At 65.8% G+C, this 57,671-nt stretch carries 48 protein-coding genes (1 of these 48 only partly in view); 10 read left to right on the top strand and 38 right to left on the bottom strand.

What is annotated here, in order from left to right; all coding sequences use genetic code 11:
* Positions 1-713 carry the 3' portion of an FAD-containing oxidoreductase gene (locus QFZ41_RS04095; RefSeq protein ID WP_429197580.1) on the top strand. It extends 664 nt beyond the left edge of the window, so the window shows 713 of its 1,377 coding nt (coding positions 665-1,377); its start codon lies off the left edge, out of view; it ends in the stop codon at positions 711-713.
* A gap of 8 nt (positions 714-721) precedes the next feature.
* Here QFZ41_RS04095 and QFZ41_RS04090 read toward each other — a convergent pair whose 3' ends face one another.
* From QFZ41_RS04090 to QFZ41_RS04030, 13 genes are all read right to left on the bottom strand, one after another.
* Positions 722-1,885, bottom strand: a complete 1,164-nt coding sequence (locus tag QFZ41_RS04090) for an RHS repeat-associated core domain-containing protein (protein WP_429197579.1) — start codon at positions 1,883-1,885, stop codon at positions 722-724.
* A gap of 4 nt (positions 1,886-1,889) precedes the next feature.
* Positions 1,890-3,017, bottom strand: coding sequence for an RHS repeat-associated core domain-containing protein (locus QFZ41_RS04085; protein WP_429197578.1), 1,128 nt, complete (start codon positions 3,015-3,017; stop codon positions 1,890-1,892).
* Positions 3,014-4,192, bottom strand: a complete 1,179-nt coding sequence (locus QFZ41_RS04080; RefSeq protein ID WP_429197577.1) for an RHS repeat-associated core domain-containing protein — start codon at positions 4,190-4,192, stop codon at positions 3,014-3,016. Before QFZ41_RS04080 ends, QFZ41_RS04085 begins: the two co-directional genes overlap by 4 nt.
* Positions 4,189-8,259 carry an RHS repeat domain-containing protein gene (locus tag QFZ41_RS04075; RefSeq protein WP_429197576.1) on the bottom strand — a complete coding sequence of 1,357 codons (4,071 nt, stop codon included), beginning with the start codon at positions 8,257-8,259 and terminating at the stop codon, positions 4,189-4,191. The genes QFZ41_RS04080 and QFZ41_RS04075 overlap by 4 nt, the downstream gene beginning before the upstream one ends.
* Positions 8,260-8,287: 28 nt before the next feature.
* Positions 8,288-9,283, bottom strand: coding sequence for a hypothetical protein (locus QFZ41_RS04070; RefSeq protein ID WP_429197575.1), 996 nt, complete (start codon positions 9,281-9,283; stop codon positions 8,288-8,290).
* 27 nt (positions 9,284-9,310) lie between these two features.
* The gene (locus tag QFZ41_RS04065; RefSeq protein ID WP_429197574.1) at positions 9,311-10,525 is read right to left on the bottom strand and encodes a hypothetical protein; all 1,215 of its coding nucleotides are present in this window, start codon (positions 10,523-10,525) and stop codon (positions 9,311-9,313) included.
* A gap of 216 nt (positions 10,526-10,741) precedes the next feature.
* A complete protein-coding gene (locus tag QFZ41_RS04060; RefSeq protein WP_429200178.1) occupies positions 10,742-12,172 on the bottom strand; it encodes an aldehyde dehydrogenase family protein in 1,431 nt (476 codons plus the stop codon).
* Between the two features lie 84 nt (positions 12,173-12,256).
* Positions 12,257-12,772, bottom strand: a complete 516-nt coding sequence (locus QFZ41_RS04055) for a hypothetical protein (protein ID WP_429197573.1) — start codon at positions 12,770-12,772, stop codon at positions 12,257-12,259.
* Between the two features lie 152 nt (positions 12,773-12,924).
* Entirely contained in the window at positions 12,925-13,536 is a 612-nt protein-coding gene (locus QFZ41_RS04050; protein WP_429197572.1) for a hypothetical protein, read from the bottom strand.
* A 160-nt stretch (positions 13,537-13,696) separates the two neighbouring features.
* Positions 13,697-15,040, bottom strand: a complete 1,344-nt coding sequence (gene xseA / locus QFZ41_RS04045; protein WP_429197571.1) for an exodeoxyribonuclease VII large subunit — start codon at positions 15,038-15,040, stop codon at positions 13,697-13,699.
* Between the two features lie 74 nt (positions 15,041-15,114).
* Entirely contained in the window at positions 15,115-16,722 is a 1,608-nt protein-coding gene (locus QFZ41_RS04040; protein ID WP_429197570.1) for a carboxyl transferase domain-containing protein, read from the bottom strand.
* 886 nt (positions 16,723-17,608) lie between these two features.
* Positions 17,609-17,992 (bottom strand): hypothetical protein, encoded by a 384-nt coding sequence (locus tag QFZ41_RS04035; RefSeq protein WP_429197569.1) that lies wholly within the window; start codon positions 17,990-17,992, stop codon positions 17,609-17,611.
* 162 nt (positions 17,993-18,154) lie between these two features.
* Positions 18,155-19,330: a thiolase family protein gene (locus QFZ41_RS04030; protein WP_429197568.1), complete on the bottom strand. Its 1,176-nt coding sequence runs from the start codon at positions 19,328-19,330 to the stop codon at positions 18,155-18,157.
* A 281-nt stretch (positions 19,331-19,611) separates the two neighbouring features.
* On the opposite strand from QFZ41_RS04030, the gene QFZ41_RS04025 reads away from it, so the two are divergent.
* The gene (locus QFZ41_RS04025) at positions 19,612-22,455 is read left to right on the top strand and encodes a S8 family serine peptidase (RefSeq protein ID WP_429197567.1); all 2,844 of its coding nucleotides are present in this window, start codon (positions 19,612-19,614) and stop codon (positions 22,453-22,455) included.
* 49 nt (positions 22,456-22,504) lie between these two features.
* On the opposite strand, the gene QFZ41_RS04020 is transcribed toward QFZ41_RS04025, so the two are convergent.
* From QFZ41_RS04020 to QFZ41_RS03945, 16 genes are all read right to left on the bottom strand, one after another.
* Complete coding sequence (locus QFZ41_RS04020) at positions 22,505-23,662, bottom strand: isovaleryl-CoA dehydrogenase (RefSeq protein ID WP_429197566.1); 1,158 nt, start codon at positions 23,660-23,662, stop codon at positions 22,505-22,507.
* Between the two features lie 80 nt (positions 23,663-23,742).
* Entirely contained in the window at positions 23,743-25,857 is a 2,115-nt protein-coding gene (gene yccS / locus QFZ41_RS04015; protein WP_429197565.1) for a YccS family putative transporter, read from the bottom strand.
* Between the two features lie 89 nt (positions 25,858-25,946).
* Positions 25,947-26,675 (bottom strand): 3-oxoacyl-ACP reductase FabG, encoded by a 729-nt coding sequence (gene fabG / locus QFZ41_RS04010; RefSeq protein WP_429197564.1) that lies wholly within the window; start codon positions 26,673-26,675, stop codon positions 25,947-25,949.
* Positions 26,672-27,145, bottom strand: a complete 474-nt coding sequence (locus QFZ41_RS04005; protein WP_429197563.1) for a 3-hydroxylacyl-ACP dehydratase — start codon at positions 27,143-27,145, stop codon at positions 26,672-26,674. Before QFZ41_RS04005 ends, fabG begins: the two co-directional genes overlap by 4 nt.
* The gene (locus tag QFZ41_RS04000) at positions 27,142-28,323 is read right to left on the bottom strand and encodes a beta-ketoacyl-ACP synthase (protein ID WP_429197562.1); all 1,182 of its coding nucleotides are present in this window, start codon (positions 28,321-28,323) and stop codon (positions 27,142-27,144) included. Before QFZ41_RS04000 ends, QFZ41_RS04005 begins: the two co-directional genes overlap by 4 nt.
* Positions 28,320-29,042 (bottom strand): class I SAM-dependent methyltransferase, encoded by a 723-nt coding sequence (locus tag QFZ41_RS03995; RefSeq protein ID WP_429197561.1) that lies wholly within the window; start codon positions 29,040-29,042, stop codon positions 28,320-28,322. Before QFZ41_RS03995 ends, QFZ41_RS04000 begins: the two co-directional genes overlap by 4 nt.
* Positions 29,039-29,488 carry an acyl-CoA thioesterase gene (locus QFZ41_RS03990; protein ID WP_429197560.1) on the bottom strand — a complete coding sequence of 150 codons (450 nt, stop codon included), beginning with the start codon at positions 29,486-29,488 and terminating at the stop codon, positions 29,039-29,041. Before QFZ41_RS03990 ends, QFZ41_RS03995 begins: the two co-directional genes overlap by 4 nt.
* Positions 29,478-30,431 (bottom strand): glycosyl transferase, encoded by a 954-nt coding sequence (locus QFZ41_RS03985; RefSeq protein ID WP_429197559.1) that lies wholly within the window; start codon positions 30,429-30,431, stop codon positions 29,478-29,480. Before QFZ41_RS03985 ends, QFZ41_RS03990 begins: the two co-directional genes overlap by 11 nt.
* On the bottom strand, positions 30,424-31,596 hold the full coding sequence (locus QFZ41_RS03980) for a hypothetical protein (RefSeq protein WP_429197558.1): 1,173 nt from the start codon (positions 31,594-31,596) through the stop codon (positions 30,424-30,426). The genes QFZ41_RS03985 and QFZ41_RS03980 overlap by 8 nt, the downstream gene beginning before the upstream one ends.
* A complete protein-coding gene (locus tag QFZ41_RS03975; protein WP_429197557.1) occupies positions 31,584-31,853 on the bottom strand; it encodes a phosphopantetheine-binding protein in 270 nt (89 codons plus the stop codon). The genes QFZ41_RS03980 and QFZ41_RS03975 overlap by 13 nt, the downstream gene beginning before the upstream one ends.
* Positions 31,850-32,638 (bottom strand): lysophospholipid acyltransferase family protein, encoded by a 789-nt coding sequence (locus tag QFZ41_RS03970; protein WP_429197556.1) that lies wholly within the window; start codon positions 32,636-32,638, stop codon positions 31,850-31,852. The genes QFZ41_RS03975 and QFZ41_RS03970 overlap by 4 nt, the downstream gene beginning before the upstream one ends.
* Complete coding sequence (locus tag QFZ41_RS03965) at positions 32,614-33,339, bottom strand: beta-ketoacyl synthase chain length factor (protein ID WP_429197555.1); 726 nt, start codon at positions 33,337-33,339, stop codon at positions 32,614-32,616. The genes QFZ41_RS03970 and QFZ41_RS03965 overlap by 25 nt, the downstream gene beginning before the upstream one ends.
* Positions 33,336-34,562 carry a beta-ketoacyl-[acyl-carrier-protein] synthase family protein gene (locus tag QFZ41_RS03960; RefSeq protein ID WP_429197554.1) on the bottom strand — a complete coding sequence of 409 codons (1,227 nt, stop codon included), beginning with the start codon at positions 34,560-34,562 and terminating at the stop codon, positions 33,336-33,338. Before QFZ41_RS03960 ends, QFZ41_RS03965 begins: the two co-directional genes overlap by 4 nt.
* Complete coding sequence (locus QFZ41_RS03955) at positions 34,562-35,788, bottom strand: beta-ketoacyl-ACP synthase (RefSeq protein ID WP_429197553.1); 1,227 nt, start codon at positions 35,786-35,788, stop codon at positions 34,562-34,564. Before QFZ41_RS03955 ends, QFZ41_RS03960 begins: the two co-directional genes overlap by 1 nt.
* A gap of 31 nt (positions 35,789-35,819) precedes the next feature.
* The gene (locus QFZ41_RS03950) at positions 35,820-36,626 is read right to left on the bottom strand and encodes a glycosyltransferase family 2 protein (protein ID WP_429197552.1); all 807 of its coding nucleotides are present in this window, start codon (positions 36,624-36,626) and stop codon (positions 35,820-35,822) included.
* Between the two features lie 8 nt (positions 36,627-36,634).
* Positions 36,635-36,904, bottom strand: coding sequence for an acyl carrier protein (locus tag QFZ41_RS03945; protein WP_429197551.1), 270 nt, complete (start codon positions 36,902-36,904; stop codon positions 36,635-36,637).
* Between the two features lie 725 nt (positions 36,905-37,629).
* Here QFZ41_RS03945 and QFZ41_RS03940 point away from each other — a divergent pair.
* A complete protein-coding gene (locus QFZ41_RS03940; protein WP_429197550.1) occupies positions 37,630-37,764 on the top strand; it encodes a hypothetical protein in 135 nt (44 codons plus the stop codon).
* A 16-nt stretch (positions 37,765-37,780) separates the two neighbouring features.
* Here the strand turns inward: QFZ41_RS03940 and QFZ41_RS03935 are convergent, their stop codons facing one another.
* The 3 genes from QFZ41_RS03935 to QFZ41_RS03925 all read right to left on the bottom strand — a co-directional run bounded on the left by QFZ41_RS03935 (position 37,781) and on the right by QFZ41_RS03925 (position 39,837).
* Positions 37,781-38,023, bottom strand: a complete 243-nt coding sequence (locus tag QFZ41_RS03935) for a cold-shock protein (RefSeq protein WP_429197549.1) — start codon at positions 38,021-38,023, stop codon at positions 37,781-37,783.
* Between the two features lie 177 nt (positions 38,024-38,200).
* Complete coding sequence (locus QFZ41_RS03930) at positions 38,201-39,304, bottom strand: Glu/Leu/Phe/Val dehydrogenase dimerization domain-containing protein (protein WP_306851397.1); 1,104 nt, start codon at positions 39,302-39,304, stop codon at positions 38,201-38,203.
* A gap of 191 nt (positions 39,305-39,495) precedes the next feature.
* Positions 39,496-39,837, bottom strand: a complete 342-nt coding sequence (locus QFZ41_RS03925; protein WP_429197548.1) for a YXWGXW repeat-containing protein — start codon at positions 39,835-39,837, stop codon at positions 39,496-39,498.
* A 151-nt stretch (positions 39,838-39,988) separates the two neighbouring features.
* On the opposite strand from QFZ41_RS03925, the gene QFZ41_RS03920 reads away from it, so the two are divergent.
* The 3 genes from QFZ41_RS03920 (at position 39,989) to QFZ41_RS03910 (ending at position 45,394) form a co-directional block, all read left to right on the top strand.
* Positions 39,989-40,855 (top strand): alpha/beta hydrolase, encoded by an 867-nt coding sequence (locus tag QFZ41_RS03920; protein WP_429197547.1) that lies wholly within the window; start codon positions 39,989-39,991, stop codon positions 40,853-40,855.
* A 101-nt stretch (positions 40,856-40,956) separates the two neighbouring features.
* Positions 40,957-44,409 carry a methylmalonyl-CoA mutase family protein gene (locus tag QFZ41_RS03915; protein ID WP_429197546.1) on the top strand — a complete coding sequence of 1,151 codons (3,453 nt, stop codon included), beginning with the start codon at positions 40,957-40,959 and terminating at the stop codon, positions 44,407-44,409.
* 133 nt (positions 44,410-44,542) lie between these two features.
* Positions 44,543-45,394, top strand: a complete 852-nt coding sequence (locus QFZ41_RS03910; protein WP_429197545.1) for a DUF3014 domain-containing protein — start codon at positions 44,543-44,545, stop codon at positions 45,392-45,394.
* 94 nt (positions 45,395-45,488) lie between these two features.
* Here QFZ41_RS03910 and QFZ41_RS03905 read toward each other — a convergent pair whose 3' ends face one another.
* Both QFZ41_RS03905 and QFZ41_RS03900 read right to left on the bottom strand, forming a co-directional pair.
* Entirely contained in the window at positions 45,489-46,403 is a 915-nt protein-coding gene (locus tag QFZ41_RS03905; RefSeq protein ID WP_429197544.1) for a peptidylprolyl isomerase, read from the bottom strand.
* A 62-nt stretch (positions 46,404-46,465) separates the two neighbouring features.
* Positions 46,466-47,884: an aldehyde dehydrogenase family protein gene (locus QFZ41_RS03900; RefSeq protein WP_429197543.1), complete on the bottom strand. Its 1,419-nt coding sequence runs from the start codon at positions 47,882-47,884 to the stop codon at positions 46,466-46,468.
* A 113-nt stretch (positions 47,885-47,997) separates the two neighbouring features.
* Here QFZ41_RS03900 and QFZ41_RS03895 point away from each other — a divergent pair, with 113 nt between their 5' ends.
* The 3 genes from QFZ41_RS03895 (at position 47,998) to QFZ41_RS03885 (ending at position 53,084) form a co-directional block, all read left to right on the top strand.
* Positions 47,998-48,885, top strand: coding sequence for a LysR substrate-binding domain-containing protein (locus QFZ41_RS03895; RefSeq protein WP_429197542.1), 888 nt, complete (start codon positions 47,998-48,000; stop codon positions 48,883-48,885).
* 80 nt (positions 48,886-48,965) lie between these two features.
* Positions 48,966-51,194 (top strand): DUF5916 domain-containing protein, encoded by a 2,229-nt coding sequence (locus tag QFZ41_RS03890; protein WP_429197541.1) that lies wholly within the window; start codon positions 48,966-48,968, stop codon positions 51,192-51,194.
* A 72-nt stretch (positions 51,195-51,266) separates the two neighbouring features.
* Positions 51,267-53,084 (top strand): glycoside hydrolase family 15 protein, encoded by a 1,818-nt coding sequence (locus tag QFZ41_RS03885; protein ID WP_429197540.1) that lies wholly within the window; start codon positions 51,267-51,269, stop codon positions 53,082-53,084.
* Here QFZ41_RS03885 and QFZ41_RS03880 read toward each other — a convergent pair.
* The 3 genes from QFZ41_RS03880 to QFZ41_RS03870 all read right to left on the bottom strand — a co-directional run bounded on the left by QFZ41_RS03880 (position 53,081) and on the right by QFZ41_RS03870 (position 56,177).
* On the bottom strand, positions 53,081-54,271 hold the full coding sequence (locus QFZ41_RS03880) for a DUF1501 domain-containing protein (protein ID WP_429197539.1): 1,191 nt from the start codon (positions 54,269-54,271) through the stop codon (positions 53,081-53,083). The two genes, QFZ41_RS03885 and QFZ41_RS03880, sit on opposite strands and share 4 nt — an antisense overlap.
* 8 nt (positions 54,272-54,279) lie before the next feature.
* Positions 54,280-55,788, bottom strand: a complete 1,509-nt coding sequence (locus tag QFZ41_RS03875; protein ID WP_429197538.1) for a DUF1800 domain-containing protein — start codon at positions 55,786-55,788, stop codon at positions 54,280-54,282.
* Between the two features lie 89 nt (positions 55,789-55,877).
* Complete coding sequence (locus QFZ41_RS03870; RefSeq protein WP_429197537.1) at positions 55,878-56,177, bottom strand: hypothetical protein; 300 nt, start codon at positions 56,175-56,177, stop codon at positions 55,878-55,880.
* 96 nt (positions 56,178-56,273) lie between these two features.
* Between QFZ41_RS03870 and QFZ41_RS03865 the strand changes: the two genes are divergently transcribed.
* A complete protein-coding gene (locus tag QFZ41_RS03865; protein ID WP_429197536.1) occupies positions 56,274-56,870 on the top strand; it encodes a class I SAM-dependent DNA methyltransferase in 597 nt (198 codons plus the stop codon).
* Here the strand turns inward: QFZ41_RS03865 and QFZ41_RS03860 are convergent.
* Positions 56,867-57,631 (bottom strand): CPBP family intramembrane glutamic endopeptidase, encoded by a 765-nt coding sequence (locus tag QFZ41_RS03860; RefSeq protein WP_429197535.1) that lies wholly within the window; start codon positions 57,629-57,631, stop codon positions 56,867-56,869. The two genes, QFZ41_RS03865 and QFZ41_RS03860, sit on opposite strands and share 4 nt — an antisense overlap.
* Between the last annotated feature and the right edge of the window lie 40 nt (positions 57,632-57,671).

Here is a 57,671-nt window from a genome sequence, read left to right as displayed (position 1 = left end):
CCGAAGGCATCACCGTGCGCACGGACGCCTGCTGCATCACGTTGGCGAAGCACGAGCGCGGCGTGAAAGTCGGCGTGGATTGCACCGAGGGAGCACCCGAGGTCATCGGTACCCATGTGTTGCTTGCCGTGGGCCGCCGTCCCAACACGGACGACCTGGGCCTGGACAAGGCAGGCATCGAGATGGACGACAAGGGATACATCAAGGTCGACGATCACCTCAAGACCAGCGCCGAGGGCGTCTGGGCGATGGGTGACTGCAACGGGAAGGGCGCGTTCACGCATACGGCCTGGAACGATTACGAGATCGTGGCGGCGAACCTGCTCGACGGCGGCGATCGCAAGGTGAGCGACCGTATCCTGGGCTATGCGCTCTATGTCGACCCACCATTGGGCCGTGTCGGCATGACGGAAACGCAGGCACGTGCCAGCGGCCGCCCCTTGCTGGTCTCGAAACGGCCGATGAAGCGTATCGGCCGCGCGGTGGAAAAGGGCGAAACCTGGGGCTTCATGAAGATCGTCGCGGACGCGGAGACGAAGAAAATCCTCGGAGCGGCCATCCTCGGCACGGGAGGCGACGAGGCCATTCACGGCGTCCTCGACATGATGAATGCGAACGCCTCGATCGGGACGCTGCAATGGGCTGTACCGATTCATCCGACGGTGTCGGAACTCATTCCCACCGTCCTCGGAGATCTTGCGCCCGTCCGCTGATCTTCGCTTCAGAACAGGTCGTAGACGACCACTTGCTGAAGATTCAGCGCGTCCATGACGACCTCGTCGGCGAGTCCGAAGCAACAGCCGATGACGTGAGCACCGTCCTTCAACAAGTGATGTTGCATCTGCTGCTTGGTCAGGAAGGCCATATTGACGGCATTGATCGTCTTCCCCGTGGCCTTGGCCGCCTTCTTCGTGAGCACGAAGTCTTCCAGGAAGAACTTGGGCTCCGTGTTCAGTCTTTCTCCCATGCGAAGGTGCCAGTTCCTGCCGTAAGGTTCGCCATGAGCGCCGGTATAGACATTCGCCTTTGTGAAGCCATGCGTGTTGAGCAAGTGAAAGACGTTCGGAACGAACGACTGGGTGATCGTCGTGTCCGCCGCGAAAATCATGCTGTTCGGATTCTGCCGATGGGTACCGGGCGTCCACTTCCTCACCAGATTCAGTTGTCCGAACTGATCGAACCTCAATCGTTGTGCGGGAATTTGCCAGTTGGTCAGGACCTGGACCTGCCTTGCCGGTCTCACGCCGAAGGATACGGCTCGGCTGACGTCCTGCTGTTGGCCGAGAAACCGCTCGGTCGACGTGCCGTTCCTGGCAGCCGGAAGGGACGTTCCGCCCGATGCCGTCTTCGCCGCCATCCATCCGAAGAGACGATCAGCCTCCGGGCGATCCGCTGTCGTCCGCCCGACGGAATCGATGGCGGATGTGATGGAGACGGTATCCATCACGGGGGCTGCGGTCGTGGCCACCGTGACGGGCGTAGAGGCTGTCTCCTGCATACGGGAGGCGGGCGACATGCCGCGCGCGGCGCCAGCAGGGGCCTTGAGCCCGAGGGACGCGCCCGCCCAGCCCAGCCATGTGTGACCGCTCGGGTCGATCCGGTTGACGGGGTCGCCGCCGCAGTACGCGTAGCGGTTGACGCCGCCACCATCGAACGGACTGGCCCCGTCGGGTGCGATGAACCGGCGCAACGCAGGGCTATAGGCCCGCTCGCCAAGCATGTACCAGCCCGCCCCGGCTTCGAGCACCTCGCCGGCGAACGCGCTGTGGGACCGGTCCGAGGAGCCGTTTCGTTCGCCATAGGCTCCGTAGACAGGTGCCCTGGTGTCGGTGATTGTCATGTTCATTCGGCGCGCCTCGATCAGGTCGTAGGGGGCATTCGTCATCCGGTCAGGGCCCGGGCGGTGGCCGCAGGTAATACAAGCTCACGTTCGACAGGTTCAGTGCGTCCATGACGACCTCGTCCGCTATCCCGTAACAGGTGGCGATGACATGGTCGCCGTCCCGTGCCAGTTGATCTCGCATCTCCGTTATCAGCATCTCGCCCATGTTCGCGACGTCGATATGGAGACCCGCGGACGCGGCTGCTGGCTTCGTGTGCCGGAGCTCCTGCTCGTACAGGAGCTCGTGTGGTGACTTATGAAACGAGGTTCCCCAGTTTCTGCCATCGGGTTGGCCATGAACACCCGCGTAGAAGGTCGCGTTGGTGATCCCGCGACCCGTCATGTGGGGGAAAAGGTTCGGGAAGTCGGCATAGTTGATCGACGTGTCCGCTGCCCAGATACGGCTTTTCGGATTCCTGACGTGTGTGCCATAAATCCAGTTTCTGGTCACATCCTTGTTTCCGCCACGATTGAGCGTGGATCGATTCGCAGGGATGTCGTCATCGATGAATACAGAAATATTCCGCTCCGGTTTTACCGTGCCTGAGTCCTGTGCGAGGAAACGGTTCCCTCCAACGAAGCGCCGCGTTGGCGATCCGTTTCTGGCGGGTGCCAGATCGGACCCGCCCAGCGCAGCGTCTGCCAGGTACCCGATCCATCCGAAGAGCCCCCCTGCTTTCGTCTCATTCGAGGTCGTCAGTGCGACCGAGTCGACGGCCGCCGTGATGGTGACCGCATCGGATACGACCGCGGCGGTATTGGCCACGATGCCGGGTGTGGTGGCAGCGCCGTTCGTGTCCCGGGAAACCGGCGACAGGGAACTCGCCGCGCCGGTCTTTTTTCCGGTCAGTCCGGAAGAAACCCCCAGCCACGTCAGCCATGAGCGGCCGTTCGGATCGATCCGGTTTACCGGGTCACCGCTGCAATAGGCATAGCGATTGATACCGCCACGTGTGAACGGGCTGGCCTGGTCTGGAGCGAGGAATCGGCGCAGCGTCGTGCTGTAAAGGCGTGCACCCAGCAGATAGCAGGCGATACCGGCCTCGCCCACCTCCCCGGCGAACGCAGTGCGCACCGCCGCCGAGGGGACGCGTTCGCCAAAAACGCCGTAGGTTGTCGTCCGCACGGCCATCATGGAGTCGCGCGTACCGGGAGCAAACGATCGGACACCGTGGATGGCATATTCAGCGATCTCATGACGGGCTCGTCGAGGAGGCCGTGCCCGGCGATGGTGACGTGGATACCGTCCTCCGACAGCCGTCGTCGGATCTGCTCGGTTGTCGCTCTCGTCATGTCCATGGCTTCGACGTTCAGTCCAGTCGAGGCGGCAACCCGCTGGGCGCTTTCGATATCCTGCCGGTGAAGCCCTTCGCCGACGATCCGCCTGGTTCCATGGGGGTTTCGGAATGCTCGCCGCGAATCCGGCGTCCCGAAGTAAAGGTTGGCTTGCCTGACGCCGTCCCTTCCGAGTTCCACGGATGCCTGCCTCACCTGCGGAAGGCTGCCGCCAGCATCGTTTGCCGCCAGGCTGCGGCTCGATCCCCGTGTGTTGGTCCGGTGGGATGCGCTCGATGCCACGATGGGAGTGGCTGCCTTCACGGCGCTTACCGTGGCGTGCGTGGTGGCCGTCCTGGTCGCACGGCTTCCGGTCGGCGCGCCACGGGTGGCAAAGGACGCCCTGGCGGACGTCGTGGACATCTGCTTGGAAGCCGTGATCGTGGCAGCGCCCGAGGCGACACCCGCGCCCATGGCTACCCAGCCTAAGATGGCATTGGCTTTCTGATTGTGCGTGGCCATCGAGGCTAGCGAACCGATCGATGCCGCGGTCGAGATCACGTCCATCGTGACGGCCGCGGTGGAGGCCACGATGCCGGGGGTCGCGGCTGCGACGGCCATCATGGCGGATGCGGCTCCCGCCAATCCGGTTCCGCCCGCGACGGCGCCCGCTACACCGGCAGAGGCGGCGGCGAGGGGGGCGGCCAGGGTCCCTGCGCTCACGATGGTGCCCACGACGGAGAGGGCCACCATCAACCCGGCCGCCAGCCAGTCCGTCCATGCGTTGCCGCTCGGATCGATCCGGTTCACCGGGTCGCCGCTGCAATAGGCGTAGCGGTTGAACCCACCGTCGTCGAATGGGCTTTCCGCGTCAGGCATGAGGAAGCGTCGCAATACCGGGTTGTATGGACGACCACCGAGCAGGTACAAACCGGTCAGCCTCTCCGCGATCTCGCCGGCGTATGCCAGTCTTGCGACGCCCGTCGATCCGGCGTTTCCGCCGTAGACGGTGTAGATCCGGGCTTCGACGCTCATGGTGTGCCATCCGGCACGGACTCCGTCACCACGGACCCCTGTGGATCGGTACCAAGCAGGAAGGTTTCCCGGATGGCCCCGGCAAGCCGGGTCTCCGCAACGATGCCGCCCTCCGCCCGGATGAATCGCCGCCCCTCGAGTTCGTCGACTTCGAATGCGATGGCGCCATCGTCGCGGTAGCGGTACCTCGGCACCCCGTCGATCGTCGTACTGCACACGCGTCCGTCCGGACCATGGACGTAGGTGATTCGCTTTTCGTCGGCCAGCGTCACGCTCGCCAACCGGCCGGCACCATCCCAATGCAATGTCCGTCCCTGGCCATCGTCGATCAGGTTGCCATTCGCGTCGTAGATGAGCTCCAGCGGCGTGCCGTACCCGGGATAGCCGTCCAGACTGTTGCTTACGCTGACCAGGCGGTCGAAGTCCACCGGATCATAGCCGTAGCGGGTGACGTTGACTCGTCCGTCGAGCAGCGTCGTCGTCACGGTCCGCAGGTTGTCGAGGCAGTCGTGCTCGAACTCCTGCTTTACGTATGGTTGTCCTGTTTCGTCGAGCGGATGTTCGCCTGCGACCGCGTCGATGGCATGGAGAATCAGCCGGCCGCGATCGTCATAGTCCATCGTTTCCGTGCGCTGGAGCAGCGTGTCGTCGCCGTACCAGCGGCGTTCCGACACCTTGTCATCGGCTCGCCAGCCGTAGACAAGGCGGCGCTTTTGCGTGGTGGATCCTTCGGTGTGTTCCCAGGACTGATCTTGCACGCGTCCAAGCGGATCGTAAGCGACCTGTTGCGTGACGGAGCGGCCATCGGCGGAGCGCGTGATGCGATGATCCAGTCGCGACAGGTCGTCGTAGACCAGCTCGATCGTCACGTCCTCATCGGTCACGCTCTTCAGGCGCCCATAGTCATCGTAGTCGTAGGTCTGCGTTACTCCGTCGGGTCCTGTTTTCTCCAGCGCGAGACCACCGATCGTAATGGCGACATGGCACTCGCGCGGCTGGTCACCTACGAGAGCGATTTTCTGGCTGGTCATCCGGCCGAGATAATCAGGGGTGACCACCATCGATCCACCCTCCGCCACGATCCCGGTAGGGAGACCCATGACATTGTCATAGGTCGCCTCGGTCAGCACGGACTCCACCGCACCCTCCGGGCTGGAAAGCGTCGAGCCGAGCAGCACCTCGCGCAGGCGCAGGTCGTAAACCATCTTCAGCGTGTTTCCGCTCGGCATGGTTTTCGTGTCGGAACTCATCTGGTTGGGTATGTAGGCATGGCTGGTTGTCAGGCTGCCCGCCGTTTCCTTTTTCAGCCTTCCAAGGCCGTCCCAGCTGCGGGTCCCCAGTTCCAGTTCGCCGGCTTCCCCGGCGAGTTCGCGGAGCGCGCTATCGCCTTCGGGAGGGACGATGGCGAGGCGGGCGACGAACTCGTCTTCGTGGCCGGGTGCATAGGTCCGCAGCACGGCCGTTCCGTCGGGAAGGTCGCTGCGTACCAAACGGTCGTAGCCGTCCCACGCCTGCCGGGTCACCTTGCCGAGGGGATCTTCCATCCTGACGCACCTGCCGAGCCCGTCGTATTCCCATGAGGTGGTCGATGCCACCGTGGGTATGTCCGTCTCGGACCATGTGCCGGTTTGCGCACGCCGTTGCCGGTCCGCCGCGTCGAGGTAGGTCGAACGCCAGCCGGTCTTTTTATCGGCTCCATGGCTCTGCCATTGCATCGTCCACGTGATCACCTCGTCGCCGAACACGAGCGGATCGCGGAGAAGGGCCGTTTTACTCACCGTCTTGCTCGTATCCGGTGAGGTCATCAGCGAGCAGCGACCCCAGTCGTCATATTCATAGGTTGTTTGCAGCCGTATCGTGATGTCTCCACGCTTGCTATCGGTCTGCACCTCCCTGACGAGCTGACCGAAGCCGTCATATTCCAGCTCATGCACGGTCATCAGCGTTCCGTCGGGCCGGGGTTCTTCGCGCCTGATGGTGCGGCCTTGCTCGTCCATCCACACGCGATGCCGCAAACCGGTGATGCCGATGCGCTCGACCCAGCGTTCGCTCATCGACAACTGGTAGTTCCAGCGCGTTTCCACGCGGTAGTCGGGGTTGTCGGGCGACAACACCTCGCTGGTGCGTCGGCCAAGGGCGTCGTAGGTGAATTCGGCCTTGTTGCCAAGGGCATCCACGGTGGATCGCACCAGTCCACTGACCAGGTGAAGGGTCTCGCTTGTCGTATTCACCACGCCATCGTGCGTGGTGTGCGTGGTATGCGTAGTGACCGTGCCTGCGGCGTCATCGGTGTCGTAGGTGAAGGCGCGCACCTCCTTCAGGCCGTCCTGTTCGCGTGTCTCCTGCTTCAGGCTGCCGTGCTGGTTGCCCTGGTCCACGACGAACGACTGCTCGCTATGGACCAGGGTCGTTTCGATGCCATCATCGGATACCGTCGAGGTCTCCCCCGACGCCTGGATGTAGTACGTGCGATCCCGGACCCCGCTGCCTACGATGTTCCTTGCAGGGCTTCTTACAGGTACTTCGACGTATCGGAAATGCGTCGAACGAACCGGGCCGCCGTTCCCGCCGGGCGACGTGGCGCGGCTCCTGAGGCGTCGCACCTTCCCGAGCGGATCGGGAGGACACAGGCCTGCCTCGCCTTCAGGGGGATAGTAAGTGGACGTCTCGGTCGTGCCGGTGGCGCTGTCGTGACGCGAAAGGACATTTCCGTAGTCGTCGTACGAACTTTCGGTGAACGTGATTTGTTTGATGTCCGCAAACCGCGAGTCGTAGCACGTGGAGGTCACCCTGTGGGGAAGCTGGAAGCTCGCCTTCTGTTCTTCGAAGGAGGTGCCGTCTTCGATGCCATAGTCGGTGACGACCTCCTGGACGACATCGCCGCGGGTGGTCTTCTCGCGGGTGATGAGGTGGAAGTGGTTGTAGTTCCGCTGGACCGTGCACAGAAGCGACCCGTCCTGATACTGCGTCTCCGTCGATCCGTAGGTGTAAGCGTCCGCGCCTGGCATGTGCAGGAGCTGGTCGTTCCGGTCGACCCAGGATTCCACGGCCGGGTAGCCGTAGAAGTTGTGGTCGAGGTCATCGTTTCTATAGGTGTACCGGCTTTCCCGGACGACATTCGTGGAGTCGGTCACGAGCGACCGTGTCCGTGTCGCCACGGCTGGCATGTGGGAAAGGGGGCCACCCGGGGGGAGCGCGAGTGCCGCTGTATCGTATTCCACCGCGTCCCGGAGGCCATCGGGGGAAGTCACCGATGCGAGCAGCATCATGATGTCGACGGTGCGATACTCGAACTCCCACATGGCTTCGTCACCATCGGCCGTTGCGCTGTGGTTGAGATCGGTGATGAGCGGGATGGCAACCCGTTGAAGTTGTCCTCCCTGGATGGTGAAGTGCATCTCCAGCGGAGCGGAAGCCTTGCGATGGGCGGCATCGGCCAGATGCAGCGTGAGCCTGACGTTGTTCAAGTCCGAATAGTCGGCCTCGAGCAATACTTCGCCATCGTCATCAACGACGCGCGTCAGACGTGAAATGCCGAGTGCATCCTCTTTCCATGTGAGCTGGAGCGAGTCGCCGCTGGGGTTGACGATACGAACGGGGCGCAACAGGTTGGTGGGATACGCCATCGCCTCGAGATATTCGACGACGCCGGTCACGTGTTCGACCACGGCGGTCCGGTGCTCCGGGTCCATCATGACCAGTGAACAACTGTCGAGCTTGCGGTCCGGGAAATGCGCCGGTTCAAGGTGCAGGAGGCGCTCGACCTTGTGGCTGTCGCCGCTGGACAGGGTCAGCAGACTGGCGTCGCGATCCAGCTCCGTGAGACCGAGGCGCCAACCCGTGCCGAACCCGTCGTCGATCGTGTCGGCTGCGCTGTAGCTGAGGCGGAAGGGAAGGTGGGGGCCGCGCAAGCGGTTGCCTTCACCCGTGGCAAGGTCGATGCTCGCCGAGTACATGCCGGTGCGGGGGTCCACGTCGGCGTTGATATGACTGTAGAACTGAAACGCGGTGGAGTACATGTTCCCCGATGCCAGCAGGCGCGGGGAAAGGGTTTCGTCGTTCGTCATGGTGTTGCCATCCCTGGTCCAGTGTCGGTCATGTAACGATGAGTTCGTCCCGTTCACCCCTGACGAAGCCGATATGGCAGGTTTGCACGCTGCCGTGGGCATCCGTCATGGTCACTTTAACCGCCGCTTCCGGTGCGCCGGACCATGCCGGAATGTCGACTCTTCCACACAGCACGATGACACCTGTTTCCTCCTCGGGGCCTGCGAGCCGCTCTGGCGGTGGCGTCGAGCCGAAGTGACCGTTCATCGCGTCGTTCCAGTGAATCTCCGTTTCGCCGGGCTCGACATATCCGGTGAAACAGGGCTGCCTGATATTCGACACCTTGTCCTTCCAGTGGATCGCGCCAGCGGGATCGCATGTCATGCTGCGGACGCCGAGCGTGGTCTGGTCCACCAGCTGGATCGACACCGTTACGATGTCGTCGAAGATGCCATCCGCGTTCTCATCGTCGGGGTGCCTGGCCGGATCGAGGGGGCGCCGATCGAGCATGATGGCGGTGGAGGGATATTTCTCGGGAGGAACGGGTGTCACCGTGATCCCCACGTTCTTGTCCATCGCTGGTTTGGGTTGCTCGATGCCATTGATGGCACACCATCCGTTGGTGCGCCAGATCGAGAGATCGTCGCCATGAATCGCGAAGGCGACATCGAGGGTTTCCGTGGCCTCGGCATTGGCGGACAGATACAGGAAATAGGACTGGATCGCTCGGGGTTCGCCTGCCCTCGTGGTCTGGGAGACATAGCCACGATAGACGTGCTGGGCGAACCAGCCCTTGTAAGTCGTGGTGCCGTCGTCCGAGAAGGGGATCGCTCCTGCGTTCTGATCGTGGTAGTTGAAGAGCCGGATGCTTGCGATTTCACGGGGGGTCAGGTCCGACGGCACGCCACCATGTTTGGACGCGAGATCGAGCCTGATCCTGGCCTGCTGCAGCCCGTTACGGAATACCTTCGTCTGCTCGAGGATGACCTCGACCTCCGTCAGGTCGAGCGCGGGGTGAGTGGCGGGAGAAGCATTCCATGCCATGGCGTTGTCCTTGGATGTGGAGCGACGTCACCCGATCGTAAGTTCGTCGGCGCTGGCGTCGTACGACAGCGATAACGTGTGTTCATTACCGTAGGAGTCCAGGATATGCATGACGGTGTCGATGGCATCCGGGACGGCGCCATCCTTGGCGTCTCTGAACTCCCGGGGGACGTTTCCTTTCAGTATGCCGATGACGACGCGGTGCTTGTCCGCCCCCACGACGTGGCCGACGCAGTTCTGGTACATCGACTGCGGAAGATCCGCGTCCGGTGATGCATCGTGTTCCCCGCGCGTCGTCGTGGCTGCCGATGGTGGGCCGCCTTCCGTGGCACCGGAAGGTGCCTTGCTTGCAACGAGAGAGTAGAGCGGTGGCATAGGGAGAGCGCCCGGTTCGACCGTGGTGCCACCAGGTTGACTGTAGTAACTGATGCCCCATTGCACGTGAGCGAAGAAGTCGCCATGCGTGTAGAAACCGAACACACCCTTCGGCGGTGCGCCACCCACGGATGCGCTCAATCCGACCGAGTCCAGGGGCAATGCGCTACCGTTGAATTTCGGGTTGAGGTAGTACTCGGTCGCCCAGTAAAAATAGGTCGTCGAGTCGCCCACCTTTCGCCCCTGGACGGTACCGTCGGAGGCGGCGCCGAAGTCCAGGACCGACAGGAAGGGAGGCTCCGCCAGAAGCACTTCGACGGAAGAGTCGAAGTCGCCATCCCGTACCTGAGCCTTGGAATCACGCGCGGACGGGCTGGTCGTGAAGAAGAGGTTGGGGGTCACCTGAAAACGTGCCGCTAGCGCCCGCCCTGGCGATCCGTGAGCGGCTGAGACGTAGAGCGTAGCCGTTTGAATGCCCGCCAGGGGCTTGCTAATTGCGACTCGGGAGGCTTTCGCCTTACCGTTTCTCCTGGACCCGCTTTCAAGGGGACGCCTGACGGGAATGGCGGATTCGATCCATGTGAACCTGTTCTTCTCGAATGAGGACGTATAGCCGCCGTCCAGCGCGTTGCCATCGTCGTAGAAGATCAGTGTGAGGGCGCTCCTGATCTCATCGTCCGTAAGGGGGATGGGGTTTTCATCGGCATCGGCGGCGATCAGTCCGACCTTGATCGGACACTGCTGGTTGCCGTTGCTGAAGAGCCTGATCGTCCCGTGATCCTCATCGGGATAGGTCTTGTAGATCCGGAAGTAGGTGAGCTGCCTGACGTCGGCGAGCGATGCGGTGGAGCGAGGGTGGGTATGCATGAGGACCGTCCATGTCGCGTTCGTGGCTCAACTTCCGTGGATAGAACCGTGCCGGTTCCACCGGCATGCGAAGACCTTACGTCGCGTTCCCGATGAATGTCACGCGTTGTTGCCGCGCGTATCCGGCAGGCGCCACGCGAACCTGGTCATTCGACAGGCAACCAGTTAATCGCAAAGGAAATATTGCTCTCATCTCCGGTTCGGACGGGGTCCGGTTCAGTTGTCCCGAATGACCATCAGGCGAACGTCCGTCATGTCCTCGATGGCATAGCGCACGCCTTCGCGGCCGACACCCGACGATTTCACCCCGCCATAGGGCATGTTGTCGACGCGGAAGCTGGGCACGTCGTTGATGATCACTCCACCTTGCTCCAGCTCATCCCACGCACGCATGGCGTGGCGAAGGTTGTCGGTGAACACGCCGGCCTGGAGACCGAAGTCCGAGTCGTTGACCATGCGGAGGGCTTCGTCGAAGCTGCTGAAACGCTGGAGCACGGCGACGGGGCCGAAGGCTTCCCTGCGTTGGAGCTTCTCGTCGCGGGGCACGTCTTCGAGCAGGGCCGCCTCCAGCATGGCGCCCTTGCGTCTGCCGCCACACAGTACCTTCGCGCCCGCCTTCCTGGCCTCGCCGATCCAGGTTTCCAATCGTATGGCAGCCGCCTCATCGATCATCGGACCGAGCGAAGTGTTTTTCTTTTTCGGATCGCCGGCTTTCAGCGATCTGATCTTCGCGACGAGTCGCCGGCGCAGTTCGTCATGGATGTCATCGTGCGCGAAGATCCTCTGCACGCTGATGCAACTCTGCCCCGATTGGTAGAATGCGCCGAATAACAACCTGTCCACGACCGCGTCGAGCCGCGGTCCCTGGTCGCTATCGACGATGCATGCGGCATTGCCGCCGAGTTCGAGGGTGACCTTCTTGTGCCCCGCTTTTGCCTTGAGGTCCCAACCGATCAGGCCGCCCGTGAACGAAAGCATCTTCAGGCGCGGGTCGGTCACAAGCGCCTCCGCCTCAGGGCCTGGCATGGGCAGGATGGAAAATGCCCCCCGGGGGAGGTCGGTTTCGGCGAGAACCTCACCGATGATCAACGCGCCAAGGGGCGTACGTTCGGCGGGCTTGAGCACGAACGGGCAGCCCGCGGCGATGGCTGGAGCCACCTTGTGTGCCACGAGGTTGAGCGGAAAGTTGAATGGCGTGATGAAGCCCACCGGACCGAGTGGAACACGGCGCGTATAGCCGTGGTATCCGGCGCTGCGCTCGGATATTTCAAGATTGAGCGTTTCACCATTGATTCGCACGGCTTCTTCGGCGGCGATCTTGAAGGTCTCGATCAGCCGGGTGACCTCGCCCGCCGCATCGCCGATCGGCTTGCCGGCCTCCACGCAGAGCGCATAGGCCAGCTCATCCCGACGAGCACGGAAACGGGCCACGCAGTGCTCCAGCACGGCCTGCCGCCGATAGGGCTTGAAACGCTTCATATCCTCGGCCGCGTCATGCGCCGATGCGATGGCCCGGTCCAGGGCCGCAGCGTCGGGCAGGGCGATGCGCGTGGCGACCTCGCCGGTGTACTTGTCGATGACGTCGAGTTTCGCCTTGCCCTTCACGGCGGCGTTGGCAAGGTAATAGGGGTAGCTCTTCCGAAGCATGTGCATGGCCTCGCGGATGACGAAGCCATGGATCATCGGGTCAGAGGCGTCCACGGGTCGTGAGGCGCCCCTGCGCCGAAAACGCTATTTTGCCGGTGACTCACCGACCGGGATCTTGACATGCGCCGGGTTCGGTCCGGGAACATCCACTTCTGCGCAAGACACTTTGCCTTGTATCCCATTGACACGGTGGACCGACATGTTCCAGTCGGTGTAGTGCACCGCTGTGCCGAAATTCTTTACCAGGATATTGGGCATCAATTTGGTTATCCTGATTATCGAGTAGTCGTCGCTGTCACCACAGTGCGGGTCGTCGTAAAGCGCGATCGTGGTACCTGGGGGGAGGTCTTGCAGTCTTGCCGATTGTGCCTCGTCATTCGTGCAGTCAAAGAAATTTCCCGTCGAGGTGTAGGGGACCTTGTCGATGGCCACGGTGCAGAAGTTGTGGCCATCCCCCCAATCTTTATCGTAAAACCGGATATGAGCGATCGCCTTGGTCTCGGGGGGCGCGACCTTGTTCGACTGCTCGGTGCCGCGTGCGTGCGCTTCCGTAGCCATCATGAGAAAGAGCAAGACGAGCGCGTTACGTTGCGTATCCATGCAAAGACCTCCATTCAGGCCATCGGTGGCCGGATGCCAACCTAACGAGCGCTGGAATGCCTAGCCCATAGGCCATGGGATGTAGGCGGCCGTTGTCCGGCATGAAGCCACCCCGATGTTTGCACCTTGCCGGTTCGGCCTAAACGTCGGCGTCAATGCCCCGGGCCGGCCTTCCCGGGTGTTTCGCCCACCGGCCCGGCGCGCTCTCCATTCAGGCCCGGCATGTCGATGATCATGCACGATACGGCACCTCCGACACCGCCCTGACCGACGTCCCGGGTGCCCTTTCTGTCGTTGGTGCCGTCGTGGCTCCGCTTCCTGTAGGTGTCGTGATCCTCGTCCAGATTGAACTCCCACACGATGAATGACGCTCGCTTCAATACATCCAGCCTTGTCCAGTCTTCATCCGTGCTGCAACCCGCGGCGCTGTAGAGAAGGATGGTCGTGCCGGGATTAAGGTTTTCCAGCCTGGCCGACTTCGCATGGTCGTTCTTGCAGTCGACGGGAGTGCCATCGTTCTTGAAATTCAATCTCAGGTAGTAGGGCTGCGTGTTGATATCTATCGCGCAGGTACTGTTGCCTTGACCATCTCTATTTTCATAAAGCCGCACCCATGCGATCGCTTGGGTGCTGTTGCCCGCCTTTTCATCCGGCAGGTTTCGGGCTGCCGATTGATCGTTGGCTGTAGGAGACGTGGAGCAGGCCCATGCCACGGTGACGGTTATCAGTAAGAAAGAAGCCAGCGCGTATCGACGAACATCCATGTGAATTCTCCTCGTCGGGCCACTACAGGGCCTGATAACGCGATCTAATTCGCAGAGGGATCACTCTTCCATAGTCCATTTGATGTAGTTCACCGTTATTCGGCAGGAGCCTGCACCACGGTTCGACGGCTGGTCGATTCGACGTGTATTTCGCCTTGAACTATTCGCGCCGAAGTTTCATCTCGCCATCCCCCAGCATCACGCGCACACGTTCGCCGACGGCGACATCGTCCGCACGGCGCACGATCGCCTCGCGTTCGTCGAAGACGATCGCATAGCCACGTTCGAGCGTGGCGAGTGGGCTCACCGCGTGTAGCGTGCGGCCCTGCTGGGCGACCCGCGCACGGTCACGTTCGAGTTTGAGCACGATGGCGCGGTCGAGCCGTTGCCGTAGTTCGGTGTTGCGTAGACGGGCCGGTTCGAGGCGCAAGCGAGGATGCCGCGCTGTCAGGCGGGCATCGAGGCGTTCGAGGCGCGCGCGGCGCAGTGTGTTCGCCTGGCCGATCGCGAGGCGCAAACGCCGGTGAAGGGCATCGAGGCGCTGCGCGTCGCGCGCGAGGCGTGCCTGCGGACGCTGGTTGTTGAGGCGCGCCTGCCAATGATCGGCGCGTTGTGCCGCGGCCTGCAGGCGGCGCGTCGTCAGCGTCGTGATGCGCTGGCGAAGGCGGTCGAGCTGGCGTGCGAGATCGGCGCCATCGGGTACCAGGAGTTCCGCGGCGGCCGACGGTGTCGCCGCGCGCAGGTCGGCCACGAAATCGGCGATCGTGAAGTCGACCTCGTGGCCCACGGCCGAGACGACCGGCACGGCGCAATCGTGGATCTCCCGTGCGACGGCTTCGTCGTTGAAAGCCCAGAGGTCTTCCAGGGAGCCGCCGCCGCGGGTGATGAGGATCACGTCGTAGCGACCGCTGGCCGACGCGCGCTTCAGCATGGCGACGATCGCGGGCGGCGCCTCACGACCCTGCACCGGCACGGGCAACACATCCACCTCGGCCAGACGGAGTCGCCGGGCGAGCACGCTCAGTACGTCGCGGATGGCCGCGCCGGATGGTGACGTGATAACGCCGATGCGGCGTGGAAAGGCGGGCAGGGCACGCTTACGTTCGGAGGCGAACAGGCCCTCGGCGCCGAGCCGTGCTTTCAGTTGTTCGAACTCGCGTTGCAGGGCACCTTCACCGGCGGGCTCCATGTGGTCGGCGACGAGCTGGAACTCGCCGCGCGCCTCGTAGAGGCCGACCTTGGCTCGCATGAGCACATGCATGCCATCGGCCGGACGGAAGCGCAGCCGCGATGCGGCCATGCGGAACATGGCGCAGCGAACCTGTGCGTTGGCGTCTTTCAGGGTGAAATAGACATGGCCCGAGGCGGGCCGCGAGACGTTGGACAGCTCACCCTCGATCCATACGCCCATCGGCAGCGCGTCTTCCAGCAGGTCGCGCACCAACCGGTTCAGGCCGGATGGCGTGAAGATCTCGGGGGCCGGGCGATTATCGAAGTCGGACATGGACCGGGGAGATTATCACGCTCTCCCGTACTGTCGACAGGGCAGGGACTTACACGCGTTTCCTCGACCCGGGATCACATGCGGAAGACGCCGAACCGGCCCTGTTCGATGGGTGCGTTCAGCGAGGCCGAGATGGCCAGGCCCAGCACGCGCCGCGTGTCCGCCGGATCGATGATGCCGTCGTCCCACAACCGCGCGCTCGCGTAATAAGGATGTCCCTGGCGCTCGTACTGGTCGCGCACGGGGGCCTTGAAGGCTTCCTCGTCCTCGGCGCTCCAGCTCCCGCCGCCGGCTTCGATACCGTCGCGGCGTACCGTGGCCAGCACGGAGGCGGCCTGTTCGCCACCCATCACGCTGATCCGCGCGTTCGGCCACATCCAGAGGAAGCGCGCGCCATAGGCGCGTCCGCACATCGCGTAGTTGCCCGCGCCGAAACTGCCGCCGATCACCACGGTGAACTTCGGCACGTGGGAGCAGGCCACGGCGGTGACCATCTTCGCGCCGTCCTTTGCGATGCCGGCGTTCTCGTACTTGCGACCGACCATGAAGCCGGTGATGTTCTGCAAGAACACCAGGGGCACGTTGCGCTGGTTGCATAGCTCGATGAAATGCGCACCCTTCTGCGCGGACTCACCGAAAAGGATGCCGTTGTTCGCCACGATGCCGACAGGGTAGCCATGGATGTGCGCGAAGCCGGTGACCAGCGTCTTGCCGTAGCGCGCCTTGAACTCGTGGAACTCGGAGTCGTCGACGATGCGGGCGATCACCTCGTGGATGTCGAACGGACGGCGCGTGTCTTCGGGTATCACGCCGTACAGTTCGTCCGCGGGGAAGCGCGGCTCCCGAGGCGCGCGCAACGCCAGCGGCACGTGCTTCACCCGGTTCAGCGAGCCGACGATATCGCGGGCGATGGCCAACGCGTGTGCGTCGTTTTCCGCGAAGTGGTCGGCCACGCCGGACACCGAGGTGTGCACGTCGGCGCCACCGAGGGCTTCCGCATCGACGACCTCGCCTGTCGCGGCCTTCACCAGGGGCGGGCCGCCGAGAAAGATCGTGCCCTGTTCGCGAACGATGATCGTCTCGTCGCTCATCGCGGGCACATAGGCGCCGCCGGCGGTGCACGAACCCATCACCACGGCGATCTGGGGGATGCCCTGCGCGCTCATGCGCGCCTGGTTGTAGAAGATGCGGCCGAAGTGCTCGCGATCCGGGAAGACCTCGTCCTGCAATGGCAGGAAGGCGCCACCGGAATCCACGAGGTATACGCAGGGCAGGCGGTTTTCCATCGCCACTTCCTGCGCGCGCAGGTGTTTCTTCACGGTCATGGGGAAATAGGTACCGCCCTTGACCGTGGCGTCGTTCGCGAGCACCACCACTTCCTGGCCCATGACGCGTCCGATCCCCGCGATCACACCGGCGGCTGGGGCGGCGTCGTCGTACATGCCGTGCGCGGCGAGCGGCGCGATTTCGAGGAAAGGCGAACCCGGGTCGAGCAAGGCGCGGATGCGTTCGCGAGGCAGCAGCTTGCCGCGCGCGACATGCTTCTCGCGCGCTTTCGCGCCGCCGCCTTCGGCGGTGCGTTTCAGGGTCTCGCGCAGGTCGTCGGTCAGCGCACGCAGGCGCTGGCTGGCCGCCTGGAATTCCGGGGAGCGTGTATCGAGCTGCGATTCGAGGATAGGCATGAAGGCGTTCGCGCGAGGACGAAACGAGCATCATAGCGGGGGAGGCAGGTCGGCAAACGCTGCATCGCGCCAATGGCCGCCTGGGGGGCAGGCCTTCCAGGCTCGGCTTCGCCATCGCGTTTGGCTTTTTGCGTCGAGGTGAGGGAGCCGTCGGGTGCCGTTCTCGTTCGCTAAGTCCTCGTCCGGCCTTCGCCTCCCTGCGGAATCGCTCAGAGAACGGCACCCGACGACTCCCTTCCGGACGGTGCGGTGGGTTGCAGGGCGAGCGGCGTAGCGTTGCTAGTGTTTTCCCGTCATTTGCTTCGGTCGGCCGGCTCTGCTCATCGATTGGCATCCGATGAAGACGTTGCGCGCTTTCGTTACTCCTTCCACGCATCCACGATCGGCTGGTTAGCTTCTCGCTCACGTTCATAGAAAGCTTCGAGCTTCGCCAGTATCGCTTCGTCGGCACAGCGGCGGGTGTCGGCGAGGTGGAACATGTAGGCGTATCACGACGCGTCGCCCCGACTTCGCCGAGTCGCCCAATCGATGAAATTTGGTGGCCCTAGGGCATCGAAAGCAACGGTTTTACCCAGAAAGGCGCCCGTACCGACTTCGTAGGCGTGTCGCGCAAGACGTTCGCCGCCTGAGTCGGTACGGCCGTCGCTTCGCTTTCCACCGAGCCACCTCACGCGTCGGAGGGGAGACGTCGGGTGCCGTTCTCTGAGCGATTCCGCAGGGAGGCGAAGGCCGGACGAGGACTTAGCGAACGAGAACGGCACCCGGCGGCTCCCCCCTGCGTCGACGCAAAAATCCCAATACGATGGCGAAGCCGAGCACGCCATCAAAAATAAAAACGGCCACCCAAAGGTGGCCGTTTCGTGGTTCACCGAAGAAAGCGAAGCGCTTACTTCTTGGTGTCGTCCGTTGCGCTCTTCGCGTTGTCGGCAGCATCCTTCGCCTGGTCAGCCGACTTGTCGGCCTGGTCGGCGGCATTGGAAGCGGCGTCCTTCGCGGCGTCGGTCGCGCCACCCGCGGTCGAGGACGAAGCGGCGGACTGGGCCTGTGCGGCGGCATCCTTGGCCTGGTCGGCGGACTGCTGAGCCTGGTCGGCGGCCTGGGAGGTCGCGGCGTTCTGCGACTGGTCGGCGGCCTGCTGGGCCTTGTCCGCCTGCTGCTGCGCATCGGCGGCCGACTTCTGGGCGTCCTGCGCGGAATCCTGCGCGCCGTTGCTGCAAGCTGCCAGAAGCGCGACGAGCGCAGAGGCGAGAAGGGTACGCGTCAAATTCATTTGTGTTTCTCCTTAGCCGTGGAATGCCGTTAGGCGGGCGTATTAATAGCTCAGTTGTTGGTACTTAGCTACCGATCGCGCCTTTTCGCTTCAGGGCGCATTAAAGCCCATGGATATGGCGTGATCGTTTCGAAACGACCGCCTCACTTGTCGACGTCGGGTTCACACCAGTTCGATGGCGATCGCCGTTGCCTCGCCGCCACCGATGCATAGCGCGGCGACACCCCTTTTTGCCCCACGAGCCGTCAACGCATTGAGAAGGGTCACCACGATGCGAGCACCGCTGGCACCGATCGGATGACCCAGGGCACAGGCGCCACCGTTGACATTGATCTTGTCGCGGGCCACGCCGAGTTCGCGCATCACCGCCATCGGGACCACGGCGAACGCCTCGTTGATCTCGAACAGGTCGACATCGGCGGTCGTCCAGCCCGCCTTTTCCAGCACCTTGGAAATGGCACCCACCGGCGCGGTGGTGAACCATTCCGGTTCCTGCGAATGCGTGGCGTGGGCCACGATGCGGGCCAGCGCGGTGACGCCACGCGCCTTCGCGTCGTCGGCCGACAGCAGCACGAGCGCGGCGGCGCCGTCGGAAATGCTCGACGAACTCGCGGCGGTGATCGTGCCGTTCTCCTTGCGGAACGCCGCGCGCAGCGTGGGAATCTTCGCGATGTCCGAGCGGCCCGGCTGTTCGTCCTCGACGAACTCCTGCGCACCCTTGCGGCCCTGCACCGTCACCGGAACGATTTCGTCGGCGAAGGCGCCGGACTTCTGCGCAGCCTGTGCGCGCTCGACGGAACCGATCGCGTAAGCGTCCTGTTCCTCGCGAGTGAAGTGGTACTTGTCGGCGCACTGTTCGCCGAAAACGCCCATGGCCTTGCCGTCATAGGGGTTGGTCAGGCCATCCCATGCCATGTGGTCGACGAGCTGGCCATCGCCATAGCGGATGCCCGTGCGCGCGGCGACCATGTGCGGCGCGTTCGTCATGGACTCCATGCCGCCGGCGACGACGATGCCGGCGGAGCCCGCCTTGATCAGGTCGTGGGCCAGCATCATCGCCTTCATGCCGGAACCGCACACCTTGTTGATGGTGGTACAGCCGGTCGACGTCGGCAGGCCGGCTTCAAGGGACGCCTGGCGTGCGGGCGCCTGGCCGAGATTGGCCGGCAGCACGCAGCCCATGATGACCTCGCTGACGTCGGCCGGTGCGACGCCCGCCTGCTCCAGGGCGGCCTTGATGGCCACGGCACCGAGCTTCGGCGTGGGTACGCCCGTGAACTGGCCGAGGAAGGAACCGATGGCGGTGCGCTTGGCGCCTGCGATGACGATGTCGGACATGGGGACTCCGTGGGACTCGGATGGCCGCCCTTTCGGGGCGGAAAACCCATTGAGTATCGCAGTGGGGCGAGGGCGGGGGCAATCTGCGCCGCGGCAAGCCGCTTATGGCAACAGGTGGCGGGATCCCGTTCCCTGCCGGAAAGCCGTCGTCACAGCCGGCATCGACTTTTTGCATGGTCGATGAGGTTTTTCGCAAAGTCTTATGGCAACATCCGCTTAACGCTCCCACGGACTGCGGGCGCGAGACATTGACGTCAACTCAGGGGGACAACGTGAATCCGATGAATTTCTTGCGTCAGCGCGAGCTAGCGCTGGCTGTGTGCGTGAGTCTGGGCCTGACCGCATGCGGTGGCGGTGGCGGCGGTGGAACCAGGGCGACAGGGACCAACTACAACGTGCCCCCTGTCACGGTTAACCCGACCGTGCCGGGCACGCCTCCGCCTCCATCGGTCACGTTCCCCTACGACGTCCAGATCAGCGCGACCAACACCGCGGCCGCGCAGGCCGCCGGCGCCAAGGGCGCCGATGTCACCATCGCCATCGTCGATTCCGGTGTCGCTACCCAGAACCCTGCGCTGACCGGACGGGTGGCCAAGAGCTTCACCTACGTGGACCCGACGGTGAACAACACCAGCGTGGACGACGTGGTGGGTCACGGCACGGCTGTCGCCCAGATTGCCGCCGGTACACCGGTCAAGGCTTTCGCGGGTGGTGTCGCACCTGCCGCGAGCATCGTGTCCGCGCGCATCATCGCCGACAAGGCGCCAACCGATGACGGTTCGGGCTCGGGCAACCTCGTGACCGGCGCCGGCCCGCTCGGCCAGGTCAACGCCGATGTCATCGCCGCCGGCGCCCGCGTCGTCAACAATTCGTGGGGCGGCCTTTATTGGGACGCCAGCGCGACATCGACCACCGAAAGCTTCGCGACCGCCTATGCGTCGGCGAGCCATGGCACGTTGCAGGTGTTCGCCGCCGGCAACGACGGCAAGGCGAATCCCTCCGACGTCGCCGCGCTGCCGACGCGTTTGCGCGGGATAAACGACGCTCGCGGCGCGGCGATGGAGTCCGGCTGGCTGACCGTGGTCGCCCTCGACAGCGGCCATCCCGACACGATCGCCACGTATTCCAATCGCTGCGGTGTCGCGCAGAACTACTGCCTCGCCGCGCCCGGCTCCGTCGTCACGCTGACGACCAACTCGTCGGCGACCGTGCCGACGTACAGCGTATGGGAGGGCACCTCGCTGGCGGCCCCGCAGGTGACCGGCGGCGCCGCCGTCGTCGCGGGCGTGTTCCCCTCGCTTTCGATGCAGTCGATTCGCCAGATCCTGCTGGGCACCGCCGACGATCTCGGCACCCCGGGCCCGGATGCCATCTATGGCTATGGCCGTCTCAATGTCGGCCGTGCGATCGGGGGCCCGGGCAAGCTCGACTGGGGCCAGTTCACCGTCGACCTGGGTGATGTGACGGTCGACCCGGCCGTGCAGGGCGCGGTCACGTTTTCCAACGCCATCTCGGGCAGCGGCAATATCGCGACGCAAGGCTATGGCGTGCTCACGTTGGCCAGCCAGAACAACACCTACAGTGGCGGCACCCTGATCGGGGCCGGCACGGGCATCGACGCACTGGGTACCCTGCCGGGTAACGTGACGGTCGAACAGGGCGCGGCCTTGCTCGCGCGCAAGGACATCGGCGGCTCCCTGAAGAGCGGCGGGCGCTTGCAGACCACGTCGACCAGCACGCACATCAACGGCGACCTCACGCTGTACTCGACCTCGACCGTGTCGCAGGTGCTCGGTGCGCCGCTGATCGTCAGCGGCACGGCGAACCTCGATGGCGAGTTCTACATCGCCGGCGTGACCGGTGGCTACGTGAAATCCGCTCACCAGCAGGTGCTTTCGGCTGGCCTGGTCGTCAACCAGTTCGCGACGACCACGCTCGCCCCGGGCATCTTCCTCGCGACGAACCTGGAGTACACGCCCACGGAAGTCTGGGTCGACACCTCGCAGATCAGTGTCATCCAGGTCGCCTCCACCAGCATGGCGTCCTCGCTGGCCGCGACGTCGTCCGCCCAGCGTCTCGATGGCGCGTTCAACCAGCTCAACCAGAACGTGTCCGCGGCGGGAGCCGCCGCCAACGGTACGTTGATGGCGGCCGGTGGCATCCAGCAATCCAGGACGACGCAGCAGGCGCAGGCGTCGCTCGAATCACTTTCGGGCCAGTTGTACGCCGCGGGCACCGCCGTGACCCTTGCCGGAATCGATGCCAGCAACGACGCGCTCATCGCGCACCTCGACCAGCAGGGCACCGGTGGCTGGACGCAGTCGTTGAGCAACCAGGGTGGCCTGAGCCGCGGTGGCTTCGGCAACGTCGGTTTCAACCTCAATGGCGGCCTGGCCGGCCATGACGTTCGCCTGGGTCTCAATGGGTTCGCCGGCGTCGCCGTCGCGCAGATGTCGAGCAACGGCCAACTCAATGGAAGCTTCGATCGCCAGCGCAGCCGTTCGACGGCGGGCATGTTCTACGCGGGCTCGCGCGGCGCCAACTGGTACGGCGTGGGACAGGTCGGTTTCGGCAGTTTCCGCGGCGACATGCGCCGCATGCTGCAGTTCGGCGACCAGGTGGCGTTCGCGGGTAGTGACCAGAATGGCAGCTACAACTCGGCCTATGGCGAAGTCGGTTTCCGCAGCCAGGCCGGCGCGTTCACGCTGACGCCGTTCGCCAACGTCCAGTACGCCAGCATCCACCGCGACGGTTTCTCCGAGAATGGCGGTGAAGGCTTCGGCCTGGCAGCCGACGGCCATACCACCTCGCGCTGGCAGGCGGGCTTCGGCCTGCGCGCCGGGAGCACGTGGCTGACGTCGCGCGGCACGGTGCACCTGGATGCGAAGCTCGGCTGGCAGAACGCGTTCGCCACCAAGGGCGAAGTATTCGCCGCGCGCTACACGGGGTTCGCCCAGTGGGCACCGGTCGACGGCATCGGCCTGTCGCGCCAGGCCGGTACGGCTGGAGTTTCCCTGGGCTGGGACATGAGCGCGCGCACGCAGCTGGGCTTCAACGTCGACCAGCGTTTTGCCGATCGCGACCATTCGCGCTCGGCGAACGCCACGTTCCGCATGGCCTGGTAAGCGAGGCAAGGAAACGGCGGGAGCCACCCCAGGTGGCTCCCGCCGTTTCTTACGATTTGCCGTGGAAGAGTTCGCGGCCGATCAGCATGCGGCGGATTTCGTTGGTGCCCGCGCCGATCTCATAGAGCTTCGCATCGCGAAGCAGGCGGCCCGCCGGGAACTCGTTGATGTAGCCGTTGCCGCCCAGGGCCTGGATAGCCTCCAGTGCCACCTTCACCGCGTTCGTGGACGCGTTGAGCAGGCAGGCCGCCGGATCGATGCGCGATTTCACGCCGTTGTCGAACTGCTGGGCCACCATGTACGCGAAACCGCGGGAGGATTGCAGCGCGGTGTACATGTCGGCGACCTTGGCCTGCATCATGCCGAACGTGCCGATCGGCGCGTTGAACTGCTTGCGCTCGCGCACGTACGGCAGCACGAGGTCCATCGCCGATTGCATGATGCCGATCGGGCCACCGGACAACACGAGGCGCTCGGTGTCGAGGCCGCCCATCAGCACGCGCACGCCTTCGTTCACTTCGCCGACGATGTTCTCCGCGGGTATCTCGCAGTTGTCGAACACCAGTTCGCACGTGTTCGAGCCACGCATGCCGAGCTTGTCGAGCTTCTGCGCCGTGGTGAACCCCTTCATGCCTTTCTCGACGATGAAGGCGGTCATGCAGCGGCTGCCGGCCGGACGCGGCGCGGTGCGCATGTAGACGAGCAGCACATCGGCATCGGGACCATTGGTGATCCACATCTTCGTGCCGTTCGCCACCCAGACGTCGCCCACCCGTTCCGCGTGGCAACTCATCGAGCCGACCACATCGGAACCCGCGCCCGGTTCGCTCATGGCCAACGCGCCGATCCATTCGCCGCTGGCGAGCTTGGGCAGGTATTTGCGGCGCTGGGCTTCGTTACCGTTGTGGTAGATGTTCTGCACGCACAGGTTGGAGTGCGCGCCATAGGACAATCCCACCGACGCCGACGCGCGCGAGATCTCTTCCATCGCGATCATGTGCGCGAGGAAGCCGAGGCCGGAGCCGCCGTATTCCTCGGGAACGGTGACGCCCAGAAGCCCCATGTCGCCGAACTTGCGCCACAGGTCGTCGGGGAACACGTTCTCCCGGTCGATGCGGTCGGCGCGTGGAGCGATCTCCTTTTCGGCGAAGGCGTGCACGCTTTCGCGCAGGAGGTCGAGGTCTTCACCGAGGGAAAACGGGCGCATGCGTGGAACTCCGGAGGAAGCGGGAAAAAGCGGCCCATCGTAGCGCGGGGGGCGGTCCAAGCCACGGCGCGACGCAGCAATCAGAGTGGCGGAAGCGTGGCGATCCGGTCGTGCACGCGAACCAGCAGCAGGCATTGACGATCCACCAGGCGCACCGTTTCCACCGGCCCGGCGGCGCCGATGGCGGCGTCGGCGACGAGGTCCGGCGTACCGAGCAAGCTGGCCGCCGTGCCCGCGCGTACATGTTCAGCCAGACGATCGAACCCAGCCGCGAGACGGTGGGCGAGCGCTCCCACGGTTTCCGCGTCGGCGGCGGCGAGCGCCTGGCGATGCGCGCCGAGGGTGGACAGATGGGACAACGCGGCCTGGAGGGCGGCGAGCAGGCGCAGCGCTCGCTCGCCCCTTTCGCGTGAGTGACCGGGCTCGCCGAGTAACTCGGCCACGTTGCCCGCCACCGCCGCCTGGGCCGCGTGCGCATCGCGCCGGGCGATGCGATAGGCCAGGTCGTCCGCCTTGCCCGTGGCATATTGCCCGGCGATGGCTTTCAGGTAACGCGCGTACGCATGCAAGGCGTCGGCGGCGATGTCTTCCAGCCGGCGGACGCGCCAGTCCGGCAGAACGAAGCGGATGACGACGATGGCGACGAAGGCCCCGAGCAAGGTGTCGAGCAATCGCGGCCCGATGGCGTCGTAGCCCGTGCCTGCGAGGTCGAAGCAGAGCAGCACGAACATCGTGATGACCGCCGTCGCCAGCGCATAGCGCCGGAGGCGAAAGGCGAAGAACGCCACACCCGTGGCGACCAGCACGGGCAGCCGCCAGTCGCCACCCGGCAACAGGCGGAGCATGGCCCATCCCGCGACCAGTCCCGCGGTCGTTCCGGCGATGCGCTGCATCGTGCGGCGCCGGGTCGCGCCATAGCTGGGCTGGCAAACGAACAGGGTGGTGAGCAGTATCCAGTAGCCGTGGGTCGGATGCAGGAGCAGCATGAGGCCATAGCCCGCGAGCATGCCGGTCGCCAGCCGTATGGCGTGACGGAAATGCATGGAGCGGCGATCGAGGCGGATACGTACCCGTGCCAGGGCGTCGCCCAGGGTACCCGGCTCGCTGTCGTGCAGCGCGATGTCCGTCCCCTCACGCAGGCTGCCCTCGTCCTCGATGCCGGCGAGCAGGTGTTCCATGTTGATGAGCAGGGCCGACAGCGCGTCGTCGAGAGCCTGGCCGGGCGGGTCACTGCGGCGCCGATAGGCGATGGCGTCGCGCACGTCGTCCAGCGCGGCGCGCGGCAGGGCCATCGGTCCCAGCGGCGCCACGCGGCGGATGGCATCGGCGCGTTCGCGGCAGGCACCTGCCTGCAAGCGCAGCAGGCGGCCGAAGCGGAACATGAGGTCGCTGTGGTAGAGCGCCGCAGCCAGTTCGTCGTACGGGTAATGCGATGAACTGACCCGCTCGTGGATGTCCTGGGCGGCGAAGAACATGGCCAGCCGCGCGGCCGATCGGCCGCGCGGCTGGCGCCGCCCGATCCGGTCGAGCAACGCGGCGCGGGTCGCCGCCAGCGCTTCCACCGTTCGCAGATTGTGACGAGAGAACTCCACGGCCAACTGTTCGCGATCGAGACCTTGCACCGGTTCGAACAGCGCCGCCTTCGCTTCCATCAGCGCCGCCAGAGATTCGAACAGCCGGGCCAGCGCATGCCGTACGGCACGCTGCGGCGCCATGGCGCTCCAGAGAAGGGAGAGGAGGCCATACCAGGCCGCGCCAGCGAGGATGGCGACGGTGCCACGCCAGTCGCCGGGTGCGGCGGTGGAGGCGTCGGACGCGATCATCGTGTACACGGAGAGGATCAGCGTGGCCGTGGCGATCGTGGCGTAGCGGCCGCTGGCCGCGCCCAGCATCACCAGGACGAAGGTGCCCGCCGCCAGGAGGACGGCGAACAACGGTGGATGGCCGATCGATAGCTTCACGACGCTTGCCGCCGCCGCGAAACACACGAGGGTGACCAGGAGCCCGCGCAGCCGTCCGCGCCATGCGTCGTCGGTCTCGGCCAGTGCGCAGGCGATGGCGCCGAGCAGGGCAGGCACGATGAGATCGGCGGGGCCGGCGAGGGTGCACCACGCGGCGATACCGGTGAGCGCGAGGAACACGCGCACGACATCGGCGAAGCGGTCGGACTCGGCGAGCTGGCGTAGGGGGCGCATGGGGCCTTAGCTTAGCGGCAACGTACCGGCGCTATCGCGCCGTATCGCCGTATCGCAGCTTCAGCGGCGAGGCTCTCCCACCAGGACCTTCAGCAAAGCCCGCCGTTCACCGCAAGCACTTGCCGCGTGATGTACGCGGCTTCCGGGCTCACGAAGAAACGCACGGCCGCGGCTACTTCCTCCGGCGTGCCGGTCCGTTCCATGGGGATCGCCTTGAGGATATGCTCCACCGGCACGTCCGGTTCGAGCATGTCGGTGTCGATCAGGCCGGGCGCCACGCAGTTGACGGTGATCTTCCGCTTGGCCAGTTCCACCGCCAACGCCTTCGCGGCACCGATCACGCCCGCCTTCGACGCGCTGTAGTTCACCTGGCCGCGATTGCCGATCAACCCCGAGACCGACGTGATGCAGACGATGCGCCCCGGGGCGCGCCGGCGGATCATCGGCATCACCAGCGGATGCAGCACGTTGTAGAAACCGTCGAGGTTGGTCCGCAAGACCTGGTCCCAGTCCTCGGAGGTGAGCCCGGGGAAGGCGCCATCGCGGGTCAGGCCGGCATTGCAGACCACGCCATAGTAGGCGCCATGTGCGGCGACATCGGCCTCGAGCGCTGCAGCCGACGCGGCACGGTCGGATATATCGAACTGGAGGATGCGCGCGGCGCGTCCCTTGCCCTCGATGTCCGCCAGCACGGCCTCCGCTTCATCGCGGCGCGAGCGGCAGTGCAGGACGAGGTCGTAGCCGGCATCGGCGAGGTTCGTCGCGATCGCGCGGCCGATGCCGCGGCTCGAGCCGGTGACGAGGATGGTATCGGTCATGGCGGGGTTCCCCTGGAATCGAGGCTGTTGCGTGGATCGAGGAAGGGTGTCGGATCGGGCGGACTGAAGACGGTGAGCCGCGCGGACGCATGCATGCCGGGCGCATCGATGCGGCAGGCGAATCCGCCCATGCCGTCGTCGTCATGAAAACTGCGCACGGCTTCGATGGTCAGTTTCGTGCCGCATGGAAAGACATCGACATCCGCGCGGTAGGCGCGGGTGCCCAGCAAAAAACCGGGGCGCACCGCGCCATCCGCGGCCAGCACCTGGCAACCGTTCCACGCCGCGATGGCCTGGGCCATGAGTTCGACGCCCGTCCAGGCGGGCAGCCCGCCCGGCTGCACGAAGGCATCCCCGCGCCGTACGACACGTTCGCACTGGATGCGTTCGGCGTCCCAGGCGATGACGCGGTCGAGGAGGATCATCCGGCCCGCGTGCGGAAGCAACTGGTCGATGGGCCAGGGTGTCATGTCGCGTCCGCCAGGATCAGGCTCGCGTTGTTGCCGCCGAACGCGAACGAATTGCTCATCAGGTGGCGGCGACCCGCCGGCAATGCATCGCCGTTGCGCGTGAAGGCAAGCGCGGGCAGGGCGGGGTCGGGTTCGTCGTTCCACGTATGCGGGGGCAGGCGTCGCAGCGGGTCGCTGAGCGCGAGCCAGCAGAACGCCGCCTCCAGCGCGCCCGCGGCACCCAGCGTATGTCCGGTCAGCGCCTTCGTCGACGAGCAGCGCACGGCGTGCCCGAACGTGGCCGCCATGGCGTGGCTCTCCATCGCATCGTTGTGTTCGGTGGCGGTGCCGTGCAGGTTCACGTAGTCGATGGTATCCGCAACGATGCCTGCCGCCGACAACGCATGGCGCATCGCGTCGCTGGCGCCACGTCCGCCGGGTTCGGGCGAGGACATGTGGTACGCATCCGAACTGGCGCCGCCGCCGAGCAGGACGACGGGCGCGTGGTCCCGCGTCATCAGGAACACGGCGGCGGCCTCGCCGATGTTGATGCCGCGGCGCGAGCGCGAGAAGGGCAGGCATCGTTCGGGCGCCATGGCTTCGAGTGCATGGAACCCGTTCGTGGCGAGACGGCAGAGCGTGTCCGCGCCGCCGCAGATCACGGCGTCGCAAAGGCCGAGGCGAAGCAGCCGCTGCGCGCTGAGCAGGGCGCGCGCACCCGAGGTGCAGGCGGTGGATATGCCGTAGCAAGGGCCGCCCACGCCCAGCCATTCGGCGAGGAAGGCCGCCGGCGCTCCGAGTTCCTGGTCGCTGTAGCGGTAGTCACCGGGCCAGATGCCTTCGGCGCCGCGCGTGGCGATGCCGCGGGTGGCTTCCTCGATGCCGGTCGTGCTCGTGCCGATCACGACGCCGATGCGCGCGGCGCCGAAGCGCGCGATCGCGGCGCGGACTTCACCCTCTATCTCCATGGCGGCGAGCAGCAGCAAGCGGTTGTTGCGTGTGTCGCGATGCCCCAGGCCCCCTGGCAACGGCGGCAGCCCCGCCGTCACGTCGCCCATTGGCAACGTGCGCCCGGGCACCCAACCCTCGATGGACCGGAGGCCATGCGTCGCGGCGCCGAAGAGCGCGCCTGCGACCGCTTCCTTGCCGGCGCCGAGCGAGCACGCCACGCCGAGCGCGTTGAGGTACGTCCCGCTCATGCGTCGGCGAAGGGCTTGCGTGCGGCCACGTTCACCAGCGTTTCCTCGCGCTTGCCCGGCGGTGGCGGCGCCTTGATGCCCCAGCGCTCAAGAAGGCCGAAATCCTTCGAGCGGCTCCACCACAAATAAGGCAACGAGACGTTGCCATCGTCGAAGACGAAGCCGCGGTTGCGCAGCATCGCCAGGTACTCGCCGGCGCTCTTCTGCACGTGCATGGGGTGGCGGAAGAACCAGCGGATCACCCAGGTGTCGATGTACGCGCGAGTGGATTCCGCGAAGAGCAGCAGGCCGCCCGGTTTCAGCACGCGCCAGAATTCGTCGAGCGCGCGTTCCTGTTCGACCAGGTGATGGAACGTCTGATGGCAGAACAAGACATCCACGCTCTCGTCGGGAAGGTCGATGCTGGCACAGTCGCCCAGCATCAGTTTCGCCTCGATGCCCTCGCGATCCGCTTCGTCGCGCGACAGCGCGACGCTATGCGGGTCGGCATCCAGGCCCACGATGCGGGCGGGCAAGAACGCATCGCGTAACAAGCGGAACGAACGGCCCTGGCCACAGCCGACGTCGAGCAAGGTGCCGCCCTGTGGCAGGGGCTCACCGATCAGCCGTTTCAGGTCGTCGATGGCTACTCGCAGCACATGGTGCTGCCAGGTATGCGTGCGCAGGAAGACGAAACCGATCCGGGTTTCTTCGACATAGGTGGCGCTGGCGTACTTCATGGTGTGCTTCCGGCGGAGCGGCGCGCGAGGCGGCGTTCGACGTCTTCGATGAACACGGACGGAGAGACCAGTTGCATCTCCCCGTCGGCAAGGCTCACGGCGACCTGGATGGTGCTGGCGCGGGTCAGGCGCTCGCCGCCGGCGGCATCGCTCAGCGTGTAGTGGATCTTCAGGCGATTCTGCCATTCGACCAGCTCCGCCCGCACGAGCAGCACCTGGCCGAAGCGTGCGGCACGGGCATATCGCAGTTGCAGGTCGATGATGGGCCAGACGTAGCCCGTCTCCTTCATCCGCCTGTAGTTGTGGCCGAGGTCGTCGAGCAGCGCGCAACGCGCCATTTCGAGGTACTTCACATAGTGGCCGTGCCAGACGACGTCCATCGAATCGACGTCGAAGAAGGGAACGGTCACTTCGATCTCGGCGGCGAGGACGCCGCTAGCGCGCATGAGGGACTCCGTTCGTACCGTGCCAGTACGCGTGGAAATTGAACCATTGAAGGGGCGCATCGAGGCAGCGCTCGCCGAGCCATGCGGCATATCGCGCCACCGCATCCGTGATGGCTTCATCGCGCCGCCCGCGTTCCCACGCAGCGGCATCGGCGAAACGGCGCAGGTGGATGCGATAACGGCCGTTACGCTTCAGGCAACAGACGAGGTTCACCGGACATCGCAGCATCGCCGCCATCAGCCAGGGGCCCTGCGGAAAAGCCGTTCGTGCGCCCAGGAAGCTGGCGTCGACGACGCGGCCTCCGTGTTCGGGCACACGGTCGCCCGCGATCGCGATCCACTCGCCGCGGTCGAGGCGTTGCGCCAACTCCAGCATGGCGGCGGTGTCCAGGTCGCCCACGTGCATCAGGCGCAGGCGCTTGTCGCCCGATTCGCCGAGCAGCCTGTTGAAATGGGCGGCGTTGGGCAGATGCATGAGGACGTTGAGCGCGACGCCTTCGCCGATCTCGGCCATGGCACGGCAGACATCGAGGTTGCCCAGGTGCGTGCAGATCAGCAGTTGTCCGCGCCCACCGGCGAGCAAGGCGTTGCGCACGCCGTCGGAATCGTCCATGTCGACCGAAGCCAGGCGAAGTTTGCCGCGCCAGACATCGAAACGGTCCAGCATGCATTCACCGAAGGCGAGGTACTGGGCGAAGACGGCGCGCGAACGCGGGAAGAGATCGTCGCGTCCGCTCCACGCGACGAGCCGCCGCTGGTAATCGCGTACGTTTCGCCGGGCGACACGGCCGGTGACGAAGAAATACAGGACGATCAGGTGGATCACCGGTGTCACCGCGCGCCGGCCCAGCAGCCGGACGGCGATCGCCGTGAGCTTGATGCCGAGAAAGCTGCCGCGCTCTTTCTGCGTTGCCCAATGCATGTTGGCCGCCGTCTCAGGCATCGGTGCCGTCCAGGCGAAGATGGGCCGAGGAAACCGCCGCGTCGCCCACCCGGTAGGCGAAATGAAGACGTCCGCGATCCGCGTCGTGACGCAGGACGAGGCGGACGCGGTCGCCCGGGCGCAACAACCGCTGGAACTTGAGGCCGTCCATCTCGCGGCACGACGGAGGCGTGCCCAGCCGCGATGCAGCCAGTTCGAGCGCCCAGCCGACCTGAAGCACGCCGGGCAGGACGGGTGCATCCGGAAAGTGCTCCGCGAAGCAGGCCAGGTCGAGAGGCAGTTCGAGGTCGATCACCCACGTATCGCCATCGCGCTGTTCGCCGAGCACGATCGCCGTCTCTGGCAAGGGGGCGCGGAGCAGGGCGTCCACCTTCGCCGGGTCCGGCAGCGTGTCGACGAAGCGCCAGACCAGCGGTGTCGACAGGGCATCGTCACCGGCCGCGTGCTGCCCGAGTTCGTTGACGAGGCCCGCGCGGCCATGGCGGAGCAAGGCCATGCGTCCGGCGGCGCCGAGTGCGACGACCATGCCCGGGCCGAGCTTGCCCGCGTAGCCACCCGCCGCCGCGGCCACCCACGGATGCGAGGCGAGCCGCAGGGCGGCACCGTCCATGGGTGCCTTGTTGATCCGGCGGCGAAGGCGCTGGCGCAGGATCCACTCGCCGACGAACAGGGCTCCCATGATCGAATAGGCGAGGATGCCGTTGTAGAACGTCCACCACGAAAGCGGCCCCCATTCGGCGAGGACGCCTGACGCGGTGCCGTTGAGTGCGAAGAATGCCACCCATACCCAGGTCACCCGGCGCGTATAGCGGACCGCTACCGGGGGCAGGTCGGGTTCGCTCACCCGCGCGATGCGCTCGATCATCGGCGGCCCGTACTTCAGGCTCAGGCCGAAGGCCGCCAGCAGCAGGGCGCAGATCAGGCTCGGGTACCAGCGCAACAGGTGTTCTTCGCCGCCGAAAGCGAGCACGGCGCAATAGACCAGGGTGATGCCGAGCATCCATCGTCCGCCGGGCTGGCGCAGGAGCGCCGGGGCGCGGACGAGCCACAGGCCGCCGAGGATGAGGCCGAACACCGGCGTCGACACGTGGTCCATGCCGAAGTACACGATGAACGGGTACAGCACGCCGACGATCAGCAGGACGAGGTCGCTCAGCTTGCGCATGCCGATCCGCTCGCCTGGACATAGAGTGCGAGGCTGCGCACGGTTTCGAAGTGGCGCCGCGCATCGCGCGAATCGGAAGCGATCTTCAGGCCGTAGCGATTTTGCAGCGCGAGCGCGAGTTCCAGCGCGTCGACCGAATCCAGGCCGAGACCCTGGCCGAAGAGCGGCTGGTCCGCGGCGATGTCGTCGACACCCAGGTGCTCGAGCGCGAGCGTGTCGATGATTAGGCGGGCGATTTCCCGCTCGAGATCGTTCATGCCTTCAGTTCCCTGGCGTAGAGTGCGTGCAGGTGTTCGTTGAGCCGTCGGGAAGCTATCGGCGCGGGGGCGCCTTCACTGAAGCCCTCCACCGCGATGTCGTCTCCGACGCGCAGGTGCATGCGTACGCGGCGGTGCGGAACGCGATACCAGGGCTCGGCCTTGGTCAGCGTGGTGGGCCGCACGGTGATGAATACCGGCGTGACCACACGCGCGCCCCGAATGGCGATGGCGGCCGCCCCGCGGTGGAACACGGGGGACTGGCCCGGGGTGGTGCGCGTGCCTTCGGGGAACACGATCAGCGTCTGTCCCTCGCGCAGCACGTTGGCCGCCCGCTCGAGCATTTCGCCGCTGCCATCGTTGCTGATGTATTGCGCCACGCTCACGGGCCCGCGCATGCAGGGGTTCTTCCACAAGCTGTGCTTCACGATGCAGTTGGCTTCGGGCACGTGGCCGATGAGGTAGACCACGTCGATCAACGAGGGGTGGTTGGCGACGATCATCTGGCCCGGGCGGCCGAGTTTCTCCAGGCCTTCGAACGTGTAATTCACCACGCCCGTGCGGTACATGAACTGCGCATGCAGCCAGAAGGCGTGGCCGACCGTGCGCCGCGCGCGCCGCCGGCGCACGGCGGGCGGGCCCGGCCAGTGCAGGACCACGGGCAGGATGAGCACGCGCAGCAGCAAACCGCCGACGCCGAACAGCGCGAAGCTGAGGGCGGTGAACACGAAGCGCCAGGCCCACGCGTCGCGGCGGCGGCTCACGCTATCGGCTGCCAGGTCCATCGTCGTGTCTTCCACGGGTGGTCGAGGGCCGCACCATGGTGCAAGGCGCGGATGAAACGCAAGGCGTGCGGCTCATCGGCGGCTGGCGCGGGGCCGGCATGCCCGTCGAGGGACAGGCGCCAGCGCGGCCCGCCGCCCGCGAGAGAAACGCGCAGCGCCAGCGTATACGAGAACGGCACGTCGTCGATCCATCCGTCGTAGGCCGCCGGCGGGAGTTCTTCGGCGACGACCACGATCACGGCGGCAGCGCCTTCGCCCAGCAGGGCGGCGGCTTCGACGATGGCATGTTCGAAGGTGTCGGCCTCACCGGCGATGGCCACCGATTCGCCGCGCTGGCCGCGCAGGATGGACCATTGCCCGGCGATCGCGTTGTGCACGGACAGGCCGAACCGCGTGGGGGACAACGGTGCCTCGCGCCCGATCTCGTCGAGCATGGCGAAGGTGTGGGTCGTTTCGCCGTGGCGGGAGGCGAAGACGAAGGGCAGTTGTTCATCGTCGCCGCACAGGGGCCATGCGGTGTGCATCACGATGCGCGCCAGCCGGCTGAGGCGGCGGCGCTGCATCGCCGGTACGAATTCGCAGGCGGGCTGCTCGCCGCGGTCGACGATGGCATGCGGCGTCGCAGCCCACGCGGCCCACGCCGCTGGCCCGTCGACGCCCGGTGCCCATGCCCGCCATGCGTCGATGCACAGGTCGATCATGCACTGTCCCCGTCGAAGCGGCGGATCATCAGCGCGGCGCAACTGCCGCCGAAGCCGAAGTTGTTCGACAGCACGCTGTCGATTCGCCGCACACACTCGCCTTCGATCAGCGGCGCATCGGCGAAGGCCGCGTCGCGCTCGCGTGGCGTGGCCCCTCCCAGCAGGACGCCGTGTTCCATCATCGCGATCGAGGCGATGGCGTCGAGCGCGCCCGCGGCGGCGGGCGCATGGCCGATCAGGCCCTTGATCGACGACATCGGTGGCACCGCATGCCCGCGGTCACCGAAGACCTTGCGCAAGGCCTCCCATTCGGCGAGGTCGCCGGCGACGGTGGCGCAGGCATGCGTGTTCACGTAGCCGGGCAGCGTGCCGGCGAGGTCGATGGCCTGGTGCATGGCCTCCGCCATGCCGTCGGCCGCGGGGCTGATCATGCCGTCGGGGTCGGAGGCCGCGCCGTAACCGGCCATTTCGGCGAGGATGGTCGCGCCGCGCGCCAGGGCGTGGTCCAGCGATTCCAGCACGAGCACCCCGGCGCCGCCACCGAGCAGGATGCCGTCGCGGTCGGCGGCGTAAGGCGTGGACACGCGGTCGCCGGCCACGCTCGTGGAGGAAAGCGCGTTCATCACGTCGAAGCACATGGCGGCCTTGTCGTGCAGTTCCTCGGCTCCGCCACACACCACGATCTCCTGGCGGCCGAGCTGGATCCATTCCATGCCCTGGCCGATCGCGTGCGTGGCGCTGGTGCACGCGGAACCGACCGTGAAACCGCGACCTCCGAAGCCGAACGCCTGGGCCAGCGTCGCGGACACCGCGCTGCCCATGCTGCGCGGCACGATGAATGGCGACAACCGGGAGATGCCCTTGGCATGGAAGACGTCGAGGCCGGCCTCGTACTCGCTCAGCGCGGCGGCGCCACCCATGACGATGCCGACGTCGCGCTCGCGTACGCGGTTCTCGTCCAGCGTCGCCTCGGCCAGGGCTTCGCGCGTGGCATGCCAGGCGAATTCGGCCGCCTGCGGCAGGTAGCGGCGCAGTTTGCGCGGCGGCGGTTCGAGCCCGGCCATATCGGCGGGCGCGGCGACCCGGCAACGCATGCCCAGCGCCTCGAAATCGTCCCTGTGCCTGAAGCCCGAGCGGCCCGCGCGCAAGCCGTCGAACAGGACGCGCCTGCCGGCGCCCAGGCAGGAGACCGCTCCCATGCCGGTGACGACGACACGCCGCATCAGCGGTGCGCCTTGAAGATCAGCGAGGTATTGATGCCGCCGAACGCGAAGTTGTTGCTCATCACGACATCGGTCCGGATGTCGCGCCCTTCACCCGTGAGGTAGTCGAGCGCGGCGCACTCGGGATCGGGGGTGTCGAGATTGATCGTCGGCGCGAACCAGCCGGCGCGCATCATTTCGATCGCCCACCAGGCTTCCAGCGCGCCGCAGGCACCTAACGTATGACCCACGTAACTTTTCATCGAGCTGATCGGCACGCCGGCGCCGAGCACGTCGGCGGTGGCGTGGCTTTCGGCGACGTCGCCACGGTCGGTGGCGGTGCCATGCGCGCTGACGTAGCCGATGGCGGTGGCCGGAAGGCCAGCGTCCGCCAGCGCCAGCCGCATGGCCCCGGCCATCGTCTCCCGCGTGGGCTGGGTGATATGCGCCCCATCGGAATTGGTGCCGAAGCCGACCACTTCGGCATAGATCCGTGCGCCACGCGCCACGGCGTGCCCGTATTCCTCGAGGACCAGCGTGGTCGCGCCTTCGCCCACCACGAGGCCGTCGCGTGCGGCGTCGAACGGGCGCGGCGTGAGGCCAGGCGTATCGTTGCGCGTGCTAGTGGCGAACAGGGTGTCGAACACCGCCGCGCCGGGACCGGAGAGTTCTTCGGCGCCGCCACACAGCATCAGCGTCTGCTTGCCCTGCTGGATGGCCTCGTAACCGTAGCCGATGGCCTGGCTTCCCGACGTGCACGCGCTCGAGGTGGTGATGACGCGGCCCTTCAGTCCGAAGAACACGCCGACGTTCACGGCCGTGGTGTGCGCCATCATCTGGATGTAGCTGGTCGCGGTCACGCCCTGCATCGAACCGGTCTCCAGCATATGGCCCACGGTGCGCGCGGGTTCGATGCTTCCGCCGGAAGAGCCATAGGCGACGCCCATGCGTCCATCGGCGATACGTTCGTCGTGCAGCAGCCCCGCGTCCGCCAACGCGCGCTCGCTGGCGGCGACGGCCAGCTGCGCGACGCGGCCCATCGAACGCACGTGCTTTCGCGACCAGTGCGTGGGCAGGGTGAAATCGTCGACGGGGGCGCCGAGCCGGCCGTTGAGCTTGTCGAAGTAGTCCCACTCGCCCATGCGGCGAACGGCGTTGCGGAACTGGCGCAGGCGCGCCTGGATAGCGGCCCAGTCGTGGCCGAGCGGCGTGATGCCACCGAAGCCGGTGACGACGACGCGTTTCATCGCGCGATCCTCCTGAGGTATGTGGTGCTTTTCATGCGTTGCCCGCGGCGCGTCGGGCTTTCCGGCGACGGAAGGTGCGAAGGATCAGGCGCGGCATGCGCGGAAGCATGCCGAGCAACAGGCGCGCGTGCATGGCGGTGATGCGAACGTTGTCGTGCCACATGCGGAAATGCGACAGGCCGTCTTCCGGATAGATGACGCGCGTCGGCACGTTTCGCACCGGCACGCCGCGCCAGTGAAGCCGCACTGCGATCTCGGTATCGAAATCCATACGTGCCGGCAGCGGCTTGCGCGCGATTTCCGCGCAGGTTTCCGCGAGGGGGTAAAGCCGGTATCCGCACATGGAATCGTGGATGTCGAACGAAAGCGTTTCGACCCACACGCAGGCATGCGTGAGGTAGCGGCCGTACAGCCGGGCGCGTGGCACCGTGTGGTCGTAGATCGGCTTGCCACAGATCATCGCTTCGGGCGCGGCGCGCGCCTCGGTGAGGAAGCGTGGCACGTCGGCTGTGTCGTGCTGTCCGTCGGCGTCGATCTGCAGCACATGGCTGTGCCCCGCGTCGCGCGCGGCGAGGAAGCCCGCCGTAAGGGCGGCACCCTTGCCGCCGTTCCGGGGTAAACGGATCAGGCGAAGGTCGCCGCGGCCCTCGGCCAGGGCGTCGAGAATGCGCCGGGTCTCTTCATCCGAGCCGTCGTCGACGATCAGCACGGGCAGTCCATGTGCGGCCAGGGCGTTCGCCGTGGCCGCGATGGTGCGTCCGTGGTTGTAGATGGGGACGACCGCGCAAGGCGCGAAAGAGCGCGCCGCGTCGTCGCGCGGTCCGGGCCTGCCCGCCATCGGTCCGCTCAGCGGATGAGCAGTGCCTGCACGGTGGCGACGACATCGCCGACCGTGCGCACGCTCTTGAAATCCTCGGGCTTGATCCGGGTGCCGGTCATGTCCTGGACCTGGATCGCCAGATCGATCGCGTCGATGCTGTCGAGTTCGAGGTCGGTGAAGAGGTTCGCTTCCGGCGTGACCTTGCTCGGGTCGATCTCGAAGGTCTCGTGCAGGACCGAGCGCAGGCGAGCGAGGACGTCGTCGGGGGTAAAGGTTTCAGCTGGGATCGCGCTCATAGCTCGGTAAGTCCATTTCATCCCCGGGTGGCGCGGGCCCGTGCCCACGAGAGCGGGCGGAAGCGGGCGCCACCAACGAGGCGACGAAGGTGATCGGAATGCTCTGGTTGTCGCCGCCGCTGGCGGCATTCCCCTGACCCAAAAGCACCGTGTAGGCAAAGCCTTACAAGAGCGACCGGGTGTGGAAAGTGTAGCAGATCGCAATCGGGAACACCGCCGCTCCGCGAGCGGGAATCGCCGACAGGGTCGGCTCCCACCGGAGCTTCACAAGCCAGGAGCTTCAGGCCCGGACCTTCAGGCTCGGACCTTCAGGCCCGGAGCTCCAGGCCCGGAGCTTCAGGCTCGGAGCTTCAGGCTCGGAGCTTCAGGCCCGGAGCTTCCAGCGTCGGTGGGAGCCGACCCTGTCGGCGATCCCGCGGCAGCGGGCCAGTGGCCGGCAAGCACCCGTCGCCGCTGAAGCGGCTCCCACAGGGGTTCCTACCGGCGACTCCGACTCCTTGCCCGAGGGCTCGGGCGCGGCCGCCCGGCGGCCCGGCGTCCGGACAGGGCGACCGTCCGGACGCCTTACCGTCCGGACGCCTTACCGTCCGCGGACACGTGGCTCTACCGCGGGCGCAAGGCTCAGACAACGGTGGAATGCGCCTTCCAGCCGATTTCAGCCGTTGGCACGGCCCTTGCGATATCCCTCTCGAAACCCGCTCATACACCGTTACCGGAGAACGACCATGAAATTCGAGACCGCCATGCTGAAGACCTTCTTCGTCGCCGCCGTCCTGACCTGCCTGCTGACCCTGGGTGCGATGGTGGCCGCGCCCGCTCCGGGCGCCGTCGCCGCGACCCTGATCGCGCAGGGGCACTGAACCCTCTTACGAGGCGTCAGATCTTCTGCACTTCATCCGCTTGAGGGCCCTTCTGGCCCTGCGTCACTTTGAACGTGACCCTGTCGCCCTCTGTGAGCGACTTGAAGCCAACACCCAGGATGGCGCGGAAGTGCACGAAGACGTCGGGCCCCTTCTCCCGTGCGATGAAGCCGAATCCCTTCGCGTCATTGAACCATTTGACCGTGCCGGTTTCCCTGTCCCCGCCGTTGTCCCTGGTGCCGTACTCACTGCTGTTCATAACGCATGCCACTCCCTGGTGTGCCGATAACGGTCCTCATGGATCCGTCGCGTACAGCGTATGCCGCGTGTCACCGTTCCGGCGCGCGCCGGAGCTCGTCCAAACGGTGTAATCCCGAAACGAAAGAAGCCGCCGGATCGCTCCGGCGGCTTCTCCGTTGCCAGTTTCGCGTAGCGCTTACTGACCGCGCATGCGGCCCTGGAAGCGCGGCGCGCCGTTGCCCATGTGGGGCAGGCGGATCTTGCCGATGGCGCTGATACGCTCTTCCGCCATGCGGTCCGCGGCCTTGTAGGTCGGGATGTTGTCGCGGGCGGAGATCTCGAAGATACGGCCGACGTTGTAGTAGATCGTGCGCATCATGCGCATGGCGCGTTCGCGGTTGTAGCCGTCGATCTCGAGCGAGACGTTCATCACGCCGCCCGCGTTCACCGCGTAGTCCGGGGCGTAGACGATGCCGCGACGCGCGACTTCGTCACCGATGGCGTCGGTGGCGAGCTGGTTGTTGGCCGCGCCGCAGATGATCTTCGCCTTGATGCGATCGATGGTCTGCTCATTGATCGTGCCGCCGAGGGCGCAGGGGCTGTAGACGTCGGCGTCGACGTCGTAGATCTCGTCCAGGCCCACGGCCTCGCAGCCGAGCTCGTCGACGCAACGCTGCACCGCGTCCTTGTTGATGTCGGTGACGAACACCTTGGCGCCCTGCTCGCGCAGCAGCTTGATGAATTCGCTGCCGACGTGTCCGCAACCCTGTACCGCGTAGCTGTACTTGCCGACGTCTTCATTGCCATGCTTGCTCTGCAGCGCGGCCATCAGGCCCTGCAGGGTGCCGAAGGCGGTGAACGGCGAGGGATCGCCCGAACCGCCGTGCACCTGATGCACGCCCGTGACGTATTCGGTCTCGCGGTAGACGTATTCCATGTCGTTGACGTCGATGCCGACGTCCTCGGCGGTGATGTAGCGGCCGTTGAGCGAGTTGACGAAGCGGCCGAAGGCGCGGAACAGCGCTTCGGACTTGTCCTTGGAAGGATCGCCGATGATCACGGCCTTGCCGCCGCCGAGATTCAGGCCGGCCACCGCGTTCTTGTAGGTCATGCCACGCGACAGGCGGAGCACGTCGTTGACGGCATCCTGCTCGGTCTTGTACGGCCACATGCGCAGGCCGCCCAGGGACGGGCCAAGCACGGTGTTGTGGATCGCGATGATGGCCTTCAGGCCCGCGTCCTTGTTATGGCAGAAGACGACTTCTTCGTGGCCCGTGTTGGCGATGGTTTCGAAAATCATCGAACGCTAACTCCAGTGTCGAGCGGCAGCAGCACCGCCCTCTAGGTGAAAACCGGCGGTGGGGACCACCGGTGGATGATTGTGACCGTCCAAAAAAATCGCCCCGGCCTGCCAGGCGGGGGCGATATGTCGTGTCAGCTGCTTAGTTTAAACCCTTGCGGCGCTCCGTGTAGGTGCGCCGCAGCACGGGGTCAGCGGTGCCAGTGCGGGTCGCGGTACCAGGTCTCCCGTTCGATCCGCCAGCCGCGGCCGTACGGGCGCCACACGGGCGGCCGGTAGACGTAGCCGGGCCGGCCCGCGTACCAATGTCCGCCGACCCAGACATAGCGGCTGCCCGCCCAGTTCCAGTACCCCGGCGCCCAGACGTAGCCGGCGCGGGGCGGCGGCACGCGCTCGAAGCGCGGCGGAGGCGGACGGTTGCTCACGGTGACCGACACATATTCCCTTGCGGCGGCGGGGGGGGGGTAGCTCGCGGCGCCGACGGCCAGACCGAGGGCGGCGACGGCGGCGAGGGTGCGGGTCAGGGTGGTCATTTCTTGCTCCTCCGGAACGTCCGCGGATGCGGATTCGTGCGCCAGAACGCGGCTTCCGGCAGGTGGGTTGACCCTGCACCGGCCCGTGTGTTCAGGTTCGTGAAGGCCCCAGCCGGGCGATAATCCCGGCGTCCCTTTCCTGGCCTGTCCCATGAAACCACCTCGCCGCTTCGGCGCACGTACCGTCGCGACCTTGCTCGGCATCCGCCTCGCTTACCGGTTCGGCAGCCGCCTGTTCCCCGTCAGGACGGTCGGCCATGCCGCGCGGATCTTCCAGACGCCGTTGCCGAGCAGCCGGGAACGGGCGGCGGCGGCGCTGGCGACGATGTCCGCGCGGCGGGAGTGGGTCGAGGTCGATGGGATATCCATCGCCACGTATGTGTGGGGCGACCCGTCGACACAGCCGTATATCTTGCTGGCGCACGGATGGTCGAGCATGGGTTTGCGCTGGGAAAGCTGGGCGGGCCGGCTTCTCGCGAAAGGTTGGGCGGCGGTGAGCTTCGACCAGCCCGGTCACGGGCACAGCGGAGGCGCGTTGTGCACGTTGCCCGATTTCGCCCGCACGGTACGGGCGGTCGGGCGGCACTATGGCGACGCCGAAGGCGTGGTCGCCCATTCCCTGGGTGGCGCGGCGGTCACGCTGGCGCTGGACGAGGGATGGACCGCGAAGCGTGTCGTGCTGATCGCCCCGGCCGCCGATCCCCAGGCCGCGACGCAACGATTCGCCCGCTTCGTCCGTCTGGGCGAGCACCTGCGGCCGGCACTGCACGGCGTGCTAGCGCGGCGGACCGGCATCCACATCGACGATCTGCACATCCGCCACCACGCGCCGAAACGGACCCAGCCTCTGCTGGTCGTGCATGACGTTTCCGATCGCGACGTGCCGGTGGGCGAGGGCGAGCTGTATGCCAGCCTCTGGCCCGGGGCCAGCTTGCTGAAGACCGATCGCCTCGGCCATCGCCGCGTGGTGGACGACGAAGCGGTCGTGGCGGCGTCGGTGGCGTTCCTCGCGGGTTGATGCTGTCGCGGCGCCCACGCTGCACCGCACCAAAGGCCGCCGGTCCCTCCGCAGTAGAATCGACGGGTTCCCCACCGTTGTCGGTCTTCCCCGGAGTTTCCATGAGTTCGCAGCCCAAGCACATCCCCGCCAGCAGCACGGACGCGGAGGCGACGCCGCTGCGTTTCGTCACGGCGGCGAGTCTGTTCGATGGCCACGACGCGGCCATCAACATCATGCGCCGGATCATCCAGAGCCAGGGCGCGGAAGTCATCCACCTGGGCCACAACCGCTCGGTGGAAGACGTGGTCCGCGCGGCGCTGCAGGAAGACGCGGACGCGATCGCGTTGTCTTCGTACCAGGGAGGCCATGTCGAGTACTTCAAGTACATGGTCGACATGCTGCGTGAGCGCGGGGCAGGCCATATCCGGGTGTTCGGCGGTGGTGGCGGCACGATCACGCCGGAAGAGATCAGGGAACTCCAGGCCTACGGCGTGGAGCGCATCTACCACCCGAACGACGGCATGAAGCTCGGCCTCACCGAGATGATCGAAGACGTGATGTCGCGAACGCGCGTCGCGGTGACGCAACGCGTGGAAGTGGCACCGCCGGCAGCGTCCGTCGAGGACGAGATCTCCATCGGCGCCATGCTCTCGGCGATCGAGGAAGATCGCTTTGCCGACGACGAACTCGCGCGGCTGCGCAAGGCGTGGAAGCTCGCGGGCGGCAAGACACCGGTGCTTGGGCTGACCGGCACGGGCGGCGCGGGCAAGTCCTCCGTGGTGGACGAATTGCTGCTGCGTTTCCTGCATGCGTTCCCGCGTATGCGTATCGCCGTGCTCGCCGTGGATCCGACCCGTCGCCGCAGCGGCGGCGCGTTGCTGGGCGATCGGATCCGCATGAACTCGTTGCGCAGCCCGCGCGTCTACATGCGCTCGATGGCGACGCGGCGCCAGCATGCGGCGACGTCGATCGTATTGCACGACTGCATCGACTTTCTCAAGGCCCAGGATTACGACCTGGTGATCGTCGAGACGGCCGGCATCGGCCAGAGCGATTCGGAAATCGTCGACCTCGTCGACTTCCCGGTCTACGTGATGACGAGTGAATACGGCGCCGCCAGCCAACTCGAGAAGATCGACATGCTCGACTTCGCCGAGCTGGTGGTGCTCAACAAGTTCGACAAGCGCGGCGCGGAAGACGCGCTGCGCGACGTGCGCAAGCAATGGAAGCGCAACCGCACCGCGTTCCAGCTGGCCGATGAGACGGTGCCGGTGTATCCGACGATCGCCAGCCAGTTCAACGATCCCGGCGTGACCTGGATGTTCGCGAACCTGTGCCGCCTGCTTCGTGAACGGCTGTCGTTGCCGGAGACCGAATGGACGCCGGAGGTGGACACCAGCCTGCGCGAGCCACGCGCGACGGTGCTCATCCCCGGCAACCGCGTGCGCTATCTCGCCGAGATCGCGGAGCAGGGCCGTGGCGTCAATGCGACGATCGCCCGCCAGGCCGAGGCGGCGAGCAAAGCGCAGCACTACTACGAATCACTCAAGGACATCGGCGACGAGGCCCTGCCGCGCGCGTTCGATCTCTACGACCACGACCTGCTCGTCGTCGGTGGCGACCGTTCGCTGGCCACGTTGCGCCAGCGCTACAACGAGGCCGTGCGCGAGCTTTCGAGTGAAGCGGTCAACCTTCTCCGTGAGTGGCCGTCGCGGTTCGAATCGGTCACCGCCGAGTTCAATGAATACCAGGTGCGCGACAAGGTCATCCGCGTCGAGAACTACCGCGAATCGCTGAGCCACCAGAAGATCCCGAAGGTGTCGCCGCCGAAGACGAAGGATTGGGGCGACCTCTTGTCCTTCCTCATGCGCGAGAACCTGCCGGGCCATTATCCGTACACGGGCGGGGTCTTCCCGTACCGCCGTGCAGGAGAGGATCCGACCCGCATGTTCGCGGGCGAGGGTACGCCGGAGCGCACCAACCGCCGCTTCCATTACCTGTCGCTGGGCGGCGCCGCCGCGCGCCTGTCCACGGCGTTCGACTCGGTCACGCTCTATGGCGAAGACCCGGCGCCGCGTCCGGACATCTACGGCAAGATCGGTAACTCCGGTGTCTCCATCGCCACGCTCGACGACATGAAAAAGCTCTATTCGGGCTTCGACCTGTCCGCGCCATCGACCTCCGTGTCCATGACGATCAACGGCCCGGCGCCGATCATCCTCGCCATGTTCATGAACACGGCGATCGACCAGAACGTCGAGAAATACCTGAACGAGGATGCGTCGCGTTGGGAGCGCGCCAATGCGCGTATCGCGGAGCTGTACCCGGACGGCAAGCGCCCGCGCTACAACGGTGACCTGCCGAAGGGGAATGACGGCCTCGGTCTTGGCCTGCTCGGCGTCTCGGGGGAGGAAGTCGTCGACGCGGAAACCTATGCGCGGATAAAGGCGTATACGCTCGCGACCGTGCGCGGCACGGTGCAGGCCGACATCCTGAAGGAAGACCAGGCGCAGAACACCTGCATCTTCAGCACGGAGTTCGCCCTGCGCATGATGGGCGACATCCAGCAGTATTTCGTCGATCACAAGGTACGCAATTTCTACTCGGTGTCGATCTCCGGATATCACATCGCGGAGGCCGGCGCCAATCCGATCAGCCAGTTGGCTTTCACGCTGTCGAATGGCTTCACGATCGTCGAGTATTATCTTGCGCGTGGCATGAAGATCGACGACTTCGCGCCGAACCTGTCGTTCTTCTTCTCCAACGGCATGGACCCGGAATACACGGTGATCGGCCGCGTCGCGCGTCGCATCTGGGCCCGCGCCATGCGCGAACGCTACGGCGCCAGCGCGCGCAGCCAGATGCTGAAGTACCACATCCAGACGTCCGGCCGTTCGCTGCATGCGCAGGAGATCCAGTTCAACGACATCCGCACGACCCTGCAGGCGTTGTATGCGCTGTTCGACAACTGCAACAGCCTGCACACCAACGCCTATGACGAGGCGATCACCACCCCGACAGAGGAAAGCGTGCGCCGCGCCGTGGCGATCCAGCTGATCATCAACCGCGAACTCGGGCTCAACTTCAACGAGAACCCGTGGCAGGGCAGCTACGTGGTGGACGAGCTGACCGACCTGGTCGAGGAAGCCGTATACAAGGAATTCGAGGCGATCAGCGAGCGCGGCGGCGTGCTCGGCGCGATGGACACGATGTACCAGCGCGGAAAGATCCAGGAGGAGTCGATGTACTACGAGCACAAGAAGCATGACGGCTCGCTTCCGCTCATCGGCGTCAACACCTTCCTGCCCAAGGACCATGGCGGCGAGATCGCCACCGAGATCGAACTGATCCGCTCCACGGAAGAGGAAAAGGGCCAGCAGATCGACAACGTGCTGCTTTATGGCAAGGCCCGCAACCGGCTTGCGCCGGAAAGCCTCAAGGTCCTGCAGAAGACCGCCCGCGAGCGCCGCAACGTGTTCGAACAGCTGATGGAAGCGGTGAAGAACAACTCGCTGGGCCAGATCAGCCACGCGCTCTACGATGTAGGCGGCGAATACCGCCGCAACATGTGAACCGGTGGGAGCCGACCCTGTCGGCGACAGGGCCGGCTCCCACTGGGCAGTCGCGACACGAGGCCGTCACCGGATTTGAACTCGACACGGAGTTCGTAGTCCCATGGAGGCTTGGTTTAGCGGGAGCAGCAGGTTGAGCAGACAGTCATCGGGTTCGAAATGGGTCGCGGCGTTGTTGGTTGTCGCGATCGCCGTCGTCATCGGCATATTCGTCTATCGCGAGAAGCAGGCGCGCGAAGCGGCCTCCGCGCCGCCGTTCGCCGTTGCCGGATCGTCGTCGGCATCATCGACAGCCGTGCACGATTCGACGTTGCCACAGCATCCCATCGGCGGTCTGGCGACCGCTTCCACGGCATCGCTGCCGCCACTCGACCAGAGCGATGACGAGATCCTCGCCGGCTTGCTGGCGCTGGCCAGCGATGGTGCGCTCAAGTCGGTGTTGCGCACCGATGCCATCGTCTCGCGCATGGTGGCGACGATCGACGCACTGCCCAAGCAGAGTGTCGGCATGAATGTCATTCCACTACGTACGCCCACGGGGCGTTTCCAGGTCGTATCCGATGACGGCAACTTCGTCGCTTCGAAGAAGAATGCCGAGCGCTACGCCACCTATATGTACGTCGCGGACCGCATCGATCCGAACGCGGCGGCGGCCTGGTACAAGCGCAACTATTCCTTGTTCCAGCAGGCCTACCGCGACCTGGGAACCAACGGGTATTTCAATGACCGCCTGGTCGAGGTCATCGACCACTTGCTCGCCGCGCCCGAACCGAAGGGGAACCAGCAGCTGATTCCCGCGAAGGAGGGGTATGTGTATGCGAACTCCGCGCTGGAACAATTGTCGGTGGGGCAGAAGTTCATGATGCGCGTGGGGCTGGAGAACGAAGGGAAGCTCAAGACGAAACTGCGCGCCTTGCGAGAGGCGGTGGTTGCCCAGCCGGCGGCGTCGGGTTCGGTGGGTGATGCGGGGGCTACTTCGCGGTAGTGCCGGAGGAGAGCATCGCCGACAGGGTCGGCTCCCACCAGAGCCCGCAGATTTGCCAACCCGGTGGGAGCCGACCCTGTCGGCGATGCGCCCGTCAGGGCGCCTTCTTCGACGGGTCGCGCACCGGCACGTTGATGTTGCAGAGATCGATCTTCCCCGCAGGACGCGTATAGAACGCATCCTGCCGGTTGCGCTTGGCCTCGACCACGGCAGCGAAGGTCTTGCTGTCCGTACGCAGCACCTGGACCGGCGTGCGTTCGGCTTCCGGCACGTCGACCGCGAGCCGCACGCTCTTGATCGTCACACGTTGCTCGGGCTTGTCGTAGAAGCCCATGGGTTCGCCGCCGCGCGGATAGGCGGAGAGGATCTCCATGCCCTTGATGACCTTGCCTGCGACCGCGAGGTTGCGGTCGAGGTTGCGCGGTGCCTGGCCGATGATCGCGTAGAGGGAGCTGCCGTTGCCGCTCTCGGCGCCGGTGTCGCGCGCGACGCCGACCGTACCGTAGCAGTGGGCGATCCAGGCTTCGCCCTTGCCGTCGCGAGCCACCGGAAAACCGTCGGAAAATCCGACCTCCGGCGCATAGACATCGCCGTCGGCGAGCCTGGTGAACGGGTAGGCCTTGCCATCCTTGCGGGTGAACTCCGGTGCGAGGGTCTCCTTCGCCGTGCCCAGACTCTTCGCCTTTTTCTTGTCGTCGCCGTCCGGGTCGCCCCACTGCGTGACGAAGTTGTCCTGTACGCGGATCACCTGCGTGCCGTCGAAATAATGTTCGCGGATCAGCGTGCGGATGTTCGCCGCGTGCAATGGCGACCAGTCCTGGGCGAGTTCGATGATCACCCGGCCCTGCGGCAGGTCCATGTAGACGAGGTTCTGCGGATCGGGCGTGCGCCACTCGGCAGGCGTCGCCTTCGCCAGCAGTTCCTTGGGCGTGGGTGTCTTCCTGGCGTCGTCCGCCATGGCGGGCAGGGCGAGGACGAGGGCGAGCGCGAGGCAGGTACGAGCGAGCATGGGATCCCCAGGGCGTGGTTGGCCAGGCGACGTTAACAGAGCCCAGCTCGCTCCCGCCATGGCTAGAGGCCGAGGATCGCCTTCGGTTCCAGATAGGCCTCGAGCCCGAAGCGGCCGTACTCGCGACCGATGCCCGACTGCTTGAAGCCGCCGAACGGCGCCTTGGGGTCGTGCGCCAGCGTGTTCACCATCACGCGGCCCGCATCGATGCGGGAGGCGACGCGGTGTGCACGGGCGGTGTCCGCGGAGAAGACATAGGCCTGCAAGCCGTACGGCGTGTCGTTGGCGATCGCGATAGCGTCTTCCTCGTCGTCGTACGCGATGATCGACAGTACCGGCCCGAAAATTTCGTCGCGGGCGATGGCCATGTCGTTGCGCACGTCGGTGAACAACGTGGGACGAACGAGCCAGCCGCGCGTGTAACCGTCCGGGCGGCCCTCACCACCGGCGAGCAGCCGCGCGCCTTCCTCGCCACCCTTGCGGATGTAACCCTGCACGCGCTGCCACTGCTTCGCGCTGACCATGGGGCCCACCGTGGTGGCGGGATCGTTGGGATCGCCGGAGACGGCGGCATCGACGGCGTCCTTCGCCATGGCTTCGAACTCGGCCAGCCGCGAACGAGGCACGAGGATGCGCGTACCGGCGATGCAGGCCTGTCCGCTGTTGTTGAAGCCCGCCATGATCGTCAACGGCACCACCTTCGCGAAGTCCGCGTCGTCCAGGACCACGCTGGGCGACTTGCCGCCGAGTTCAAGCGTGACGCGCTTCAACGTGTCTGCGCCCGCGCGAAGGATGCCCTTGCCGACCGCGGTCGATCCGGTGAAGGAAATCTTGGATACATCGGGGCTGCCTACGATCTCCGCGCCCACGATGTCGCCGCGACCGGTCACGATGTTGAACACGCCTGCGGGCGCGCCGGCCTCGTGCAGGGCCTCGGTGACGATCCGCGTCTGTAGCGCGCTCATCTCGCTGGGCTTGATCACCGTCGTGCAGCCTGCCGCGATCGCGGCCGCCAGCTTGCCGCAGATGAAACCCGCGTTGCTGTTCCACGGCGTGATCAGGCCGGCGACACCGACCGGTTGCATCACCACCGTGGAGGAGCCCAGGCGGCGCTCGAAGTCGAACTCGCGCAGGGTGGCGATGGCATCGAGGAACACGCTGGACGCGTGCCCTGTCATCCAGCGGCCCCGCGAGACAGGCGCACCGTATTCCTCGCGGATGGCGGCGAACAACTCGTCCTCACGTGTGGCGATCGCGTCGTGCATGCGCTGGAGCAGGGCGATGCGCTCTTCGATCGTGGCCTGGGAGAAGGTGGGGAAGGCGCGCTTAGCCGCCGCGATGGCGCGGCGGGCGTCCTCGGCGTCGGCCAGGCGGACCGTGCCGATCACTTCCTCGGTCGCGGGGTTGAACAGTTCGAAGCGTTCCTCGCCGTGCGGCGTGACGAAGGCCCCGTCGATGTAGATGTGGTCGATCGTGTACATGGTCATGTCCTCGGAAGCCGCTCCGATGTGGGCGGCGCCTTCCAAGGGTGCGGCCAGCGTATTAATCTGATAAGGAGGATAAAGCGACATGGGTTGTTAAGCGGAGACGGATAATGCGCCCGGGACTGACCGAACTCGAAGCCGTGCTCGCCGTGGCCAGCCAAGGCAGCTTCCGTGCCGCCGCGGCGTCCCTGGAGATGTCCACGTCCGCTCTCAGCCAGGCCGTCGCCTCGCTGGAGGGCCGCCTCGGCACCCGGCTCTTCCACCGGACCACGCGCAGCGTCCGACTGACCGAGGCCGGCGAGCGGTTCGTGTCGGAAGTCGGGCCGGCGCTTACCGAGATCCGCGGCGCGATCGAGCGGATCAGCGACCACGGCGACGTCCCGACGGGCAGTCTGCGCATCAACACCTCGGTGGGCGCCGCGCGCCGGGTGATGGGCCCTTACCTGATTCCCTACCTTCAGCGCTATCCGCAGGTGCGCCTGGACCTCGTCACGGAGGACCGCCTGATCGACATCGTGCGGGAGGGTTTCGACGCGGGATTCCGTACCGTGGATACCGTGCCCGGCGACATGATCGCCGTGCCGCTGGGACCGCCGGTGCGCTTTGCCGTGGTGGGCTCGCCCGGCTATTTCGCGAGACAGGGGCGCCCGGCGACCCCGGCGGACCTCGCGCGGCACACCTGCATCCGAGCGCGCATGCCGGCCGGCCACATCTACCACTGGGAATTCGAGCGGCACGGTGAAGCGTCCAGCGTGGACGTTCCGGGCACGCTGACCCTGGACGAGCCGCAACTGATGCTCGAAGCGGCACGGGCGGGCCTCGGCCTCACCTATCTCGCGGAGTTCAACGTGGCGGACGACCTCGCGGCGGGCCGCCTCGAGCGGGTGCTGGAGGACTGGACCCCGCCCTTCGACCGCCTGTGCCTGTACTACCCCGGAAGACGCCACGTGCCAGCCGCCCTTCGCGCGCTGGTCGACCTCATCAGGGAGACGGGCTGAGCGCATGGGCCAAGGGTCATGGCAAACCTTTGCGGTTCCGGAGGCATCCTTTCCGTAAGTTCCCACGACCCGGATCGTCCATGCGCCGTCGCCTCGCCTTGTTCGCCCTTCTCTGTGTCGCCAGCGCCGCCGCGCACGCGGAGGTGACGATCGATGGCCATATCGATCCCGCCGAGTGGGCGGGCGCGAAACGCATCGTCGATTTCAGGGACACCCAGCCCAAGACGGGCAAGCCCGGCAGCCAGCCGACTGAGGCATGGATATTGTCCACGCCGAAAGGCCTGGCCGTGGCGATCCGCGTGACCCAGTCCGCCGACATCCCGCGCACGCGGCAGCAGGCCCGGCGTGACGAGAACGCGTTGGTCGACCGCATCAACGTGATGGTCGACTTCGACGCCGATGGCCGCGTGGGCTACGACTTCGAGGTGAAGTCGCAAGGCGGCGTCGCGGACGAAGTGATCACCAACGAGTCGGACTTCAGCTACGACTGGGACGGCCGCTGGGACCATGCCGTCAGCGAAGACGCCGAGGGTTACTCCGTGGAAGTGCTGATCCCGTGGTACATCGCGCCGATGCGCAAGGCCAACGGCGATACACGCACCATCGGCTTGTACATCGACCGCGTGATCGGCAGCACGGGCGAGCGCATGGCATGGCCCGCGGTGAGCTTCGACAACGGCCGCTTCCTCTCCAACTTTCAGCGCGTCGAATTGCCGGCGTACTCGCAGGCTCTGTTCGCCGTCACGCCCTATGTGGTGGGCAAGGTCGACCGCGCGCACGGCGGAACATCCTTCGAGCAAGGCGCGGACATCATCTGGAAGCCGAACGGGCAGACCCAGTTCACGGCGACGATCAACCCCGACTTCGGCCAGGTGGAAAGCGACGACCTCGTCGTGAATTTCTCGCCCGAGGAAACCTTCTTCACCGACAAGCGTCCGTTCTTCACCGAGAATCAGGGCATCTTCGACTTCAGCCTGCTCGATGACTACTCGCAGCTGGTGTATACGCGGCGCGTCGGCGGCGCCTCGGACGATGGCCGCGGGGCCGCCGACATTTCCGCGGCGGTGAAAGTCAACGGCAGTGTCGGTTCGACCAGCTACGGCATCCTCACCGCGCAGGAGAAGGGTGACGCGGGACGGTCCTTCGGCGCGTTCCGGCTCAGCCAGAACGTGGGCACGCAGACCTTCGGCATGCTCGCCACGCGGGTGAACCACCCGTACCTCGATCGCGACGCGAACGTGCTTGGCTTCGACCATCGCTGGCAGCCCAACGCGGCCTTCTCCATCACCAGCAACGTGGTCGGAAGCAAGATCGACCAGCCGCGCGCGGACAGCTCCGGCCTCGGCGCGACCAGCATCGCATTCTGGGAAATGAACGATGTCTGGAGCCAGCAATGGCTCGGCATGTACTTCGGCCGGCGCCTGGACATCGACGACTTCGGTTACCTGCCGCGCAACGACATGGAATACCTGCATTGGGAGGTGCGTCAGCGCGTGACCGGACTGCCGGAGGATTCCGCATACACCTCGCACATGTGGCACTACCGCATCTCGGCGCTGGACAACACGGAGGGCCGCGTGGTGCATCGCCGCTTCCGCATCCTGCGCGACAGCCAGCGCCGGGACGGAGGCGAGGAAGTGTGGCGGCTGGACGCATTCACGTCCGCCTACGACGACCTGCTCACGCGCGGCGGCAACGCACTGCACACGCCGCCGACCGCGAAGCTCACGTATGAGCGCGAGCGGCCGCGCGTCGGGCGCTGGGCGTGGGAGGCGGAAGGCTTCATCAGCGGCAACCAACTCACGGGCTACCATAGACTCGGTTATTACTTCAAGTTCACGCCGACGTATTTCATCACCGATGCCTTCAGCGTGTTCGCCGGCGCCAGCTACGAATGGGATCCGAACTGGCTCATCTGGCAGCACGACAACCTGGTGGGTTCCTTCGACGGCCGTACCGTCGGCATCGACAGCGGCGTGAACTGGAACCTGGGCAACAAGCAGGAACTGCGCATCAAGCTGCAGACGCTGGCGGTCGGCGCGAAGCTGCGGCAGGGCCTGGAAATCACGCCGACCGGAGGCGCGGTGCCGAGCGACGAGCCGGTCGACGACCTGGGCGTGGCCAACCTCGGCTTCCAGATCCGTTATCGCTACGAGATCGCCCCCTTGTCGAACCTCTACATCGTGTACAACCGCGGTGGCTATGTGGACGACACCAACGACGACGTCGATGCGCAGTTCCGCCGCGGCTTCAGCCTGAAGGACGTGAACGAAGGATTGGTGAAGGTGGCCTACCGGCTCGAGTTCTGACGCGCGGTTTACAGGCCCGCTTCACACCCGCTGTGGCATTCCTCCAGCCAGGGACGGCTTCCGGAGATCGTTGTGCCACATCGCCCGAACCCCAGACCGGGGCGCGCCATCGGTGACCACGGGATCATCGGCAACCTGGACACCGCGGCATTGGTGGCCACCGACGGCAGCATCGACTTCCTGTGCTGGCCACACCTGGACAGCCCGACCGTCTTCGCGGCGCTGCTCGATCCCGAACAGGGAGGCGAGTTTTCGGTGATGCCGGACCTGGAAGGCGCGCGGCGCAGGCAGCTTTACATTCCGGAGACCAACGTGCTGAGCACGCGCTGGATGTCCGACCGGGGCAGCGTGGAACTGACCGACTTCATGCCGCATCCGGAGACGGAGGCGCGCGTTCCCCGGAGCGTGGTCCGGCGCATCCGCGTATCGCGGGGCACCGTGCGTATCCGCGCCTGCTGCCGCCCTCGCCTGGACTACGCGAGATGCGTGCCCGAGGTCGCCAGGTATGGGGATTCCGTGGTGTTCCACGACGGCGCCCGCTCACTGCGCCTGGGCGCGACCGTGCCGCTCGAGACGGCTGATGGGGAGGCATCCGCGGCGTTCGAACTGACGCGCGGCGACGAGGCCTGGTTCGTGCTCTGCGACGAGGAGTGCGATCCACTGGACGCAGCGGAATGCCGGATCGCCCTTGAAGCGACAGCGGAAGCCTGGCGCGGTTGGACACGCCGTTCGAACTATCGCGGACGCTGGCGCGAGCGCGTGGACCGCTCCGCGCTCGTGCTGAAATTGCTCACGTCGCACGCGCACGGTTCGATCGCCGCGGCGGCCACGTTCGGCCTGCCCGAAGCGACCGGGGCCGGGCGCAACTGGGATTACCGCGCCACATGGATACGGGATGCCTCATTCACCGTATATGCCTTCATGCGCCTGGGATACGTCGAGGAGGCGGAACATTTCCGCCAATGGACCGAGGCGCGGATCATGGCGCTGGACGAAGACGCCGCCCTGCGCGTGATGTACGCACTCGACGGCGGCGAGGCGATGGCCGAGGGAACACTCGACCATCTCGCCGGCTACGCCCGCTCGCGACCCGTGCGCATCGGCAACGGCGCACGCACGCAGACCCAGTTGGACATCTTCGGTGAACTGATGGATAGCATCTACCTATCCAACAAATACGGCACCGCGATCAGCCATGCGGGCTGGGCGCACGTGCGGCGTCTGGTCGATCACGTGCGCGAGCGCTGGGGTGACGCCGACGAAGGCATATGGGAAATCCGTGACGAGCCACGGCATTTCCTGCATTCCCGCCTGATGTGCTGGGTGGCGCTGGATCGTGCCGTGCGCCTCGCGGGCAAACGTTCGCTGCCGGGTCCCGTGGTGGAATGGGCCGCCGAGCGCGATCGCATCGCCGACGACATCTGGGCGGACTTCCGGCATCCCGAGCACGGTTATTTCGTGCAGGCCAAAGGGGGCGGGGATCTCGACGCGTCGCTGCTGATGATGCCCCTGGTCCGCTTCGTCTCGGCGACCGATCCGGTGTGGCTGAAGACGCTGGATGCGATCGGTGAACAGCTCACCGACGACGGCCTGGTGTTTCGCTACCGCAATGCCGACGGCCTGGAAGGGGGAGAAGGAGCGTTCACGACGTGCACGTTCTGGTACGTGGAATGCCTCGCACGGGCGGGGCGCTTGCACGAGGCGCGCGAGATCATGGCGCGTGGCGTTCTCTACGCAAACCACCTGGGCCTGTTTTCCGAAGAACTCAGCCTGCTCGGCGAGCCGCTGGGCAACTTTCCACAGGCGCTCACCCATCTGGCGTTCATCAGTGCCGCCTATTACCTGGACAGGCAGCTATCGCATCCGGAAGGCCAGGTCTGGCAGCCCTAGACCAGTTGCAGGTCGTGGGTGTTCGCGCCGGGAAAGACCCTGGCGAGGTCGGCATCGGACAGGCCGTACATGCGCCGCATCAGTCCGGCCAGTACGTCACGGTAGTTGTTCAACACGGGATAGTCGCGGTTCTGCAGGAGGTTCGCCGCGTCGACCGCCACCTGTCGCCCGGCGATGCGGCCACCGGCGACCTTGCCCCCTAGCACCCAGTACGCGGTGCCATGGCCGTGATCGGTCCCTTTGTTGCCGTTCTCGCGGAAGGTGCGGCCGAACTCCGAGACCACGACCACCACGGTATCGTTCCATTCGGCGTCGCCCAGGCCGTCGGCGAACGCGGCCAGGCCCTTGCCGAGGTTGTCCAGGTTATTCGCCAGTTGCCCGTTCGCGCCGCCCTGGTTGACGTGCGTGTCCCAGCCGCCCACGTCGACGAAGCCCAGGCGAAAGCGGTCGCGCATCAACGTGGCCATGCGCTGCCCCTGCTGGGCGAAGCCCCGCGCGTTCACGGCACCGCGACTCGCGGCGACCATTTCCGCCTGCAGGTCCAGGGCCACTTGCTGGCGCAATGCGAGGCCATCGGTGGCGGCCGCCTGCAGGGGCGTGCCCCGGTACATCCCGGCCAGGATCTTCGCCTGCCGGTCGTCGAACACGGCCTTGCCGCCGCCCTTCAGGGAGATGTTGGGCACATCGCCGGCGCCGCGGAACGTGAGCGGCAACGCGTCGGTGAAAGCGATCGGTGGCACGCCGCGCAACACCGAGGAAAGCCGCCCCATGAATCCCGAGCCATAGCTTCGCGCAGACGAGGGCTGGCCGGACTCGATATCGTCCTGCGTTTCGAAGTGGCTGCGCGAGAGATCGTCCGTGCCGGCGAAGGGGATGAAGGCGAGCTGGCGCTTGTTCCACAGTGGCCCCATCGAGTCGTGCAGCACCGGGGTCAGGCCCCATGTCGCATCGAGCGCACGTACGGCGTCGGGATCGCCCGGCGTTGGCGCCGCCAGAGCGATGGTCGGCCGCGACTCATGGTAGAAGTCGCTCGAGTACGGCACCAGCAGATTGTTGGAGTCGTAGCCTCCGCGCAGGAACACCAGCAGGAAGCGCGGCGACGAGGGCGGCGCGGCGAACACCGTGCCCCCGAGGGTAAGGGCGGGGATACCCGCGGCCAGGGCGAGGAGGAACTGGCGGCGATCCATGGCGGGCCTCAGCGGTAATTGAATTCGGGAGACGAAAGCAGGAACGTGTTCCATTCCTGTTGCGAAGTGGCCTGCGCGAGCGCGTCACGGGTTTTCTGGCCCAGCATGGGTTCGATCGTGGCGTAGTACGTGGGCGTGGTCAGTTGAGGAAATCCACCGCGCGTGCGCTTGCCTTCATCGTCCAGATCGAAAAGGTGGTTCGCCCCGCTGCCGATGGCGCGGGCGATCTCGAAGCGCTTCGCCACCTGCCCGGAACTCGACCATTCCGAATCCGCCATCGGCCACCCGTCCGGCGTGATCCGGCCGAAGGGCGCCTGGCCGAGCTGGCCGATCCAGTTCACGAGGGGACGCGGGTTCGGCACGGGCTTGCCGTCGTAGGCCAGCCGCATCGCCGACACGAGGAACTGCGTCGGGTCTTTATAGCGCTTGCCTAGCGAGGCGACGAAAGCCTTCGATTCCAGCATGGTCTTCACCACGGCGGCGATATCGCCGTCGGTGCGGCGGAACGTTTTCGCCATGCTCTTGATGAGTTCCGGCGGCGGATCGTCGGCGACGAAATACTTCGCGATCCTGGTGGAGACGAAGGTCGCGCAAGCAGGACGGCTTACGATCAGGTCGACGGCTTTCTCCACTTCGTCGAAGCCGCCACCATGCACCGTCGTGCCAAGCAGCAACTTGTCGCTGAAGTCGTGGCGGTTCGGATTGAACTCGAAGGCGCCTTCCTTGACGTAATACGGTTGCAACGCCGGTCGGATCTTGCGCGGCTGCCCATCGAAGTCGACACCCACGCCCGTGAGCACGCGCGCGAGGTTCTGCACGTCGGCCTGCGTGTAGCCACCGTCCACGCCGAGGGTGTGCAGTTCCATCAACTCGCGCGCGTAGTTCTCGTTGACCTTGTCGCGCGCGTTCTGCGCGTTGTCGAGGTATTCGAGCATGGCCGGGCTTTTCAGGGTGGCCAGCACGAGGTCGCGGAACTTGCCCAGGGCGTGGGGCCTGATCGTGTTCTGCGCGTAATCCGCTACCAGCCAGCGCACACGGCCCTTGTTCTGGAAGACGCTGAAGTGATTCAGCCAGAACCACACGAGTTGCTCGCGCAACTGGTTCTCGTCGTAGATCGCATGAAGGAGTTCGCTTGCCTGGGCATCCTGCGCGTAACCGTTACCTTGCTTCTGCAAGGCCTTGCGCGCCTCCTGCTTCGCGTCGCCATCGGGCATGCCGTTGATCTGCCGGTATTGCTCGCGCACCTGTGCGAGCAAGGTCGCGGAGGGCGTCTTCATCGCGTCGAAGCCATCGATCTGCGCGCGCACGTCGGCGGGCAAGGCGTCCTGTCCGGGATGCAACTGCTCGTCGAGGAAGCGCCGCTTGCCGAGTTCGCGGAAGCGGGCGAGGGTGGCGGAGTCGACACCGAACGTGATCCTGTCGAGCCAGGCGACGTCTTCCTTCGACACGGCGTCGTCGCGCGCGGCGGCCGGCGCCGCGGCCAGGGCGAGCAGGAACGCGACGGTGAGCGGTCGCATGGCATCTCCGTGTCCGGCGGTGTGTCCACCTTAAACGGAGTGGGTGGCGGAAGGTTTACTCCCGCCTGAGCGCGGGATCTTGCGAACCGCTAGATCTCGTTCTCGTCCGGACCGATGAACTCGATGGCGGCTTCCCGCGTGCCGGCGGTTTCCTCCGCGACCTCACGCACGCGCTCGCCTACCTTGTCATTGGGTACCTCGACCTCCAGCGTGTACGTGCGTGAACTCATGTCGTCGGAGAGGTTCTGCGAACTCGAGTCATCACGGAAGTCGTTCATGAAATCGTCGATTTCCTCGACGCGTTCCACCCGATCGATGCCGTGGATGGCGTTGGCCACGTCGTCGAAGATGTCGCGGTCGCCGGTGATGCGGAGCAGGACTCGGGGCATGGGATTCTCCTGGGTCGATACGAGGCGATGCTGCGTGGTGGCATGTATGCCGGAAGTGTAGGCCCCGCTAACATGGATGTTTTGGACGGCCGTGCCATGACGAAGACCTACGACCAGGCCTATTACGACAAGTGGTATCGCAGTGCGGGCCATGCCGTGCGTTCGCCGGCCGAATTGCAGCGCAAAGTGGCGATGGTGCTGGGCCAGGCGGAGTTCTACCTGGGCCGGCCGGTGCGCAACGTGCTCGACATCGGTTGCGGAGAGGCCCCCTGGCGGGCCGTGCTGCGTCGGTTACGGCCGGGCATCGCGTATCGCGGGCTCGAAGCGAGCGAATATGCGGTCACCCGGTACGGGCGCTCGCGCCAGATCGGCTACGCGCGCTTCGGCCAGCTGGCCGAGTTGCGTTTCGACACCCGGTTCGACCTGATCGTCTGCACCGACGTGCTGCATTACCTGAAGCCCGCCGAGATCCGCGCGGGCCTGGCCGGCATCGGCGACATGGTGGAAGGGCTGGCCTTCCTCGAGGTCTACACGCGCGAGGACGATCCCGGTGGCGACCGCGAAGGCTTCTTCGGCCGGCCGGCGCGGTGGTACCGCGAGGCCTTCAACGAAGTGGGCCTGATCCCGGTCGGTTCACAGTGCTATGCCAGTCCGAGGCTGGCGCGCCACGTGGCTTCGCTGGAACGCCTCTAGGCCGCCGAGAACCAGGCGATCGTCGCCAGTGCGTTGTTCGCGGCATGCGCGATGAACGCCGGCCACAACGAGCCGCTGTGCACGCGGAGCCAGGCGCAGAACAGCCCGACCAGGACCAGGTTGGGCACGGCGTACCACAGCCAGTCGAGGTCGGGCAGGTGGACCATGCCGAAGACCAGGGCGGATAGCATGATCGCCCAGCCATCGCCAAGGCGGGTACGCAGGATCGACAAAAGGGCGCCGCGAAACAACAATTCTTCCACGGCCGGCCCCGCCAGCACCGCCACCGGCAGCAGGGCGATGCGCATGCCGACATGGGCCTTGTCGGCGATGTCGCTGACCGCCTGGGTCACCTCGCGATCGCCAGCCAGGAACTGGGTCAGCAGGCCGCCGAGGATCGGAGCCGCGATGCCCAGGGCGGTGGCCATCGCCACGAACCGTCCGGACGGTGGCGTGAAGCCGAGCCCGGCCGGGCCCGCGTCCGTGGCGTGGCGGCCCCAGCGGCGGAGCAGAAGCCAGAAGATCAGCCCGGCCGAACAGGCCAGCGTGAGGATCACCACGACGATCAGGCGATCGGGCGCTTCGGGCACCCGGTCCGGGAAGTACCGGGCCAGCTGCATGGAGATGCCGCCGAACAGGCCGCCGAAACCGATCTGGAGGCCGAAGTAGGCGGCGATGCAGAGGATCGTCTCGATGACGCCGGGCGTCCGCGGCGGGTCCTGCACGGACGCGGCGGAGAGAGGGATGTAATCGTGAGCCATGGCTCACCCTAGCCGAGGGCCCGTGGGGTCGCAACGGCGC

The sequence above is a fragment of the Luteibacter sp. W1I16 genome, from assembly GCF_050434905.1.
Lineage (GTDB): Bacteria > Pseudomonadota > Gammaproteobacteria > Xanthomonadales > Rhodanobacteraceae > Luteibacter.
Note: the sequence above shows the minus strand (reverse complement) of the source record. Positions and strands in the feature narration are given on the sequence as shown.

Bases quoted from the DNA above. Each gene is read 5' to 3' on its own strand.
- QFZ41_RS03960 (WP_429197554.1), bottom strand. From the start codon at position 34,562: ATGCGGCGTGTCGTCGTCACCGGCATGGGAGCGGTCTCCTGCCTGGGC.
- QFZ41_RS03930 (WP_306851397.1), bottom strand. From the start codon at position 39,304: ATGATTTTCGAAACCATCGCCAACACGGGCCACGAAGAAGTCGTCTTC.
- yccS (WP_429197565.1), bottom strand. From the start codon at position 25,857: ATGCGCCCCCTACGCCAGCTCGCCGAGTCCGACCGCTTCGCCGATGTC.
- QFZ41_RS03895 (WP_429197542.1), top strand. From the start codon at position 47,998: ATGCGCCCGGGACTGACCGAACTCGAAGCCGTGCTCGCCGTGGCCAGC.
- QFZ41_RS03940 (WP_429197550.1), top strand. From the start codon at position 37,630: ATGAAATTCGAGACCGCCATGCTGAAGACCTTCTTCGTCGCCGCCGTC.
- QFZ41_RS04085 (WP_429197578.1), bottom strand. From the start codon at position 3,017: ATGATGGCCGTGCGGACGACAACCTACGGCGTTTTTGGCGAACGCGTC.
- QFZ41_RS04000 (WP_429197562.1), bottom strand. From the start codon at position 28,323: ATGAGCGGGACGTACCTCAACGCGCTCGGCGTGGCGTGCTCGCTCGGC.
- QFZ41_RS03965 (WP_429197555.1), bottom strand. From the start codon at position 33,339: ATGATCGACCTGTGCATCGACGCATGGCGGGCATGGGCACCGGGCGTC.
- QFZ41_RS03935 (WP_429197549.1), bottom strand. From the start codon at position 38,023: ATGAACAGCAGTGAGTACGGCACCAGGGACAACGGCGGGGACAGGGAA.
- QFZ41_RS03995 (WP_429197561.1), bottom strand. From the start codon at position 29,042: ATGAAGTACGCCAGCGCCACCTATGTCGAAGAAACCCGGATCGGTTTC.
- QFZ41_RS04090 (WP_429197579.1), bottom strand. From the start codon at position 1,885: ATGACGAATGCCCCCTACGACCTGATCGAGGCGCGCCGAATGAACATG.
- QFZ41_RS03915 (WP_429197546.1), top strand. From the start codon at position 40,957: ATGAGTTCGCAGCCCAAGCACATCCCCGCCAGCAGCACGGACGCGGAG.
- QFZ41_RS03880 (WP_429197539.1), bottom strand. From the start codon at position 54,271: ATGGATCGCCGCCAGTTCCTCCTCGCCCTGGCCGCGGGTATCCCCGCC.
- QFZ41_RS04055 (WP_429197573.1), bottom strand. From the start codon at position 12,772: ATGGATACGCAACGTAACGCGCTCGTCTTGCTCTTTCTCATGATGGCT.
- QFZ41_RS04065 (WP_429197574.1), bottom strand. From the start codon at position 10,525: ATGCATACCCACCCTCGCTCCACCGCATCGCTCGCCGACGTCAGGCAG.
- QFZ41_RS04025 (WP_429197567.1), top strand. From the start codon at position 19,612: ATGAATTTCTTGCGTCAGCGCGAGCTAGCGCTGGCTGTGTGCGTGAGT.
- QFZ41_RS03875 (WP_429197538.1), bottom strand. From the start codon at position 55,788: ATGCGACCGCTCACCGTCGCGTTCCTGCTCGCCCTGGCCGCGGCGCCG.
- QFZ41_RS03970 (WP_429197556.1), bottom strand. From the start codon at position 32,638: ATGGACCTGGCAGCCGATAGCGTGAGCCGCCGCCGCGACGCGTGGGCC.
- QFZ41_RS03905 (WP_429197544.1), bottom strand. From the start codon at position 46,403: ATGCTCGCTCGTACCTGCCTCGCGCTCGCCCTCGTCCTCGCCCTGCCC.
- QFZ41_RS03990 (WP_429197560.1), bottom strand. From the start codon at position 29,488: ATGCGCGCTAGCGGCGTCCTCGCCGCCGAGATCGAAGTGACCGTTCCC.
- QFZ41_RS03985 (WP_429197559.1), bottom strand. From the start codon at position 30,431: ATGCCTGAGACGGCGGCCAACATGCATTGGGCAACGCAGAAAGAGCGC.
- QFZ41_RS03955 (WP_429197553.1), bottom strand. From the start codon at position 35,788: ATGAAACGCGTCGTCGTCACCGGCTTCGGTGGCATCACGCCGCTCGGC.
- QFZ41_RS04030 (WP_429197568.1), bottom strand. From the start codon at position 19,330: ATGTCCGACATCGTCATCGCAGGCGCCAAGCGCACCGCCATCGGTTCC.
- QFZ41_RS04020 (WP_429197566.1), bottom strand. From the start codon at position 23,662: ATGCGCCCGTTTTCCCTCGGTGAAGACCTCGACCTCCTGCGCGAAAGC.
- QFZ41_RS03980 (WP_429197558.1), bottom strand. From the start codon at position 31,596: ATGCGCAAGCTGAGCGACCTCGTCCTGCTGATCGTCGGCGTGCTGTAC.
- QFZ41_RS04080 (WP_429197577.1), bottom strand. From the start codon at position 4,192: ATGAGCGTCGAAGCCCGGATCTACACCGTCTACGGCGGAAACGCCGGA.
- QFZ41_RS03975 (WP_429197557.1), bottom strand. From the start codon at position 31,853: ATGAACGATCTCGAGCGGGAAATCGCCCGCCTAATCATCGACACGCTC.
- QFZ41_RS03925 (WP_429197548.1), bottom strand. From the start codon at position 39,837: ATGACCACCCTGACCCGCACCCTCGCCGCCGTCGCCGCCCTCGGTCTG.
- fabG (WP_429197564.1), bottom strand. From the start codon at position 26,675: ATGACCGATACCATCCTCGTCACCGGCTCGAGCCGCGGCATCGGCCGC.
- QFZ41_RS04070 (WP_429197575.1), bottom strand. From the start codon at position 9,283: ATGGCATGGAATGCTTCTCCCGCCACTCACCCCGCGCTCGACCTGACG.
- QFZ41_RS04060 (WP_429200178.1), bottom strand. From the start codon at position 12,172: ATGCTTCGGAAGAGCTACCCCTATTACCTTGCCAACGCCGCCGTGAAG.
- QFZ41_RS03920 (WP_429197547.1), top strand. From the start codon at position 39,989: ATGAAACCACCTCGCCGCTTCGGCGCACGTACCGTCGCGACCTTGCTC.
- QFZ41_RS03945 (WP_429197551.1), bottom strand. From the start codon at position 36,904: ATGAGCGCGATCCCAGCTGAAACCTTTACCCCCGACGACGTCCTCGCT.
- QFZ41_RS04005 (WP_429197563.1), bottom strand. From the start codon at position 27,145: ATGACACCCTGGCCCATCGACCAGTTGCTTCCGCACGCGGGCCGGATG.
- QFZ41_RS03900 (WP_429197543.1), bottom strand. From the start codon at position 47,884: ATGTACACGATCGACCACATCTACATCGACGGGGCCTTCGTCACGCCG.
- xseA (WP_429197571.1), bottom strand. From the start codon at position 15,040: ATGTCCGACTTCGATAATCGCCCGGCCCCCGAGATCTTCACGCCATCC.
- QFZ41_RS03890 (WP_429197541.1), top strand. From the start codon at position 48,966: ATGCGCCGTCGCCTCGCCTTGTTCGCCCTTCTCTGTGTCGCCAGCGCC.
- QFZ41_RS04035 (WP_429197569.1), bottom strand. From the start codon at position 17,992: ATGAATTTGACGCGTACCCTTCTCGCCTCTGCGCTCGTCGCGCTTCTG.
- QFZ41_RS04075 (WP_429197576.1), bottom strand. From the start codon at position 8,259: ATGACGAACGACGAAACCCTTTCCCCGCGCCTGCTGGCATCGGGGAAC.
- QFZ41_RS03870 (WP_429197537.1), bottom strand. From the start codon at position 56,177: ATGCCCCGAGTCCTGCTCCGCATCACCGGCGACCGCGACATCTTCGAC.
- QFZ41_RS04050 (WP_429197572.1), bottom strand. From the start codon at position 13,536: ATGGATGTTCGTCGATACGCGCTGGCTTCTTTCTTACTGATAACCGTC.
- QFZ41_RS03860 (WP_429197535.1), bottom strand. From the start codon at position 57,631: ATGGCTCACGATTACATCCCTCTCTCCGCCGCGTCCGTGCAGGACCCG.
- QFZ41_RS03865 (WP_429197536.1), top strand. From the start codon at position 56,274: ATGACGAAGACCTACGACCAGGCCTATTACGACAAGTGGTATCGCAGT.
- QFZ41_RS04040 (WP_429197570.1), bottom strand. From the start codon at position 16,722: ATGCCTATCCTCGAATCGCAGCTCGATACACGCTCCCCGGAATTCCAG.
- QFZ41_RS03950 (WP_429197552.1), bottom strand. From the start codon at position 36,626: ATGGCGGGCAGGCCCGGACCGCGCGACGACGCGGCGCGCTCTTTCGCG.